At 59.7% G+C, this 56,922-nt stretch carries 52 protein-coding genes and 4 pseudogenes (2 of these 56 running past the window's edge); 28 read left to right on the forward strand and 28 right to left on the reverse strand.

From position 1 onward, the window contains the following. Positions 1-499, reverse strand: partial view of a hypothetical protein gene (locus tag FHT86_RS13935; protein WP_133707396.1) — the 5' portion only. It extends 245 nt beyond the left edge of the window; only the first 499 of its 744 coding nucleotides appear in the window; it begins with the start codon at positions 497-499; the stop codon falls past the left edge of the window. Between the two features lie 272 nt (positions 500-771). On the opposite strand from FHT86_RS13935, the gene FHT86_RS13940 reads away from it, so the two are divergent. Continuing rightward, positions 772-1,281, forward strand: a complete 510-nt coding sequence (locus FHT86_RS13940; RefSeq protein WP_133707397.1) for a DUF3455 domain-containing protein — start codon at positions 772-774, stop codon at positions 1,279-1,281. Positions 1,282-1,429: 148 nt separating this feature from the next. Here the strand turns inward: FHT86_RS13940 and FHT86_RS13945 are convergent, their stop codons facing one another. Next, positions 1,430-2,182 (reverse strand): hypothetical protein, encoded by a 753-nt coding sequence (locus FHT86_RS13945; RefSeq protein WP_133707398.1) that lies wholly within the window; start codon positions 2,180-2,182, stop codon positions 1,430-1,432. A gap of 523 nt (positions 2,183-2,705) precedes the next feature. On the opposite strand from FHT86_RS13945, the gene ppk2 reads away from it, so the two are divergent. Further along, positions 2,706-3,626 carry a polyphosphate kinase 2 gene (ppk2, locus tag FHT86_RS13950; protein WP_133707399.1) on the forward strand — a complete coding sequence of 307 codons (921 nt, stop codon included), beginning with the start codon at positions 2,706-2,708 and terminating at the stop codon, positions 3,624-3,626. 44 nt (positions 3,627-3,670) lie between these two features. On the opposite strand, the gene FHT86_RS13955 is transcribed toward ppk2, so the two are convergent. Together FHT86_RS13955 and FHT86_RS13960 are read right to left on the reverse strand one after the other, a co-directional pair. Continuing rightward, complete coding sequence (locus tag FHT86_RS13955; protein WP_133707400.1) at positions 3,671-3,880, reverse strand: hypothetical protein; 210 nt, start codon at positions 3,878-3,880, stop codon at positions 3,671-3,673. Between the two features lie 195 nt (positions 3,881-4,075). Further along, positions 4,076-4,867 (reverse strand): phenylalanine 4-monooxygenase, encoded by a 792-nt coding sequence (locus tag FHT86_RS13960; protein ID WP_133707401.1) that lies wholly within the window; start codon positions 4,865-4,867, stop codon positions 4,076-4,078. 122 nt (positions 4,868-4,989) lie between these two features. Between FHT86_RS13960 and FHT86_RS13965 the strand changes: the two genes are divergently transcribed. Beyond that, complete coding sequence (locus tag FHT86_RS13965) at positions 4,990-5,451, forward strand: Lrp/AsnC family transcriptional regulator (protein WP_133707402.1); 462 nt, start codon at positions 4,990-4,992, stop codon at positions 5,449-5,451. A 130-nt stretch (positions 5,452-5,581) separates the two neighbouring features. Here FHT86_RS13965 and FHT86_RS13970 read toward each other — a convergent pair whose 3' ends face one another. Continuing rightward, entirely contained in the window at positions 5,582-6,082 is a 501-nt protein-coding gene (locus FHT86_RS13970; RefSeq protein ID WP_133707403.1) for an Lrp/AsnC family transcriptional regulator, read from the reverse strand. 130 nt (positions 6,083-6,212) lie between these two features. Between FHT86_RS13970 and hppD the strand changes: the two genes are divergently transcribed. The 5 genes from hppD to FHT86_RS13995 all read left to right on the forward strand — a co-directional run bounded on the left by hppD (position 6,213) and on the right by FHT86_RS13995 (position 11,025). Next, entirely contained in the window at positions 6,213-7,322 is a 1,110-nt protein-coding gene (hppD, locus tag FHT86_RS13975) for a 4-hydroxyphenylpyruvate dioxygenase (protein ID WP_133707404.1), read from the forward strand. Between the two features lie 61 nt (positions 7,323-7,383). Further along, the gene (hmgA, locus tag FHT86_RS13980) at positions 7,384-8,745 is read left to right on the forward strand and encodes a homogentisate 1,2-dioxygenase (RefSeq protein ID WP_133707405.1); all 1,362 of its coding nucleotides are present in this window, start codon (positions 7,384-7,386) and stop codon (positions 8,743-8,745) included. Positions 8,746-8,782: 37 nt separating this feature from the next. Beyond that, positions 8,783-9,808, forward strand: coding sequence for a fumarylacetoacetate hydrolase family protein (locus FHT86_RS13985; RefSeq protein WP_133707406.1), 1,026 nt, complete (start codon positions 8,783-8,785; stop codon positions 9,806-9,808). Continuing rightward, entirely contained in the window at positions 9,805-10,437 is a 633-nt protein-coding gene (maiA, locus tag FHT86_RS13990; protein ID WP_133707407.1) for a maleylacetoacetate isomerase, read from the forward strand. Before FHT86_RS13985 ends, maiA begins: the two co-directional genes overlap by 4 nt. A 138-nt stretch (positions 10,438-10,575) precedes the next feature. Beyond that, positions 10,576-11,025, forward strand: coding sequence for an SgcJ/EcaC family oxidoreductase (locus FHT86_RS13995; protein WP_133707408.1), 450 nt, complete (start codon positions 10,576-10,578; stop codon positions 11,023-11,025). A gap of 317 nt (positions 11,026-11,342) precedes the next feature. Here the strand turns inward: FHT86_RS13995 and FHT86_RS14000 are convergent, their stop codons facing one another. The 4 genes from FHT86_RS14000 to FHT86_RS14015 all read right to left on the reverse strand — a co-directional run bounded on the left by FHT86_RS14000 (position 11,343) and on the right by FHT86_RS14015 (position 16,416). Continuing rightward, positions 11,343-12,110: an SDR family NAD(P)-dependent oxidoreductase gene (locus FHT86_RS14000; RefSeq protein WP_133707409.1), complete on the reverse strand. Its 768-nt coding sequence runs from the start codon at positions 12,108-12,110 to the stop codon at positions 11,343-11,345. A gap of 112 nt (positions 12,111-12,222) precedes the next feature. Further along, positions 12,223-13,005, reverse strand: coding sequence for an ATP-binding cassette domain-containing protein (locus tag FHT86_RS14005; RefSeq protein ID WP_133707410.1), 783 nt, complete (start codon positions 13,003-13,005; stop codon positions 12,223-12,225). Then, entirely contained in the window at positions 12,998-15,253 is a 2,256-nt protein-coding gene (locus FHT86_RS14010) for an ABC transporter permease (protein ID WP_133707411.1), read from the reverse strand. The genes FHT86_RS14005 and FHT86_RS14010 overlap by 8 nt, the downstream gene beginning before the upstream one ends. A gap of 80 nt (positions 15,254-15,333) precedes the next feature. Next, entirely contained in the window at positions 15,334-16,416 is a 1,083-nt protein-coding gene (locus tag FHT86_RS14015) for a substrate-binding domain-containing protein (RefSeq protein WP_133707412.1), read from the reverse strand. A 484-nt stretch (positions 16,417-16,900) separates the two neighbouring features. On the opposite strand from FHT86_RS14015, the gene FHT86_RS14020 reads away from it, so the two are divergent. Further along, positions 16,901-17,911, forward strand: a complete 1,011-nt coding sequence (locus FHT86_RS14020) for a zinc-dependent alcohol dehydrogenase family protein (RefSeq protein WP_133707413.1) — start codon at positions 16,901-16,903, stop codon at positions 17,909-17,911. 18 nt (positions 17,912-17,929) lie between these two features. Then, positions 17,930-18,214: pseudogene (locus FHT86_RS14025) on the forward strand (LacI family DNA-binding transcriptional regulator); the annotation flags it as partial. Positions 18,215-18,414: 200 nt separating this feature from the next. Here the strand turns inward: FHT86_RS14025 and FHT86_RS14030 are convergent. The 4 genes and pseudogenes from FHT86_RS14030 to FHT86_RS14045 all read right to left on the reverse strand — a co-directional run bounded on the left by FHT86_RS14030 (position 18,415) and on the right by FHT86_RS14045 (position 23,584). Continuing rightward, complete coding sequence (locus tag FHT86_RS14030; protein WP_166656821.1) at positions 18,415-19,410, reverse strand: alpha/beta hydrolase; 996 nt, start codon at positions 19,408-19,410, stop codon at positions 18,415-18,417. Positions 19,411-19,557: 147 nt separating this feature from the next. Then, on the reverse strand, positions 19,558-22,335 hold the full coding sequence (locus FHT86_RS14035) for a helix-turn-helix transcriptional regulator (protein WP_133707414.1): 2,778 nt from the start codon (positions 22,333-22,335) through the stop codon (positions 19,558-19,560). Between the two features lie 258 nt (positions 22,336-22,593). Next, a pseudogene (locus FHT86_RS14040) lies at positions 22,594-22,683 on the reverse strand (type II toxin-antitoxin system VapB family antitoxin); the annotation flags it as partial. 31 nt (positions 22,684-22,714) lie between these two features. Continuing rightward, complete coding sequence (locus tag FHT86_RS14045; protein ID WP_133707415.1) at positions 22,715-23,584, reverse strand: LysR substrate-binding domain-containing protein; 870 nt, start codon at positions 23,582-23,584, stop codon at positions 22,715-22,717. 144 nt (positions 23,585-23,728) lie between these two features. On the opposite strand from FHT86_RS14045, the gene FHT86_RS14050 reads away from it, so the two are divergent. After that, the gene (locus FHT86_RS14050; RefSeq protein WP_133707416.1) at positions 23,729-24,586 is read left to right on the forward strand and encodes an urea carboxylase-associated family protein; all 858 of its coding nucleotides are present in this window, start codon (positions 23,729-23,731) and stop codon (positions 24,584-24,586) included. 96 nt (positions 24,587-24,682) lie between these two features. Here FHT86_RS14050 and FHT86_RS14055 read toward each other — a convergent pair whose 3' ends face one another. The 4 genes and pseudogenes from FHT86_RS14055 to FHT86_RS14070 form a co-directional block, all read right to left on the reverse strand. Next, positions 24,683-26,347, reverse strand: coding sequence for a Na/Pi cotransporter family protein (locus FHT86_RS14055; RefSeq protein WP_133707417.1), 1,665 nt, complete (start codon positions 26,345-26,347; stop codon positions 24,683-24,685). A 250-nt stretch (positions 26,348-26,597) separates the two neighbouring features. Beyond that, positions 26,598-26,984, reverse strand: a pseudogene (locus FHT86_RS14060) (ROK family transcriptional regulator); the annotation flags it as partial. Between the two features lie 116 nt (positions 26,985-27,100). After that, entirely contained in the window at positions 27,101-28,009 is a 909-nt protein-coding gene (locus tag FHT86_RS14065; RefSeq protein ID WP_246779546.1) for a GGDEF domain-containing protein, read from the reverse strand. A gap of 363 nt (positions 28,010-28,372) precedes the next feature. Further along, positions 28,373-28,630 carry a hypothetical protein gene (locus FHT86_RS14070; protein WP_133707419.1) on the reverse strand — a complete coding sequence of 86 codons (258 nt, stop codon included), beginning with the start codon at positions 28,628-28,630 and terminating at the stop codon, positions 28,373-28,375. A gap of 335 nt (positions 28,631-28,965) precedes the next feature. Here FHT86_RS14070 and FHT86_RS14075 point away from each other — a divergent pair, with 335 nt between their 5' ends. The 3 genes and pseudogenes from FHT86_RS14075 to FHT86_RS14085 all read left to right on the forward strand — a co-directional run bounded on the left by FHT86_RS14075 (position 28,966) and on the right by FHT86_RS14085 (position 30,640). Beyond that, the gene (locus FHT86_RS14075; RefSeq protein ID WP_166656822.1) at positions 28,966-29,616 is read left to right on the forward strand and encodes a hypothetical protein; all 651 of its coding nucleotides are present in this window, start codon (positions 28,966-28,968) and stop codon (positions 29,614-29,616) included. A 23-nt stretch (positions 29,617-29,639) separates the two neighbouring features. Then, positions 29,640-30,041 carry a DUF3592 domain-containing protein gene (locus FHT86_RS14080; RefSeq protein ID WP_166656823.1) on the forward strand — a complete coding sequence of 134 codons (402 nt, stop codon included), beginning with the start codon at positions 29,640-29,642 and terminating at the stop codon, positions 30,039-30,041. Positions 30,042-30,246: 205 nt separating this feature from the next. Further along, positions 30,247-30,640: pseudogene (locus tag FHT86_RS14085) on the forward strand (VOC family protein). Between the two features lie 17 nt (positions 30,641-30,657). Here FHT86_RS14085 and FHT86_RS14090 read toward each other — a convergent pair. Beyond that, on the reverse strand, positions 30,658-32,523 hold the full coding sequence (locus tag FHT86_RS14090) for a sigma-54-dependent Fis family transcriptional regulator (protein ID WP_133707421.1): 1,866 nt from the start codon (positions 32,521-32,523) through the stop codon (positions 30,658-30,660). 225 nt (positions 32,524-32,748) lie between these two features. Here FHT86_RS14090 and FHT86_RS14095 point away from each other — a divergent pair, with 225 nt between their 5' ends. Beyond that, positions 32,749-33,801, forward strand: coding sequence for an NAD(P)-dependent alcohol dehydrogenase (locus FHT86_RS14095; protein WP_133707422.1), 1,053 nt, complete (start codon positions 32,749-32,751; stop codon positions 33,799-33,801). A 97-nt stretch (positions 33,802-33,898) separates the two neighbouring features. After that, complete coding sequence (locus FHT86_RS14100) at positions 33,899-34,192, forward strand: ribbon-helix-helix domain-containing protein (RefSeq protein WP_208116657.1); 294 nt, start codon at positions 33,899-33,901, stop codon at positions 34,190-34,192. Positions 34,193-34,235: 43 nt separating this feature from the next. Here FHT86_RS14100 and FHT86_RS14105 read toward each other — a convergent pair whose 3' ends face one another. The 4 genes from FHT86_RS14105 to FHT86_RS14120 form a co-directional block, all read right to left on the reverse strand. Beyond that, complete coding sequence (locus tag FHT86_RS14105; RefSeq protein ID WP_133707424.1) at positions 34,236-34,424, reverse strand: hypothetical protein; 189 nt, start codon at positions 34,422-34,424, stop codon at positions 34,236-34,238. 23 nt (positions 34,425-34,447) lie between these two features. Then, positions 34,448-35,563 carry a WD40 repeat domain-containing protein gene (locus FHT86_RS14110; RefSeq protein WP_133707425.1) on the reverse strand — a complete coding sequence of 372 codons (1,116 nt, stop codon included), beginning with the start codon at positions 35,561-35,563 and terminating at the stop codon, positions 34,448-34,450. Next, entirely contained in the window at positions 35,560-35,880 is a 321-nt protein-coding gene (locus FHT86_RS14115) for a hypothetical protein (RefSeq protein WP_133707426.1), read from the reverse strand. The genes FHT86_RS14110 and FHT86_RS14115 overlap by 4 nt, the downstream gene beginning before the upstream one ends. A 103-nt stretch (positions 35,881-35,983) precedes the next feature. Then, the gene (locus tag FHT86_RS14120; protein WP_133707427.1) at positions 35,984-36,433 is read right to left on the reverse strand and encodes a hypothetical protein; all 450 of its coding nucleotides are present in this window, start codon (positions 36,431-36,433) and stop codon (positions 35,984-35,986) included. A gap of 491 nt (positions 36,434-36,924) precedes the next feature. Here FHT86_RS14120 and FHT86_RS14125 point away from each other — a divergent pair, with 491 nt between their 5' ends. From FHT86_RS14125 to FHT86_RS14155, 7 genes are all read left to right on the forward strand, one after another. Continuing rightward, entirely contained in the window at positions 36,925-38,592 is a 1,668-nt protein-coding gene (locus FHT86_RS14125) for an aromatic/alkene/methane monooxygenase hydroxylase/oxygenase subunit alpha (RefSeq protein ID WP_133707428.1), read from the forward strand. A 93-nt stretch (positions 38,593-38,685) separates the two neighbouring features. After that, on the forward strand, positions 38,686-39,768 hold the full coding sequence (locus FHT86_RS14130; protein ID WP_133707429.1) for an NADH:ubiquinone reductase (Na(+)-transporting) subunit F: 1,083 nt from the start codon (positions 38,686-38,688) through the stop codon (positions 39,766-39,768). 54 nt (positions 39,769-39,822) lie between these two features. Next, a complete protein-coding gene (locus tag FHT86_RS14135; protein WP_133707430.1) occupies positions 39,823-40,881 on the forward strand; it encodes an aromatic/alkene monooxygenase hydroxylase subunit beta in 1,059 nt (352 codons plus the stop codon). A 17-nt stretch (positions 40,882-40,898) separates the two neighbouring features. Further along, the gene (locus FHT86_RS14140; protein WP_133707431.1) at positions 40,899-41,267 is read left to right on the forward strand and encodes an MmoB/DmpM family protein; all 369 of its coding nucleotides are present in this window, start codon (positions 40,899-40,901) and stop codon (positions 41,265-41,267) included. Between the two features lie 77 nt (positions 41,268-41,344). Then, entirely contained in the window at positions 41,345-42,367 is a 1,023-nt protein-coding gene (locus FHT86_RS14145) for an amidohydrolase family protein (protein ID WP_133707432.1), read from the forward strand. A 4-nt stretch (positions 42,368-42,371) separates the two neighbouring features. After that, on the forward strand, positions 42,372-43,187 hold the full coding sequence (locus FHT86_RS14150; protein ID WP_133707433.1) for an iron-sulfur cluster assembly protein: 816 nt from the start codon (positions 42,372-42,374) through the stop codon (positions 43,185-43,187). Positions 43,188-43,248: 61 nt separating this feature from the next. Continuing rightward, positions 43,249-44,883 carry a molecular chaperone GroEL gene (locus tag FHT86_RS14155; protein WP_133707434.1) on the forward strand — a complete coding sequence of 545 codons (1,635 nt, stop codon included), beginning with the start codon at positions 43,249-43,251 and terminating at the stop codon, positions 44,881-44,883. Positions 44,884-45,035: 152 nt separating this feature from the next. Here the strand turns inward: FHT86_RS14155 and FHT86_RS14160 are convergent, their stop codons facing one another. From FHT86_RS14160 to FHT86_RS14185, 6 genes are all read right to left on the reverse strand, one after another. Continuing rightward, positions 45,036-47,075: a sigma-54-dependent Fis family transcriptional regulator gene (locus tag FHT86_RS14160; protein WP_246779508.1), complete on the reverse strand. Its 2,040-nt coding sequence runs from the start codon at positions 47,073-47,075 to the stop codon at positions 45,036-45,038. Positions 47,076-47,172: 97 nt separating this feature from the next. Then, complete coding sequence (locus FHT86_RS14165) at positions 47,173-47,655, reverse strand: hypothetical protein (RefSeq protein WP_133707436.1); 483 nt, start codon at positions 47,653-47,655, stop codon at positions 47,173-47,175. 374 nt (positions 47,656-48,029) lie between these two features. After that, a complete protein-coding gene (locus FHT86_RS14170) occupies positions 48,030-48,554 on the reverse strand; it encodes a sarcosine oxidase subunit gamma (protein ID WP_133707437.1) in 525 nt (174 codons plus the stop codon). Continuing rightward, a complete protein-coding gene (locus FHT86_RS14175) occupies positions 48,547-51,480 on the reverse strand; it encodes a sarcosine oxidase subunit alpha family protein (protein WP_133707438.1) in 2,934 nt (977 codons plus the stop codon). Before FHT86_RS14175 ends, FHT86_RS14170 begins: the two co-directional genes overlap by 8 nt. Next, positions 51,477-51,755, reverse strand: a complete 279-nt coding sequence (locus FHT86_RS14180; protein WP_133707439.1) for a sarcosine oxidase subunit delta — start codon at positions 51,753-51,755, stop codon at positions 51,477-51,479. The genes FHT86_RS14175 and FHT86_RS14180 overlap by 4 nt, the downstream gene beginning before the upstream one ends. Before the next feature lie 12 nt (positions 51,756-51,767). Beyond that, complete coding sequence (locus FHT86_RS14185; protein ID WP_133707440.1) at positions 51,768-53,018, reverse strand: sarcosine oxidase subunit beta family protein; 1,251 nt, start codon at positions 53,016-53,018, stop codon at positions 51,768-51,770. 86 nt (positions 53,019-53,104) lie between these two features. On the opposite strand from FHT86_RS14185, the gene FHT86_RS14190 reads away from it, so the two are divergent. The 5 genes from FHT86_RS14190 to FHT86_RS14210 all read left to right on the forward strand — a co-directional run. Next, a complete protein-coding gene (locus FHT86_RS14190) occupies positions 53,105-54,064 on the forward strand; it encodes a GlxA family transcriptional regulator (RefSeq protein WP_133707441.1) in 960 nt (319 codons plus the stop codon). An 81-nt stretch (positions 54,065-54,145) separates the two neighbouring features. Next, positions 54,146-54,829 (forward strand): helix-turn-helix domain-containing protein, encoded by a 684-nt coding sequence (locus tag FHT86_RS14195; protein WP_133707442.1) that lies wholly within the window; start codon positions 54,146-54,148, stop codon positions 54,827-54,829. Between the two features lie 90 nt (positions 54,830-54,919). After that, a complete protein-coding gene (locus FHT86_RS14200) occupies positions 54,920-55,816 on the forward strand; it encodes a class II glutamine amidotransferase (RefSeq protein WP_133707443.1) in 897 nt (298 codons plus the stop codon). Between the two features lie 54 nt (positions 55,817-55,870). Beyond that, positions 55,871-56,557 carry a GXGXG domain-containing protein gene (locus FHT86_RS14205; RefSeq protein ID WP_133707444.1) on the forward strand — a complete coding sequence of 229 codons (687 nt, stop codon included), beginning with the start codon at positions 55,871-55,873 and terminating at the stop codon, positions 56,555-56,557. Positions 56,558-56,575: 18 nt separating this feature from the next. Next, positions 56,576-56,922, forward strand: the 5' end (the start) of a protein-coding gene (locus FHT86_RS14210) for an FMN-binding glutamate synthase family protein (RefSeq protein ID WP_133707445.1). Its footprint extends 982 nt past the window's final position; 347 of the gene's 1,329 nt are visible here — the first part of the coding sequence; it begins with the start codon at positions 56,576-56,578; its stop codon lies beyond the right edge, outside the window.

Consider the following 56,922-nt stretch of genomic DNA (forward strand, 5'->3'; position numbering starts at 1 on the left):
GCCCGACGGCATCATCAGCTTTCACTGCGTGGCGGGAACGCGCCATCTGGCGAGGCTTGAGAAAGTTGTATGTCGAAGCTCTCAGGTGCCTTGCCATACCTGGGCCATTGAAGGAGATGAACGGGTGGTTTGACCAGGCACCGATCACCTGTGCTAATCCGCCCCCAAGCGAATGGCCGACAATCGAGATCGGCTTGTTGAGCCGTTCGGCCCAGCGTACCAAGGCCTGCCCTGAGCCTGCCATGTTGGGAATGACATAAATGCCAATTCTGGCATTGGCGGTGTTCTGCGATATCGGCGCAGTGAGCGGTCCGCCCATCGTCCCCGAAAAGGCGACGATGACTTCTTTATTGTCCTCGAAAATACCCCCCTGGAATCCGTTTCCATACCAAGTCGCGGTTTCCCATTTCTGAATTTTCCACCTCGCGGTGCTCCATGTTGCGACGTCGCGGCTGTAAACGGCATCGGCGATGTTGAGGTAGTCGGAAATGCTCGCCATATGTGTCCTGCATCTAGATGACTCGGGAACGACTTGCTTGATGGGCAGGTGTTTCCTGTTGATGTCAGAGGCTGATGGGTATGTTGCAGTCGTAACAGTTGACTTGACGGGCGCGGCCGCCCTGGCAAGCAAGAATTGCATTTTCGACCTACAGCTCATGGCGGCGGCCGTCGTGTTTCAATTGCATTCGAAATTCTCCAGGTCCGTAATCGATGCGCAACGTGGCGCCTCCATAACGGAATGGTCTTATTTCGGTGAAGGGAGCTGCCACCTTGACTCTGCCAAAATTCGCGGCCCTCGTGGCTTTAGTCCTGTTACCTCTGCCAGCGCCGTCGTTGGCGGGCGCCCGACTGCCCGATGCGATTGCGGTCACAGGCGACACGCTTGTCGTGACGCTCCATGCCGTGGGCGCTCAGATCTACGACTGCAAGGCTGACCCGGACGGAAAGCTCGCGTGGCAATTCCGCGAACCCATTGCGACATTGCTTATGAACGGCAAGACGGTCGGTCGGCACTATGCCGGCCCCAGTTGGGAATTGGATGACGGCAGCAGGATTGTCGGCAGGTTGGCCGCAAGTGCGCCGGGCACGACATCCGGGGACATTCCATGGCTCAAGCTCGAGGCGACGTCGCAACCAGAGACTGGCCGTCTTGCCGGTACGACGGTCATCCAAAGAATCAATTCGAAAGGCGGCGCCGCCGAAGGGCCCTGTGCGTGGAACGGGGCGCTCTTGAGCGTGCCCTACTCGGCCGACTACGTGTTTCTCAAAAATCACGATTGACCCTACCAAGGTCGACGACGCGCGCTGGATCAGCGGCGACACCGTGCGGGCCGACGGCGGCTCGAAGCTCTGAGCCTCTCCACCAGTATCGGGAGGGTGAGTCGATATCGAGGTCAGTCGTACCAGCAAAAACGGCAACTGGTAAATCTCAGTAACAGACCTGGTAAGGGGAGTCGACGCACGGATTTTGGTAATACAGCGGCCGCACGGCCGCGCCTCCTATCGCGGCTTCCGAGGCGATACTAGGCAAGGCGCTGGCGTACCAGGCGCCATGATAGGTCGGGGCATGCCAGTAGGTCGCACCGTGGCCTTCATAGACATTTCTCGTCCGGTCGTATCCCGCGCGATCGTCCCCGCCTTCATCGCTACGCATTTCGTGGGCGTCGATATCTCCGCTGTTGAAATCATCGATAAAGACCGCGGCCGGGCCGCTTGCTCCGTTGAGGCTGCCTTCGAGGATTGAAACCTCGAATGTCAGATTGTTGCCATCGAGCCTGGGCGATTTCAGGGTTACCACGGCGTCACTGACTTTAGAGCCATCCCCGCCGAGCACCGATACCGTGGCGTTCGGGGGATCTTTCGCGAAATTGTTCTTTCCCTCGTCCCATTGCATGATGAACTGCTGGGTGGCGACGTGACCTGCAGCCCGTACCGGGCGGTCAGCAAACAGGATCGAGTTCGCCGAAACGCCGGTCAACGTCAGCTTGTTGTTTTCCAACGTTGCGCCTGCGGAATTGATGACAGCCAGCGATGGCACAGGTCCTGTCGGCGTCACCTTTCCGATCGTTTTCTCCAGCGGGAAATGTGGCTTGACGTTCGCATCCTGAGCAAGCGTTGCACCGGCTGCGTAGCAGAAACCGCCGGCAACCAAGGCAACATAGGCTAGATTTCTAGTGAACATGGTAGATGTCCCTCTTTATCCGGTTCATTTTTCAAATTGCCAGGTGCCGCGTGCCAAGATGGCGCTCAGCCATTTCTCGTGGAGCATCTCCGCCAAACCGATTTTCTTCTTCGGCGGAGAAAGAGGCGTGACCCCAACCGCGACGCTGTCAGCGATAGTTGGCGGCCGATGGCCAATCAGGCACGGGGCTTGGGTTATCACCCTCCGTCGATGGTTTGTGAGCCAAAATTCGACCCTTGCCTATTGTCCTTTGGGGCACAGACGTGACGAAAAACTCAAATGCTGTATTGAATGGCGCAATCAGTAGAGCTGCCCGAAACAGGCGATGCCCGTCCGTTCGGCAACGCTCTTAGACTGGAGTTTTCGAGAGCTGTGATGGGGCCGCTGGCAAGATCGCAGTCGCGGACTAAGGGTGGTGGGACATTGTTTCAAATTAATTTCATGCGGTTATGGAATAAGTGAAAATATGCCAGCCCGATAATGGCGGGCTGAGGCACAGCGGATGCAACGGTCGGAGGAGCGCATGACGACGTCGAAGGATAAGGCCGAGCAGCCGGACTGGCTTGAGGCGGAACTGGCCGACACCATAGATGAGGACTATGAGCTCGAGCTTTCCGAGCCGGCGCTTTCCGAGGAAATTCGCAAGATCTATCGAAAGGCACACCCGCCTTCGATGCCGCGCATCGACTATTTTCGGGCACTGCTTACACTTCAAGCCGAACTGATCAAGTTGCAGGACTGGGCCGTCTACCACAAAGAAAAGATTGTGGTGATCTTCGAAGGCCGCGATTCAGCCGGCAAGGGCGGCGTGATCAAACGCATCACCCAGCGGCTCAATCCGCGCGTCGCGCGGGTGGTGGCGCTGCCGGCTCCTTCCGATCGCGAAAAGACACAATGGTACTTTCAGCGGTACGTGCCGCATCTTCCAGCCGGCGGCGAGATCGTCCTCTTCGATCGGTCCTGGTATAATCGATCTGGTGTCGAGCGGGTTATGGGTTTTGCGAGCGAAGACCAGGTCGAACAATTTTTCAACGACGTACCCGAGTTCGAGCGCATGTTGGTGCGCTCCGGAATCCGCTTGGTCAAATACTGGTTCTCGATCACGGATGAGGAGCAGCAGATGCGCTTCCTGATACGCATCCACGACCCTTTGAAGCAGTGGAAGCTGTCACCGATGGACCTGCAATCGCGCGTCCGCTGGGAGGCTTATACCAAGGCCAAGGAAGAGACCTTCGCCCGCACCAACATTGCCGAGGCGCCGTGGTACATTGTCGAGGGTAACGACAAGAAGCGCGCCCGCCTCAATTGTATTGACCATCTGCTGAACCAGATCCCCTACGAAGATGTGCCGCACGAGGACATCACGTTGCCGCAGCGGGTGTTCAATCCCGACTACGAGCGCAAGGTCCTGCCGCCGGAACTCTATGTCCCATCAAAATATTGATGGCGGTTTGTAAGGAATTCACCACCAGCAGTCGGGGCAATCGCTCACCTGGTATTCTTTGCCAGCTGCCATTCCCCATCGGCATCCATTTCGACGCGTTTGTTGCCGCGGTAAAAGATCGGTTTTCCTGTGTTCTTGTCCATGGAAAACCGGCTGGGTGAATATTTCGCTTTCTCACGCCCCTGCAAAGCAAGCGCAAGCGCTTCCTTAAATTTCCCATTCTTGCAAAGAGCGATGAAATCTTCTTCATTCATGGAGCATACCCGATTGAGGCTGGACAAGTGTTGCGATGCATAGAGTTGCTATCGGGTCGTGCACGGTCAAATGCAAGGCTGATTTCTTAAATCAGCAAGACTGTCAGAACCTTCGACAACCATCGGCCCAAGTTTGGGCGGTCGTCACATGGAAGGCAAGAACTCGATTCTTGTCGCTGCCCGACGATCAGCCGTTCATGAGGCCTTGGCTTCGAAAGCGGGCGCGAAATCACCCAGTGACTTGGCGCTGAGGATCAGGCCCCCGATATCCTGCTCGACGATCGCTTCAAGGTCGGCGAAGCTGTCGATGACATAGTATATCGGCTGGACGATATCGATCCGGTAGGGCGTTCTGAGGACGCTCAGCAGGTCGAACGGCCGGAATTCGCACGCCTTGCCCTCCATTGCCGCCTTCGTTTCGCTCGGCGATGACACGATGCCCGCGCCAAAGCAGCGTCGGCCTTGTGGTGTATTGATCAGGCCGAATTCAACGGTGAACCAGAAGATGCGGAACAAATGCCAGGAATAGCCCTTGCCGAGGCGAACGGCGGCCTCGCCAAAGCGCCGCACGAAATTGGCGTAGCTCTGGTTGGTCAGCAACGGGCAATGGCCAAAAACCTCGTGGAACAGGTCCGGTTCCTCGATATAGTCGATATGCTCGCGACGGCGCAGGAAGGTTGCGAGCGGAAACTTGCCTTGCGACAGAAGCTCGTAGAAGCGCGAGGGCGGGATAAGCGCTGGCACGCCTTCAACGCCGAAACCGGTGGTTTCGTTCAGGCGCCGGTTGACATCGAGAAGTTGAGGTACCTTGTCCGGCTTGAGCCCCAGGGTTTTGACGCCGTCCAGATATTCGTTGCAGGCCAAGTTGGCCAGCAGCCTCATCTGACGTTCGTAAAGTTCGCCCCATATCGCATCTTCTTCGGCGGTGTAGGCATAGAGGCCGTCCGGGCCGGGCAGTTTGGCGGTGTAGCTGCTTTCCTTGGTCATATGTTGATCCTCCCAGGCACTCCGGTATGCTGCAATTATGCTCCGGCCATGGAGGATTTTCTTTTCTTTCGTGCTGGATATCGCCATGGTATTGGCAAATATTCTCCAATATGGCGCTGAAAATGAAAGAACCTGGGAATTTTCAACGCAAGCTTCTGCAGCTCGTCCAGGCCGATGGCAGCCTTTCGCTGGCAGACCTGGCGGAACGGGTCGGTATGTCGCAGAGTTCGGCCTGGCGGAAGATCCAGGAGCTGGAATCGGCCGGCGTCATCCGTAAGCGTGTGACATTGCTCGACCCCGGAAAACTCGATCTCAAGCTCTGCGTGATCGCGCATGTCACGCTGGAGGATCACCACGAAGAGGCGGTAGCATCTTTCGCCTCGGTCGTGCTGGAGCGGCCGGAAATCATGGAGTGCTACGCGTTATCAGGCGCCTTCGATTATATGCTGAAGATCCGGGCGCGGGACGTGGAAAGCTACGAGGCCTTCATGACCCGCTACCTCATGCGCAACCCGCATGTGCGCACGGTCGTGTCGAGCTTCGTCCTGCGCGAGCTGAAGTTCTCGACGGAACTGCCGATCTAGAGCAATTCCAGAAAAAGTGCGAAGCGGTTTTCCGTCCGGGATCGCAAGAAGACAAGAGGATAGAGCGGTTCTGCGTTTCCGTGAAAGGGCTGGAACCGCCCGCGCGTCGAACCGTTCGCGCGTCGCCAACTCAGCGCGCACCATCGCCATGCCAGCTACTCGGTATGAGCACCGGAAGGCCTTCAAATGTCTTGAGCGTATCGAGGACAATCGAAGTCTTCACGTGCTGCACCGACTCGTGGGGCAACAAAACGTCGTTGACGAATCTCGAAAGATCGTTGAGCCCGCGGGTTGCTACCTTCAAGTGATAGTCCATTTCACCGGTCAGCGCGTAGGCTTCAAGAACTTCCGGTAGCCCGCTGATCAGTTGGGAAAATCGTTGGGCATTGTCCCTGTTGTGGGTGGCGAGCGTTACGGAAATGACCACCAGCATTTCCAAACCCAACTTTTGCCTGTCCAAGTTGGCCTGGTAACCCCGGATATATCCTTCAGACTCCAGCCTCGTCCGCCGGCGCGAGCACTGCGAGGGCGAAAGCGCGATCCGTTCGCCCAACTCGTTGTTCGTCAACCTGCCGTCTTTTTGGAGCTCCTGGAGCAGACGCAAATCGAACTTATCGAGCTGTTCATCCATTGCACGAAATCCCTGTAATCCTCACGAATCGTGCATAATTTCATCCTTAACCATCAAGAATGCAAGCACACTGCATGCGTTTTGGATCACACTTTGCATAGTCGAAATGCAAATTTCTCTGGAGGAGAAAATGGGTCCTTTTCCGCATGATGCGCCGCCGCCGGAAATCAGCGCGGACAATCCGGCCGGCACCGATGGCTTCGAATTTGTTGAATTCGCTCACCCCGAGCCCGAAAAGCTGCGCGAGCTCTTCACACGCATGGGTTACATCGCCGTCGCCAAGCACAAGACGAAAGACATCACCGTCTGGCGGCAAGGCGACATCAACTATGTCCTGAATGCCGAACCGGGCAGTCATGCCGCTCGTTTCGTTGCAGATCATGGTCCCTGCGCCCCGTCGATGGCCTGGCGCGTCGTTGACGCCAGGCACGCCTTCGATCACGCAGTTTCAAAAGGAGCCGTTCCCTACGAAGGGGATGACAAGGCGCTCGACGTCCCGGCAATTGTCGGCATTGGCGGCTCACTGCTCTATTTCATCGAGACGTATGGCGAGAAGGGATCGGCTTACGACGCCGAGTTCGAATGGCTCGGCGAGCGTGACCCGCGTCCCCAAGGGGTCGGCTTCTATTATCTCGACCATCTGACGCACAACGTCTTCCGCGGCAACATGGACAAGTGGTGGGATTTCTATCGCGAGCTGTTCAATTTCAAGCAGATCCACTTCTTCGATATTGATGGGCGCATCACCGGCCTGGTGAGCCGCGCCATCACGTCGCCCTGTGGCAAAATCCGCATTCCGCTCAATGAATCGAAGGATGAGACGAGCCAGATCGAGGAGTTTCTGAAGAAATACAAGGGCGAGGGCATCCAGCACATCGCCGTTGGAACGGAGGATATCTACGAGGGTACCGACAGGCTTGCCGACAGCGACCTCCGCTTCATGCCGGGTCCCCCGGAGACTTATTACGACATGTCCTATGAACGCGTGAACGGCCATGACGAACCCATCGAACGTATGAAAAAACATGGTATCCTCATCGACGGCGAAGGTGTGGTGAATGGCGGCATGACGAAGATCCTGCTTCAGATTTTCTCCAAAACCGTCATTGGCCCAATCTTCTTCGAATTCATCCAGCGCAAGGGCGACGAAGGCTTTGGTGAGGGCAACTTCCGTGCCCTTTTCGAGTCGATCGAGGCCGATCAGATCAAGCGCGGCGTGATCGGTACTGCGGCGGAGTGATCTTTCGGCGACCCCTTTGCATGGGCGGGGTCGCCCTCAGTTTTCCGGGAGGAATTGAGTAATGGAACAAACGGTAACGCAGGGGTCCGAGCGTCAGAACTCGGCGGCGGAGCAGCTGCAATACATGCCGGGGTTCGGCAACGACTTCGAGAGCGAGTCGCTTCCCGGTGCTTTGCCGCAAGGCCAGAACAGCCCGCAGAAATGCAACTATGGTCTTTACGCGGAGCAGCTTTCCGGCTCACCTTTTACCGCCCCTCGAGGGACGAACGAAAGGTCATGGCTCTATCGCATTCGCCCAAGCGTGCGCCACACCCGCCGCTTTTCGAACGCTTCCTATGCGCTCTGGAAATCCGCGCCCTGCGTGGACGACCATTCGCTTCCTCTGGGCCAGCTTCGCTGGGATCCCGTGCCGGTGCCAAACGAGAGGCTGACGTTTCTCGAGGGAATGCGAACGATCACGGCCGCAGGCGATGTGATGACCCAGACGGGGATGGCCTCACATGCCTATGTCTTCAACGAGGACATGATCGACGATTATTTCTTCAATGCCGATGGCGAATTGCTCGTCGTTCCCCAGGTCGGCGCGATCAGCGTATTCACCGAAATGGGCGTCATGGACCTCGAGCCCTTGGAAATATGCGTCATTCCCCGCGGCATGATGTTCAAGGTGATGCGCAAAGGCGACGAGAAAGTCTGGCGTGGATATATTTGCGAGAATTATGGCGCCAAATTCACGCTGCCGGATCGCGGGCCGATCGGCGCAAACTGCTTGGCTAATCCGCGCGATTTCAAGACGCCCGTTGCTGCCTTCGAGGACAAGGAAATGCCTTGCCGCGTGCATGTCAAATGGTGCGGAAAGTTTTATGTCACGGAAATCGACCACTCGCCCCTCGACGTGGTCGCTTGGCATGGCAACTACATCCCTTACAAATATGACCTGCGGACATTTGCTCCGGTGGGTGCGATCCTCTTCGATCATCCCGATCCGTCGATCTTCACGGTGCTGACGGCGCCGACAGAAAGTGCGGGTACAGCGAATGTCGACTTCGTGATCTTTCCGCCGCGCTGGCTGGTCGCCGAGCACACCTTCCGTCCGCCTTGGTACCACCGCAATATCATGAGCGAATTCATGGGCTTGATCCACGGTCAATATGATGCAAAGGCAGAAGGCTTCGTGCCGGGCGGCATGAGCCTGCACAACATGATGCTTCCGCACGGACCGGATGCGCAAGGCTTCGAAAAGGCATCCAATTCCGAACTTAAACCCGTGAAACTGGATCACACCATGGCCTTCATGTTCGAGACCAGGTACCCGCAGCAACTGACCAAATACGCGGCGGAGCTTGAAACGCTGCAGGACAATTATCTGGAGTGCTGGGACGGTCTGGAACGCAAGTTCGACGGAACGCCGGGCATCAAGTGAAGACCGGCCACGCATCCTCCGACACTGGAATTGGGCTATGAAGCTTGCGACGTTGAAAGACTCTACAAGGGACGGTCGGCTCGTCGTCGTCTCCCGCGACCTTACTCGCTGTACCGAAGTCGGTCACATTGTCCGCACGTTGCAGGCAGCTCTCGACGACTGGGAGCATGTGGCTCCGAGACTTCAGCAGATTGCCGAGGGTATCGAGACAGGAGCCCAGCCGACGATCAGGTTCCACGAACATGACGCCGCGTCGCCTTTGCCGCGAGCCTATCAGTGGGCCGACGGCTCGGCCTATGTCAATCATGTTGAACTGGTACGCAAGGCGCGGGGTGCCGAGATGCCGGAGAGCTTCTGGGTCGATCCGCTGATGTATCAAGGCGGCTCGGACAGCTTCCTTGCGCCGCGCGATCCGATCGCCATGGCTGACGAGGCCTATGGGATCGACATGGAGGGCGAGGTCGCCGTTGTTGTCGGCGACGTTGCCATGGGTTCAAGTCCGGAGGTTGCCCGGAGCGCCATCCGTCTGGTGATGCTCGTCAACGATGTGTCGCTGCGCGGTCTCATCCCGCAAGAGCTGGCAAAGGGGTTCGGCTTCTTCCAGTCCAAGCCCGCATCGGCATTTTCTCCGGTCGCGGTCACGCCGGACGAACTCGGAGAGGCGTGGGACGGCGGCAAGGTGCATCTTCCCCTGCTCGTGACCTTGAACGGCAAGGCATTCGGCAAAGCCAACGCCGGCATCGACATGACATTTGATTTTGGCCAGTTGATCGCCCACGCAGCCAAAACCCGCAATCTTGTGGCCGGAACGATCATCGGCTCGGGAACGGTTTCCAACAAGCTGGACGGCGGGCCGGGCAAGCCGGTCGAAGACGGAGGAGACGGCTATTCTTGCATCGCCGAGATACGGATGATCGAGACCATTGAAACCGGCTCGCCGAAAACTCCATTCCTGCGGTTCGGAGATCAGGTCCGCATCGAGATGAAGGATCGCGCCGGGCATTCGATCTTCGGGGCGATCGAACAGACGGTCAAAAGATATGGAGAACTGAAGCCGCAATGAATGAGGTCGTTCTCTACGATTACTGGAGATCATCGGCAAGCTACCGTGTCCGCATCGCGCTCAACGTGCTTGAGATTGGCTATAAAACTGTGTCGATCAACTTGTTGGAAGGCGAGCAGAGGAGCCCTGACTATCTGGCGCTCAACCCGCAGGGCTTCGTACCTACGCTGGTGATCGATGGAAAGACGCTGACGCAGTCGCTCGCAATCATCGAATATCTGGCGGAGCTTCGGCCGGAGTGTGGGCTGATGCCGACGGATATCGCAGACCGGCAGCACGTGCGGGCACTCGCTTACGCGATCGCTATGGATATCCATCCTATATGCAACATGCATGTCGCAGCCTATGTCATGACCATAGCGGGTAAAGCCGACGCCCGCGAAGAATGGATGAAGCACTTCATCGCGGATGGACTTCGCAAACTGGAATCAATGCTGGGCGAATTCGATGGAGAATTCAGCTTTGGAGATCAGCCGACGATGGCGGACCTTTGTCTTGTTCCGCAAGTCTATAACGCTCGCCGCTGGGGCGTGGACATGGCCGATTTCCAGCGCATCGTCGATATTGATGCCAAATGTGCCAAATTACCGGCGTTCCAGACCGCGCATCCGGACCGCGTCAGACCGTAACGGAAGACGCGAACCCTAAGGAAATCCGGGGCCGCCGTGGTTCACCGCTCAGGGCGTCTCCCTCGCCAGTTCGGCCTGAACGCGGTATTCTGTGATTGACGGGAGAAAACAGCAAAAGTCGGGATTGGGAGACCACCTATGCAAAAGCTTGTTCTGGTAGCCGTTGTCGCGTCTTTCATCACGGGTCCTGCATGGGCCGTCGAATGCACGCCGATCACAAAAAAGCAGGTCGAAGGACTCTTCGACCGCTGGAATTCCTCGTTGGCAACGCTCGATCCCGAGAAAGTTGTCGAGAACTACGCTCCGGACGCGGTTCTCCTTCCGACGGTGTCGAACAAACCGCGCCTGACGCAGGAAGAACGCAAGGCCTACTTCAAGGAATTCCTGAAGAAGAAGCCGCAAGGTAAAATTGACAGCCGGACCATCAAGATCGGTTGCAATAAGGTGACCGACACTGGTCTCTATACGTTTACGATGGCCGATGGAACGAAAGTGCCGGCCCGCTACACCTTCACCTACGAAGTCGAAAACGGAAAGTGGCTGATTGCGTCGCATCACTCTTCGGCAATGCCGGAACACAAGAACTGAGCTGCTATCTCTGGAGTGCTGACCTCACTTGCCAGGCAGTTTGCAACTGTTCATCTAGATTTTCTCGGCCGTGATGCTCGCGCCTTCACTCGAGTGCTGTCTTAATTTGGGCGTCCGGCGACAACACACGGGACCAACCATGGAGCGTCCCGCGGTATTGGCGCAAGGGGCCGTTCATCGCCCCTATCCTGGAATTTCTCAATGTCGTACGCGGTGGCGCAGCTTTCGGCGCAGGTCATCGGGCAGCCCACCGCGAGGTCCGTTCCACGGTGAGGCAGGACGGCCAGCCGTGATGCCCGACAAAGCAGCTCCTTTTTTCAGATGGCTGTAAAGCCGTTATCCACGAACAGGTGCGCGCCATTGACGAAACGGGATTCATCGCTTGCAAGGTAAAGTGCTGCCCGCGCCACGTCTTCAGGTTCGCCGATGCGGCCCTGTTGGGCGGCAATGGCTGCGTCCGACACATCAACGCCCAGCGCCTGAAGCTCTTTCACCTCGCGCAAGCCATGCGGTGTGCGAATGAAACCAGGGCAGACGGCGTTGCAACGGATGTTGCGGTCTCGAAATTCGACACCGATAGCGCGCGCAAACATATGAACTGCGCCCTTCGTGGTGTCATAAAGCACCTCCATCGGCGTCGCCGCCACGGCTGAAATCGATGACGTGCATACGATGGAGCCGCCGCCCGCTGCAATCATCCCCGGAAGTACTGCGCGGGTCATGAGGAACATCGAGCGGACATTGACGGCGTGTAGCCAGTCCCATTCCTCAAGCGTCGTCTCCAGGAACGGTTTGATGACGATCGTTCCAGCATGGTTGAAGAGCACCGTGACTGGCCCGAACTTATCCTCGACCCCCTTCACCGCGGCCGTCACCGCTGTTTCGTCGGAAACATCCGCTACCCAATAATCGGCAATGCCACCGGCGTCGCGAATGACTTTTGTGGTCTCAGCGGCCGCGTCGCCGTTTCGGTCGATGATCGCAACTTGTGCGCCTTCGGCGGCAAAGAGCCGAGAGGATGCTCCTCCCATCCCGGTCGCTCCGCCGGAGATGATTGCGATCTTGCTCTTTAACCGGTCAGCCATGTCGTTGCCTTGCCCATGTTGAGTGTCGCTGATGCTGCCGTCGATACGGCAACCTCGATGTTATCGCCAATCCATCGCGGACGGCAACATCGGCAGGCGGCGATCACGCCGATCAAATGTTTCTTGCTGCATCGGCTGTCAACGCGTTCTCCGGCGTACCGGAAACGATGATCTCCAAGACCTCGTGCTCATCCGTGTTCTTGACGTAGCGGTCGCCGACATATTCACCGCGCTTGAGGACCATAACGCGATCACCCACAGCAAAAATATCGACCAAGCGGTGCGAGATGATGATCTGGGCAACGCCTTGTTTCTTCAACTCCAGCATGGTTTCAAGCAGCCGTTCCGTCGCCATCACGGAAAGGTTGGCGGTCGGCTCATCGAGTATCACCACGCGCGGGTCGAACGAGATCGCCCGGGCAATCGCCACGGATTGCTGTCGCCCACCCGACAGGCTCTCAACCTTTTGATAGACGGAGTTCACGTCGACTTTGAGCCGCTTTAGCACGCTGTCGGCTTCCGCATACATCTTCCTGCGATTGACGAAGAGGCCTTTGAGCGGCCAGCGGCCAAGAAATATGTTCTGGCCGACGTCCATGTTCCCGCAAAGCGCAAAATCCTGGTAGATCATTTCGATGCCGACATCGCGGCTCTCGTGCGGGCTTTTGAAGTGTACCGATTGCCCGGCAACAAGGATTTCGCCGGCGTCCCGCTGATAGGCGCCGGTCAGGATCTTCATCAGCGTCGACTTGCCGGCCGAATTGTCGCCGACCAGGCCAAGAATTTCCCCGGGATAGAGCACGAGGTCGACTTTGCGGAGCGCCTGTACAGCGCCGAAGGCTTTTTCAATGCCCCGCATTTCCACAATCGGCTGTAGTGGTGTCGCGTCAGCCATGGATGCTTTCCCCTGTTCGCGCGCCTTTTGAGAGGAGCGCTCGCAGGCGTCCGAAAAGATTGGCCTGGCGCACCCATATATCGATCAGTACCGCGACAATGAGGATGACGCCGATGAAGACATTGATCCAGTGCTGCGGCATGCTGAACCCCTGAACATTAAGTTGTAGGAGCGCCCGGACGAGCGTGATGACGGCCGCGCCCGCAAGCGAGCCGATCATCGTGCCATAACCACCAAAGATCGATCCGCCGCCGATGATCACCGAGGCTATGGCGTCAAGCTCGCGGAACTGACCGGCGACCGGGTTGAAGCTGCGAAAGTACGCGACGTTGATGATCCCGGCCATGGTTGCGCAGAGCGCCGCCAGCATGAGCGAGAGGAAGCGCACACGGTTCGTGTTGATGCCGGCGTAAGCGGCGGCGCGGACGTTACCACCAGCGGCGAAGACCTTCAGCCCGAATGGCGTATAGGCAAGTACGATGCCGGCGATGAGGGCCACGAAAAACATCCACATCGTCTGCACGCTGACGACCTCGGCCACCGTGCGAATGATCCCCGGCGGCAACGCCACGCCGAAATGAAGGAGAATGTCATTCATCTTGCGACCGAGAAGATTGTAACCCTCGGGCCAGCCTGTCAGTTGTTGTCCTGCGACGAACCAGGCAGCCAGTCCTCGCGCGATGTAGAACATCCCCAGCGTGGCGATGAAGGCAGGCAGTTTGAAGCCGACTGTGACGACGGCGTTGACGAGCCCGGCGACCGACCCGGCAAGCAGGCCCATCGCGATAGCGGTAAGCGGATCGGCGCCCACCACCTTCAGGAAATAGGCCGCGGTACTGCCTGCAAGCGCAAGCACCGCGCCTACGGAGAGATCGATGTCGCCGGCTGCGATGACATAGGTGAGCCCGACTGCAATGATGGCCAGTTCCGTATAGTTGAGCAGGATAGCGAAGGTATTGGACAGGTTCCACCAGTAGTCCGGCCTTAGTGCAAAGCCCGTCAGCCACAGCACGATAGTCAGGATAATGGCGAGAGCATCGCGCCGGGCAAGAAACTTGCCGAATCCTGTGGCCGACAGCGCTGTGTCGGTCTGCATGGCCCCCTTGGTCTGGACGCCCTCCAGTGCTACGCCGCCCGTCTCATGGGCCTGCGGCGGTGGCCGGCGGCGGAGCCACGCCCAAAATCGGGCGGCCGCTTGGCGCCGAATGAGGAAAGGTTCGATAAGCACCGCGATGACGAGAAGGAGGCCAAGGAAAACCAGCACAGCGCCCGCGGGCAGTGTGAACTTGGCGCCCACCGCAATGCTTTCACCGTCGATAACGACAGTGCGCGTGATCGGCCAACCTTCGCGCAACACTTTGTCGATCAGGACGACGACCGCAGTGCCGAGGCACGATCCGATCACACGCCCGCGCCCGCCAAGGATCGACGCGCCACCAATGATGACGGATGCAATAACGGTGAGTTCCCAGCTGACCCCATAGAGTGGGGTTACGCCCTTGTCCTGCGCGGCCGACAGCAGAGCCGCAACGGTCGCGCAGAGCGATGAGAGCAGATATGCACGAATGCGCACCCAGCGCGTGCGAATGCCGGCATAGGCCGCCGCCTGCTCATTTCCCCCGGTGGCGAAGGTTTCGTAACCCCAGCGGGTCTTGGCAAGCACATAGGCCCCGACCACGGCAATGAGGAAGAAGATCGCAATCTGGTTGTTGAAGCCGAGGGCATTCGTTTCGCCGAGGTGAAAGAACAGCGGATGGTCTTTGGCCTTGTCGGAATAGTAGATTGCCTGCCCGTGCGTGAACGCGAGCACGAAGCCCCGACCGATGAAAAGCATCGTCAGCGTCGCTATGAACGCAGGCACCCTCAGGATCGTAACGAGCACGCCGTTGAGCAGGCCAATCATCGTGCCTAAAAGGATACAGAGGATCACGGACGTGACGACATCGAAGTCCAGAAAGCTCGGGGCAAAAAGCCTGGCAAAGACCACAGCGACCAGGCCGTAAGTTGAACCAACTGAAAGATCGAGATCCTTGTTGGCGATAACAAACGTCATTCCTACTGCGATGATCCCCACACGGGATGTATCGCGCAGAAGCGCATGGAGAGCCTCCGTGGATCCGAAAAAGGCCGGATTGACGAGAGCCCCGCCAAGGTAGAGCAACGCAAGGAAAATCAGGAGCCCGACCTCCCAGCCGCCGGCGAGCTGAGGTGGCGCACGGCCTAGCGATGTCGTGGTGGTAAGCCCCATGGTGTCTACCGGTCAATCCTTGCCGCCGCGAGGCAGGAGGGCTCGCGCCCTCCCGCATTCATTCCAGATGGTCCGAGCGCTTAGTTTTCGAAGCGCTTGCCAACCTTTGACACCGTATCCTTCGTCACGAGCTGGGCGCGTGTGTCGAGATTGGCAGCTGCAATGCCGCGATCGATTTGCAGATACAGCTGCATGACAGGCCAAAAGCCCTGCAGGAACGGTTGCTGTCCCAGCGAGCCGGTCAGATTTCCAGCGGCAATACCTTCCTGCTGTGCCGGGCCGAGATCGAAGCCATAAGCGCAGAACTTGCCGGTCCAACCCATCTGTGCCACCGCCTTGACGAGCGGAGGTGTAAAGACGTTGTTGGCTGTGAAGGCTCCGACCACGTCGCCACGGGACTCGAAGAGCGAAACGAGTGCATTGACCGGGTCGTTCGGGTTCGTGTCGATGCCGACGTTCTCCGGACCGGCATCAACTTTGAAAGCGTCGAGTTTGCCGGCGTCCTTCAGCGTCTTGACGATTGCGTTGAAAGCAGCAGTCACGCGGTTATTCACCTCAATGTTGCCCATGGCAGTCGAGGATGGCAGGACAATCGTGCCGCTGGGCTTGCCGCTCGCAAGCACGCAATTTGCGAGCGCCTCACCGCCGATTGCCGCGGCCGATGCATCCTGTCCTGTATGGCTTATGCCATTCCGGTGCAGAATGTTCGCATCGAACGAGTTGGTCGTGGCGACCGGGATGCCAGCCGCCTCTGCGGCCTTGACGATATCATTGTAGGCGCCGACCTGCGGCGTCGTCATGATAATCCCGTCGATTGTTGGGTCTTGAACGATCTGGTTCAGGATCTCGATCTCGCGAGCTGGATCGTCCACAGGCGATTCCGAACCGAGCAACAATATCTTGGCACCGATCATGTTGCCTGCGACGGTTGCGCCGACATAGACAGGGTCAAAAAAGCCATTGCCCGCCGTGTGCGTAACGATTGCGAAGGTCAAATGACCATCAGCCGAATGGAAGTCTTTCGTGCCGGGGGCTTCCTTGGCGGCTTCAGTGAAATTGTAGCCACCAACCGCCTTTTCCACACTGCCCGACTGCGCAAATGCATGCGAGACGCCGAGCGATAGTACCGCGGTCGATGCCGCGTACAGCAAAATTCGCCTCATGTTAGGTCCTCCCTTGAAGTAAGGGAGAAAAGCCGTTCGAGCGCAATTACTGAGAGTGGGGCCGAAGGGCTTCCTCCCTTTTGCTGATATTCTACGCAATTCTAATACAAGTAAACGGCGAACTCATCGTATTGGCGAATTTGTTCGCCGTGGAAACACCCGATGATCGTTTTTTGCGGGGTGGTCGATGCAAGATTTGGTCGTCGGGAAGGCTTAAAACCCGGCGAGTGAAGCGTGGCATGGCGGTTGCCGTCGCCGCCCGACGATTTTGGCACCGGCCAGGAACAAACTGCCATAGGCGACTTCCTGGCCAGACGCATGCAGCTTACATCATGACGCAATGCTACATTGCCGATGGCGGCGGCAATGTCATGAGTTGAACGCTGAGCCGTGTTCTGTGATGGCCCAATGCCACACGCAGGCATATCATCCGGCAATGCGGTTTCATCAATAGGCAATCAACCGTGAGGTCTGGAGGAGTGGAATGAAGGCTGTACGCTTGGAGTCGATCGGGTCTTTGGTCATGCGCAGCATTGAGAAACCGGTTGCTCGATCGGGTGAACTGCTTGTTCGGGTCGCGGCAGCCGGCATCTGCGGCTCCGATCGCCACATGTTCAAAGGCGAATATCCGACAGCTATTCCGGTAACGATGGGCCACGAATTCTGCGGCATAGTGGAAGAGGTCGGCGAGAACGTTACACGGTTTACCGGCGGGGAACTTGTGACTGTGGATCCGAATATTTCCTGCGGCATCTGTCCGGGTTGCGCGCAGGGACGACCGAACTTGTGCGAGAGCCTGACCGCCATCGGGGTGACGCGAGACGGCGGCTTTGCGGAATATGCAGCGGTGCCGCACCAGCAAGCATTCATCCTTCCCGCCGACCTCGATCCCGTTCATGGCGCCTTCTGTGAACCGCTTGCTTGCTGCATTCACGCCATCGATAAGGCACAGATCCGTCCGGGCGACGGCGTCGCTATCCTGGGAGGGGGAGTGATCGGCCTGCTCATGGTGCAACTAGCCCGCCTGGCTGGCGCAAGTCGGGTGATTTTGATTACTCGGCAGCAATCGAGACGTCAGGTCGCATTGCGCCTGGGGGCCACGCACGCCTTCGACCCGAGCTCTTCAGACCCAGTCGCTTCTGTTCGAGAGGTCACCAAGGGCGGCGCAGACGTCGTCATCGAGTGCGCCGGTGTCGCCGAAACGCTTCAAAGCGGCCTGAGGATGGCGCGGCGCGGCGGCACCTTCGTGCTTTTTGGGGTAACGCCAGCGGGTGTCGAGGTGCCTGTTCTGCCTTTCGACCTCCTCGTAAACGAAGTCGATATAAGGCCCGCCTATCTCAACCCATTTACCCATTCGCGCGCAGCGGCAATGGTCGCGAGCAAGACGTTGGAATTGGACGCATTGGTAACCAAAACCATAGGTCTCGAGCAGATCGCCGACGTGGTGGGCAGTGCGCCATTGTCCGGCGAGATTAAGGTTATCGTCCAGCCCTAGCTTCGGACAACGCCATTAATCCCGGTCAGCCGCGCGCTTGCCAATCCCGGACGCGTGAACGAGAAGACACGCGTCAACATCGATGCCGCTGCCAAACAACTGGCCTATACGCCGAATGCCATGGCCCGCGGCCTGAGGGTCGGCAAATCCAACACCATCATGATCATCCTGCCGGGATCACTCTATTACGGTGTATCCCAGATCATTCCGCAGGTTCTGCAAAGCATCAACAGAGCTCTGATCCAGAACGGTTACGATCGGATGATTGCCAACCTGGATCGCGACCCAGCAGAAAGACGTCACCGGATGGTGGAGGCGAATAGCTGAGAACGAGCTCGAAGAGATCAAGGAACCCACCAACGGCTGGAGCGCCCATAGGCGTCTTAAGTGTGCCGCTAACTGGATCGTTGCCCAAATGGCCGGATGCTGAGGCCTGAGCTTCGAGATCATCAACGGACGTGGGGTGACGCGACGGCATGACCACCGCCGCGTCACTATATCAGCTAGTGCGTGGCTGGCTCGAGGTACTGGCGCAGACTGGTATTTATCTGGTCGATAGCAGCCTCGGTGGAAGGCACATTGCGGATCGCGTTCAATAGCACGAAGTCATGAATCGTGCCGTTATATCGAATCGCGGCGACGGTCACGCCGGCTTCCTTCAGTTTCCTTGCGTAAGCCTCGCCCTCGTCGCGCAGCGGATCGTTCTCGGCGGTGATGACGAGCGCCGGCGGCAGGCCTTTGAGTTGGTCAAGACTGGCGCGCAGCGGCGAGACATAGGGGTTGTCGCGGGTTTTGGCGTCGGGGGCATAGAGATCCCAACCATATTTCATGAATGCCCGTGCCAGGAAGCGGTCGTGTCCATACTCGCGGTAGGAACCGGTATCGACGCTTGCATCGGTCGCCGGTATGAGAAGCGCCTGGAAGCTGATCTTCGGGCCTCCGCGATCCTTGGCCATAAGGGCGAGGGCTGCCGCCATGTTGCCGCCTACCGAATTGCCCGCCACGGCGATCCGGTTGCCGTCCGCGCCGAGTTCGTCAGCGTGTGCCGCGACCCATTTCAGTACGGCATAGGACTGATCCAGCTGCGTGGGAAAACGCGCTTCGGGCAAGGAAGTATATTCGACGAACACGCCGACCTGGCCGGAGCCGACCACCAGGTCCCGCAGAAGGCGCTGGTGGTTTTGGAAGTTGCCTACGATCCAGACGCCGCCATGAATGAACAGCAGCACGCCGGGTTTGGCGCTGACGTGCTCAGGCTTCATAATGTAGATCTTCACCGTCTGACCATCCTGGGTGATGGTCTGCTCGGTCGTGTTCACCCCCGACATGTCAACGGGGGTCATGTTCTGAAGGCCGGTCAGGATCTCCTGGGGTTTTGGCTGCGGCAGTTCCCAGAAGGGGCTCGGATCCTTGTTTATCTCGCCAAGGAACGAGCGGACCTGAGGGTCGATCCGAGGGTCGGTGGCGGCGGCCGGAGCCGCATGAACGGGTTGAATCATAAGGCTTACTCCGAGGCTGAGGGTTGCGAGTGAGGACAAGAGTTTCACGGTCATTCTCTCCGAGAAGGTTGCACGCAACCGCACTGATAGTCCGCAGGCTGGGACTGCCGCTTCTGTCAAATGACCAGTCCGATGACAGATCGGCGATTAGTTCGCTGGATGGTCCGCACCGGCAAGAATGGAACGGAGTCGAGACCGCGATGTGACGCCGGTTTTCGAGAAGATCCGGTGCAGGTGGTAGCCGACAGTCCGGTGAGAGATATAAAGTCTCGCGCCGATCTCCTTGTTAGAAAGACCGTCGGCCGCGAGCTGCGCGATGTGAAGCTCCTGCGGGGTCAGCTTTTCCCACATGTACTCCTTTCGTCGCCGACTGGATTCGCCTGAAGCGCGCAGCTCCTCTCTCGCGCGGTCGCTCCATGGCGAAGCGTCGAGCGCATCGAAGATATCGCGGGCCTCTCGCAGCGGGGCCCTCGCATCGGCGGACCTGCGCTGGCGGCGCAACCACCCGCCGTAGGCGAGGAGAAGACGCCCGTGCAAGAACGGCCATTTCTTCGCGGTCGGCCCAAGGCCCTGTAAAAAGAATTGCTCGGCATCCGCAGGAGCAGCAAGGAGCGCCCTGCAATAATGCAGCATCGTCTCGACCCACGGCACCGGCCTTGGAGCCGAGATGCGCTCGACCTCGTCGACGACACTATAGGCGGCCTCGGCATTGCCAGAAAAAACCGCGGCTTCCACGAAATCGGCGAGACCAAGGAACTCGATGCCGGTGTTAAACGCTGGATCGGCCGGCGCGAAAACACCTTTCAGCTGCTCGTAGGCTTGCCAATGCTGGCCTGCTCCGATGGCGGAAACGCCTCGTGCGATCTGCAGCAACACCCGCATGTAGTTGGCGCCGATAGACAGAAGGAGTCGGTCCGCTTGCGCGGCATACGCTTCCGACTGATCGAGATTGCCTTGCATTCCCGCAAGCTTGGCTTTCAGAATTGCCGCCCCGGCGATCCACAAAATCCCACCGGTCTCTTCGGCGAGTTGCCCCGATTCTTCGGCTTCCCTCATCGCGCCCGTCCAGTTGCCGGATTCCATCTCGGCCCATCCCTGGGCAAGAAGTACGCGCGCGAGTTCGCCGAGCCGCCCCTGCGCGCGTAGCGTTGCGCTGAACTGGGTAAGAAGGCTTGCGCCAAGATCGAAAGCCCCAATGACATTGGGGATGGTTCCGAGGATGCGGGCGGTCGCAGGATCGCTCCTGGCTATTTCAGAAAGCCCCTGGAGCTTGGTGCTCACGTCGTATCCGCACCGAAGCGGTTCGACATAGGCCGATATTGCAATCAAGCGAGGGTCGGTCTCTGGCAATCCCAGCCGATTTGCCGCAACGAGAACCTTTTTCCGGATTTCGTCGCTTGCGTTGCTCCACCAACAGCGTTGCGCGGCGCGCCAAAGGAGATTGATTGCCAAATCCTTGGCGTCGGCAGAGCGGGCCTGATCGGCAAAGCCTATCAAAGCGGAAACTTTCGCCGGATCCCCTACAGCAGGGGGCTGGCTGATCTCGCGGCACCAGCCAATCCGCACGGGCGCAATCTTGTCGGACTCGTCTATATCGGCCTGACGCAGCAGACGCTCCAGAAGTTCCGGCTGTCCGAGGTCAGCGGCGAGTTCGGCGGCGCGCAAAAGCCGGTCGCTTCTGGCCCTTGCCGTGCTGCTCAGTTGTGCTGCTTTCTCGAGAACCTCAATCGCCATGGCCACCGCACCTTTCCGCAGTGCCCGGGCCGCCATTCGATCGTATTCGCCCGCCAGTTCGTCGTCTGGTCCAATGGTCGCCGCCGCTCGATGCCATAGATGGCGATCCAGTTGATCATGAACAGTTGCCGCCAGCGCAGCATGGATCCTTTGTCGCGTTGCCAGATCGGCCGCCTGGTGCATCGCCGAACGCACAAGCGGGTGTCGAAACCGCAGCTCCGTTTCGTCAATCTCGATCAGCTTGACGGCGATCGCCGGCGCCAAGGCATCGACCCCCACCCGCTCGCCCAACACGGTTTCGCCGGCGGACAGGATTTCATGGAGCGATGTCCCGTCGCTTTCTGCCGCCACGAACAGCAGCGTTCGGGTCGTAGCCGGAAGATCGGCCAGACGGTCTGAGAAGGCACGCTCCAAGCGCTCGGTCAGTGGAAGCCACCTTGTATCTCGAGCGTCCTGTGCCCGCTTGTCGCGAGGCAGCTCCAAAAGCGCCAGGGGGTTGCCGGAAGCCTCTTTGAGGAATCGGCTGCGCAGGTCGGCAGAAAGGCCTGGCGCATGGGCGTCCAGCAGGCGCTCGGCATCGGCATCGGCAAGTCCCGATAGCCGGAGCCGCAGGGTGGAGGCATCCCCGAACGAACGGTCGAAGCCGTCGCGCATCGCCACCAACAGAACGACGGGATCCGAACTCAATCTGCGCGAGACAAAGGCCAGAACGTCATAGGTTGCCTCGTCCAGCCACTGGGCATCGTCGGCTATAAGTAAGATAGGTTTGCGTGTCGCGCTTTCAGTGAGAAGAGACAAGGTCGCGAGTGCCACCAGAAAGAGATCGGGCGCGCCCATCTCATCGTCCATGCCGAAAGCTGCCAGTAAGGCAGATCGCTGCCGCGGGACCAAGCCTTTGGTCAGCTTCATCATCGGGCGTAATGCCTGCTCAAGTGCTGCGAACGGCAAATGAACTTCGGCCGGGACGCCGGTCATACTCAAAACCGACATGCCGCGTACGCTGCCTCGGCGCTTGGCGGCTTCAAGGAGCGCAGATTTCCCAATCCCAGGTTCGCCGCTGATTACGACGGCCGATCCGCCTTGATCGATCCGCTCGATCAGATGATCGATCAGGGCAATGTCTTGTTCTCGGCCCTGTAAGTCGCGGGGCGCCGAGCCCGCGACACCCGCGCGCTGTTTCTCTAGGGGCAAGTGCTTCCTTTACGCACGCTTGGCCATCGCTTAACCATTGGTGACGCTTCACCGTTTCTATGACCGCGTTGGACGCATGCGAACTAATTGACACCAAATTGGTGTTCTCAGTCAGTGGGACCAGGGACATAGTGCCCCCAGTTCACTCTGCCACCCACAAGCTGGTCCGTAAAGTTCGCTTTTGGTTGTCGCTTGACAGCAAACTGTGAGAATGCGGCTGTTCCAGCCAGGTTTGACATTTAGGGACGAGAATCTCAGATCGGGCATGGTTCTTCCGAGCGCAATCAGGCGTTTTCCGGACTCCACACGAATAAGCGTCTCCAACGCTTGGCGGACGAGCGCCGCGGTATGGAAGGCCTGACGGAACCACACGAGAACGTCATTCCCATTCGTGTCCGGCCGCAAGCAGCCAGTCCCGAAGCATCTCGGCCTCGGGGGAAAGGCTCTTCGCCTGGATCAGCCAGTAAGCCTTGTCCGTATCCGAGGGCGTATCGAAGAGCGTTATCAGCGAGCCTCGCGCGATCTCGGTCGCTATCAGCGCCGTTGGGCAAAGGCCGATGCCCTGACCGCCGATCACCGAGCCGATCATCAGGTTGAAATCGGCAAAGATCGGGCCGGCCTTGGGCGCGGTGATGATGCCGACGGCGGAAAACCAGCGTGCCCACGCCTCGGTCGTCTCGTCGTGCAGGAGTTCGGAAGCGAGTAGATCGCCTGGCGTTTTGAACGGACCGTGGCCGGCAAGGAACTCCGCCGAGCATGTCGGCCTCGTTTCGGCATTCAGCAGTTCAACCGCGCCGGTGTTCGGCCGCACGCCGTGGCAGATCAGGAGATCGGCGTTTGCAGCTTCCGGCGTCCTCGCCTCGAGCGCATAAAGAATGTTGATCCGAACGTTCGGAAAAGCTGTTCTGAATCTCGGCAGTTGCGGGATGAGCCATCGAGTGGCCACTGAGGGGATGCAGGCGACGCTCACGGGCCGACGCTGCACCGCAAGCTTCAACTGTCCTGCGACAGCCTCGATATGCGTCAGGCCGTGCGTGACGGCCGCGCCGAATTCCCGGCCGGCGGCGGTCAGCGTCACGCCGCGCGGGTGCCGGACAAACAATCGCACATTAAGCCAAGTCTCCAGCGTCCGGACGTGCTGGCTGACGCCGGCTGGTGTCAGGGTCAGTTCCGTGGCTGCCCTGACAAAGCTTCCGTGGCGCGCAGCCGCCTCGAAGGCGCGCAGCGAGGCGAGAGGAAGATTGCTCATAAAGGATGACTAAGCGATACTTAGTCATAGGGCAAGAAGGTTCACGCTTGTCTGCCGCCGCCGCCCCGCTAAAAGTCTTCGGCAGTGATTGTTGAGGCCAAGCGGCGAAAGCCCGGCCTCTGCCAGCAAAGCGGGAAGACCAGAATGCAGAAACCATCCATAGTGTCAGCTCCAGCCGATGCTGCCGAACGGCGGGCCAAGCCGCCGGTGGTGGTCTATCCGGTCGAAACGCTGCCTGCTGCCGACCTCGGCTTTCTGGACGCTGCACGACAGACGCTGACGAAGGTCAGCGAGGTCTTCGTGCCGCCGCGCGAGGCGCGCACCTTCCATGTTCCTCAGGGACATTTCTTCCGCATCGTCAGTGTGGACGGCCCACAGGTCGGCGATCTCAACCTCTGGAGCGCCGGCGATCTCTCCGAACGTTTCTTCAGCGGCAAGACGCGCGCCTTGCACGCCACCCATGTCGGGATCGGCGACCGGCTGTGGAGCACCTTGCCGCATCTAAAGCCCATGGCGACGATTACGCACGACACGCTCGGCTGGTACGGTTGGGACGAGGACGGTGCCGGCGTCCACGATGTCATCGGCACGCGCTGCGATCCCTATACCAACCGTCTGCTGAAGGGCGGCAACTATCATCACTGCTGCCATTCGAACCTGACGCGGGCCCTGGCTGCCGAGAGGAACATTCCACTCCAGGATGCCGAGATGCATGTGCATGACGTGCTGAACGTCTTCATGTGCACCGGCTTCACCAAGGACACACATCAGTATTTCATGAAGGCCAGCCCCGTGCGGCCAGGGGATTTCATCGAGTTCTTCGCCGAGATCGACCTGCTAGGCGCGCTGTCGGCCTGCCCTGGAGGAGATTGTGGCATGACCCACTCCAGCGACACCGCCGCCTGCTATCCGCTGAAGGTCGAAGTATGGAAGGCGGATCCTGCGACGCTTGCGAACTGGACGCCGCCACAGAGTAATCCCTATCCACGAACACATGGTTAGACGGCGGTTAGGCTTCTCTTACAGTTTGCAGCTTTCGCTCAAAATACTGTGGCGAATTACCTCGCCGGCGTCGGAGGTGGCGTTTGACCAGCGTTGCTACGCTTCCTGATTGGGGACCTCGCCGTGGCCAAGAAGATGCGCCGAGGATCGCCAGGCGTGATGGACAATCCGGTCGAACCGCCGAGCAGTCTCGATCCGCGTTAAGGCATCTGCTGCAGTCAACTCGCCCGCTGCAACGGACGCAAGTGTCGCGGCGCGATAGTCGCGCTGCAGGTCGTCGAGTTCCCATGCCGCGCCTTCCATTTCCCTCAGAGCCCTGGCGGTCTCCGCTGAGACGTTCCAGCCGATAGGGGATGCTTTCGCGCTAAGGGCAGTTTCCGAGGTGATTGAGCCGCTAATTTCCTGTGCCGCTCGCATGGCCTTCCTGCACAGTTCGGTGAGACGAAGGTCATCACCGGCACCCGCTGGAGATCCTGGGAGAACCCCATCTGCCACGACCTCGGCCAGGCGTGAGGCGTGATCGAGCGCGTGTAATATGCTCGTCAGGTGCAGCCGCTCACCCTCCGTTTCCGGGGGCTGTTTCAATTCCGACAGGAAGTCTCGCACCTCTTCAAGTGTGGCGGCCGTTTCCGCGCCCTGTGCCGAGCGGCTGGCGCCATCCGAAAGTGCGGCTGAAACCGAGGCGGAGGTTGTTTCGAGGACAGTCGCGACGACACGACGGGCGGTCTCAATGGCGATCACCGGACTGGCGAGTGCGCTCGCATCGAGCGCACGTTGAAGCGCTGTTTGCCTTGAGGGTAGAAGGCGCTCCACAATACGAGTGAACCATTGCGTTGCGGGAAGCAGCACCGCAACGCCCACAACGTTATAGGCCGTGTGGTAGGCGGCAAGGAGCGTCATCCCGTCAATCGACGAAGAAAGTGATTTCATCAGTGCTGCTGTGAACGGAAAGGCGGCGATCGCGATAAGCGCTGCGATCAGTTTGAAGAGTACATAGGCAAGCGCGAGGCGTTTGGCCGTCGTGCTGGCACCAATTGCAGCCAATGCGGAACTGGTCGCCGTCCCGATATTCTGGCCGATGATCAGTGCCGCACCCTGTTCCAGGTTTATTGCTCCCGCGAAGAAAGCTGAAATCGTCACTGCAATGGAAGCCGTCGAGGATTGCATAACCGCGGTCATCGCAAGGCCGACGATTATCAGGATCACGAGCCCAATCGATCCTTCTGTCCAACCCACTCCCGCCGTGCCAAGCACCGCGGGGAGGTCAGACGGATGCAGTGTCGCGGCAAGATCACCCATACCCTGTTGAAGGGTCGTCAGACCGTAGAGTACGAGCGAGAAGCCTGCGAGCGCGCCGCCCGCTGCCGCGATCCGGCCGCTCCCGAGTAGCTTGGCCAATGCTCCGATGAATATCAACGGCAGCGCGTAGTTCGATAGTGAGATCCGCACGCCAATCAATGCCACCAGCCAACCCGTTCCCGTCGTGCCGACATTGGCGCCGAACACAAGGCCCAGTCCCTGCGGAAATGTCAGAAGACCAGCGCTGACGAGGCCGATTGTCGTCATCGTGACGGCGCTTGAGGACTGAACGAGGAGCGTGACGAGCGCGCCCCAGAAGGCGCCGGAGAGCGGTGTAGCCGCCGCTTTACCAAGGACGATTCGGAGGGCGGAACCGGCCATCGCCTTCAGGCCGTCAGTCATGACGGTCATACCGAGAAGGAACAACCCAACCCCACCAAGAACGGCAATCGCTGTCGACATGACGTCACCCCAGCCTGCGCTTAGGTTACAAACAGGTAATAGCCTAACCTATAGGCGCCTATCAACGTATTGCTTGCATCACGAAAGCTAGGCAACAAGGATTTCGGCTGTTTGAAAGCGTGGAGAAAGACGCTTGTAGTCGCCGAGACATAAGTTCCAAGCGCTTTAACCGCCAGATTTCATTGTATCGATCGATGGCCAAAGCCGAGTGACTGTAAACTTCGCTCAATTTCCTTGAGTGTGAAGCCAGTCACAAAACGGTTTCGAATAGAGGGATCAATGCCGCCCCGATTGCGCCAGGGGCGTCAATTATCTCCGCCACATCGAGCCTGGGAACGTCGCGCAAGGCGCCATGCCGAGGCAGGTTGTTAATTTCAGTCCGCTCGATAAGCATTCTTGCCAGTGAATGCGGCATTTCACCACCAAGGATGATCAAGGCCGGGTCACATACCGCGCAAATCGCATTGATAGCGCGATTGTGCGCCGGTGTGACGCGGTCGAGCCATTCAGCAACGCCATCCCAATTCAACACGCTTTCGCTTTTGAGATCCCGCAAGGTCAAATCTGAGCGTCCCTTCGCGCGCAGATGTTCAAGCAGAAGACCAAGCGCAGGGCAGTCCTCGTAGTCATGATGGCCCTCATGCGACGGGGCTGGACGAGCACTTCCGGCTTAGGTCGCGCGCAGCGATATGTAGTCATCGAGCAATAAATCTGAGGGGGCGTTAGAGTCTCCCTGATGAGAGGCTATTTCCCTCATTGTGCGGCCGCTTGAGCGGTTTCCAGCGAAGATCGCGAAAGTGACGCGATCCGGAAACCGTTCCTGCCCGCCGATTTCACCTCGTACAAGACATGGTCCGCCTTCGCAAATATATCCTTGGGCGATTGGCCGGGTACGATTATGGCAGCGCCAACGGAGGTTGCAATCTGAATGTTTTTCGTTGGCGTAGAGATCATCCAATTCATGCCATTTACGACACGCGTGGCGATCTTTGCGAGATCTTCAGCCGATGAACATGGATGGATGATGGCAAATTCATCCCCGCCGATGCGAGCGATCATGTCGGCGTCAGGTACGGCCTGCGAGAGTTTGCGACCAGCAACTTTGAGACAGTCGTCCCCGGCCTGATGTCCCAGGGCATCATTTACAGACTTAAAGCCATCGAGATCCGCCAAGAGTAGCGCCCTCGTCCTTTGGCTGTCGGCCCCACATATCTCGCTGAAGAAAGTTTCAAACCTTGTGCGAGAAGTCAGCTCGGTCAAGGTATCGCGCTCCGCCAGGCGACGCAGCTGCTCGACCATTGTCTTCTCGGCAGTGACATCCTGTTTCACCCCGAATATCCTGGCGGCCGTGCCATTCGCAAACTCTACGCAGGCGGTTATTTTAATCCAACGGCAGTTGCCTTTTGCGGTAATTATTTGAGCGTCCAGGGTGAAGCCTTCACCTGTACGTATTGCCTTTTCCCGGACCTCGTTCAGAAGTTTACGGGTTTCTGGCGTATAGAGTTTGACGATTTCGTCCCGTGCCAATGGCGTCTGCGGAACAAGATCGAAGAATTCATAGACCGTATCCGTCCAACTGAGTGTCTGATCCGGCAGGCTGCACTCCCATACACCTATCCGAGCAGCCTTGAACGAGCGATCAAACAGCTCCCGCAAATGCATGAATTCCTGGGAGCCTATGGCGTGCGGCTGCGGTATGTCATTTACATTGCAAGGCATGAGACGCCCCCGCCAGCTGAATGAAATTGGTTGCCGGCTTCATCAAGATGCTCCGAATTGCATAAATTGCTTGCTTTCGGGTTTCCAAAAATACGGACGGCACGAATTTCGTTCAATCAAAAATGGCATTCTCAACCTGGTCTGAAAACGCAATCTGGAATCCGGCGGATCGTTGCGCCCGCACTTGGCAAGCCTTAAAAGATGCGCGCGCCTAACCATTTGAAATTACTGCAAGAGCTATCGGGAAGCAAAATGACAAGTTGTATCAACCTTCGAAGCAATTTCTGCAGATAGGCTGCCTAAAGATCATTTGTGGGCGCTCCCAAGCAAGCATTTGTACGCTTCAAAGTTCTGATCCTGAAACTCTTCGATATCCGACCAGATGCGCTCGCGATCGGTCACGGCTATTTCCGCCGCTGAGAGAACGCGTGACAGAATTGTGCATAGCCGATTGATACGAATTATCTGATTTCCCAGCTCTTCAGCGGTGACCGGTCGCGACAGCCTGTCGGCGTCAAGGACAACGCTCTCGGGGCCGAAATCTCTAGCTTCCCATTTCGCCATCCAACTTACCTTTCGTCAAGAATGCGCCGCGCCGGAAGCGGTGGTACTTCGATCCGCTGCAAATGAGCTGGAACGAACTTCCCGGGCTGAAGAGAACCCCGCTGTTTAAGCCTTCCGGTTCATCGCTTTGGCTGGCCGCCGTTGCGAGCGTTTACTCTTCCATACTAGCAGACGTTATGGCATAGGCGAGCCATAGAGCGCTTACGGTGATTATGCCGCAGACGTAAGCCCACACGTGTTTTCGGTTCTGCTAGATGCGCTACCGCTGCTGTGCTATTTGAAATGCATGGGTTGGGCCGACGGCCAACATACACACACGCGATCTGATGCCACACTTGCGTCCCTACACCGCGCTGCTGGCCTTATTCGGCTTTATCTTTCCGCATGTGTCGGTCTATCCCTCAGACTCAGCACCGATGACGAGCAGTTATGGGCCATTGCTCCTGACCGTAACCAGCAAGACAGTCGTCGGCACCTTCTTTGATGGACGCGGCGAGCCGGGCGTATCCGGCGTTCCGCCATTTACATGCATTTTCATGCTCTCCGGACGGATTGAGGGGTCGAGCGCCCAGATCGTGACATGGACTCCTGGTGACAAGGCGTTGATCCCGGGAGAACTTGTCCTCGGCAACGGTGAGGTGTCGATCACCCTGCGCGACAACCAGGCCGGATGCGAAATGGCGGGCGACGACATGGTGTCGGCCCCCTGGACCGGCTCGTTCGTAACGACCAATCCCTCGTGGATCGGCGTCGATATGGTGGCTGCGGACCGCGCCATCCTCCGGCCGATTCCGACCAATTCTACGCGGCAGGGCCGCTACCTCATCCGGTTCGATCCGGTGGTCATCCTGGAAAGACAGATGGAGTGGGTGAAAGTCGGTTATTTGGCCGGGGAAAGGACCATGAAGGGATGGCTTCGCCGATCGGAGCTTATGCCCGTCGATCATCCGCCCGGCAGCAGGATTTCGTCAGGGAGTGTACACTGAGGCTCGTCGGCGATCAGCATCGTGTGCGTGTCCAGCGGGCCGGCCGCATCGTGCTCGTGGTCGGCCTACTCCTGCTCGTGCCTGGTATCATCGCCTTCGCCCACAGCTTAAGCTTCGCCATGCGGGCGCAGCGGACCGAAGCCATCTTCGAGGGCGCCATTAAGCGCAACACAAGCTACGGGGTCATGGACTATCCGACGTTCACCTTTCGCACGCCAGATGGCCAGGAGGTGCCGTACACGTCCAGCGTCGGTTCAAGCTCTCAGGAATATCCGCCCGGTTCCAGGGTCGCGGTCCTCTACTACCCCGCTCATCCTGACCAAGCGCAGGCGGATTCGCTCTTCGGCGTCTGGCTCCTGCCTGTCGTCCTACTGCCACTGCCATTCCTTGTCATTCTGATCGGAGCCGCGATCCTGCGCCGCTAAGGGGTGTCGCTTGGACACCGGCAACTTGTCTGGGGTCGAATGCGGCTTGTCAGCCCATCAGCATCGTCTTGTTGGAGACAAAGCGGTGGCGGTGGAATGGACGATCACCATTGAGGGCAGAATTCCAGCATGTCGCTCTCACATACCACCGGCATGGGCAGGATGTCCTGCATCGTCCTATTCCTATGAGCCAGGAGGTTCCCACATGGCCAAGATGATCCACTCCATGATCCGGGTGTTGGATGTACACCGTTCCGTCGCGTTCTATCGGCTGGCTTTCGGACTGACCGTCGCGGAGCGCTTGGACTTCGATACATTCACCCTGATTTATATGAGCAATTCTGACACGGGTTTCGAGCTCGAACTAACGGTCAATAGGGGACGCAGCGCACCTTATTCAATCGGTGACGGTTACGGCCATCTGGCAGTCTCGGTCAATGACCTCGAGGCTGAACATCAGCGTTTCCTCGCGGTCGGTCTCGAGACGACAAAGATCGTGGATTTCAACCATAGTGGCGCGAAACTCGCGCTTCTTTCTCGTTAGCGACCCCGACGGCTACAAGATCGAGGTCTTGCAGCGTAGCGGTCGCTATCTCTAGCCGGCTCGCTCGACCCGTCATTGGACGTGCTTATAAACCGTCGTGCGGGAGAGGTTCAGCTTGCGGGCCGTGTGCGAAATATTGCCACCTGTCTGGCGATGGACGGCGCGGATTTCCTGGCATTTCGCGCGGCTGAGCGGGCGCCCCCTGCATCCTTCGCAGCAATCCTGCAAGCTTTCGCGCCCAAGGCTGCCCTGGTCGAAACAATCCTCGTCGAGGTAATCGGCATGACGGCGAACCAATGCCCGTTGCAGTACAGTCTTCAGTTCACGAATGTTGCCCTGCCACTTTCTGCCGGAGAGGGTGGCGACAGCCGCATCCGTGATGGGCGTTCCGGGCGCCATCTCCTCCATCAGCTGCCGGACGATCGCAGCGAAATCGGTCCGCGCCCTCAGTGCCGGCAGATGGACTGCAAACGCGTTGAGCCGATAGTAGAGATCGGCGCGAAACAGCCGCTGCGCCACCATCTCCTCCATATCGCGGTTGGTGGCCGAGACGATCTGCACATCGACCTTTTCGGCCTTATGCGCGCCTACCGCTCGAACTTCCATATTGTCGAGAAAGCGGAGGAGTGAGGTCTGCGCTGTAAGCGGTATGTCGGCCACTTCGTCGAGAAACAGCGTTCCGCGATCCGCAGCGCGCGCAAGCCCCAGCGCGCCTTTGGCGCGCGCATTGGTGAAGGCGCCGGCCTCGTGACCGAATATTTCTGAGATAAAGAGCTCCTCAGGCACGGCGCCGCAATTGACGGCGACGAACTCGCCCTTTCGCCGGCTAAGGCTATGGACATGACGAGCCATCAGATCCTTGCCGGTCCCGGTCTCTCCGGTGATGAGAACGGGCATACCGAACCCGACGGCATCAGGAAGACTGGCGAGTCCTCGCCGGAGCGCGCTGTCATCGCAGACGAAGTCCGGCAAGCCTTGCCGGGGCAATAGGGCCGGGAGGGGTGACACGGCTTGGCGTGGCGGCGAGCCTCGACCTTGGGCGATCTGGCGGCAGGCCATGAAGACGCTGCTGCCGGCCCGGTCGCGGATGCGGATGACGCCGCCGCTGAGCAGCCCATCCATCGCCGAGCCGAAGCCGGATTCGAAGAGCGCGTCAAAATGGCTGCCGAGGGTTGCCGGAAGGCCGGCGAGCAGCGCCCGGCCGGAGCGGTTGATCGAGGTAATGTCGCCGGCCGGCGATACCGAAATCAGACCCGCTGACAGCGTATCCAGATATTCCACGCGCGGATGGAAGGCGAAAACGAAGTTGCCGGAAAACTCCTGGAAGACGAGGCCGTTCTCGATCTGGGCAGCCGCCATGCGCACGAGCGCATGCGTATGCTCCTGTCGCGCCTCATGGGCGCAGGATGCGTCGAGCAGGCCGAGAAGATCGCCTTGCGAATTGAAGATCGGCGCCGCCATGCAGCTCAGATGGCCATGACAGGCGAAATAATGTTCCCGGCCATAGATCGCGACCGGCTTTCCGGTCATGGCGGCAAGGCCAAGCGCATTGGTGCCGCGCTCGCTCTCGTTCCACATGCTGCCGGGAATGATCGAGCGGCCGGCAGCGCTGCCGGCGAATTCCTGATCGCTGATCGTATCGAGAACGATGCCGTCGGCATCGCCGAGCGCGATCATGAAATTCGATCCGGCGATCTGCGAATGCAGAAGCTGCATTTCCGCAAGCGCCAGACGACGCATGGACGCGGCAGTCTCGCGCCGCTGTCGGACATCGGAAAAGGCCACGACGCTCTGTCGCGGCGCGGCGCTTGGATCGAGACCGCCATCGCGGCACCGCTGCCAGCTGTCGGCAACAACAGGCTGAAGCGCGCCGATCGGCAAGCGCTCGCCCTTCTCCAACGCGTTGCGGGCCCGGTCGATTCCTGAAAGGCGCTGCATGGCTCCTCCTCATGCATCATAACAGGAGGATAACAGCCGTCGTCGCGATGGCAATAGACAGAAACTGGACAGTTTCGTTCGCAGCGCCGTTCAGCAGATGAACAGCCAGGCGCCGACTACCTCAGTCGATGCATCTGTTAACAAAAGAGAATTCTATCTGGAACGGCAGTTGCCTCGTTGTTCTGCGCAACACGCATCCATCTGTGCGATGAAGGAGACATCAGCATGAAGGCGCAGGTTCTGAACACATATGACGACCATCTGAAGGCGGATCAATGGGTCTCGCTGCAGGACGTTCCCGATCCGCAGATCAGGAAATCCACTGACGTCATCGTCCGCATCGGCGGTGCAGGGGTCTGCCGCACCGATCTTCACATCATCGAAGGCGTCTGGCGGCCGCATATGGATCCGAACGGCCACGATCTTCTTCCCCTGATCATGGGGCATGAAAATGCCGGCTGGGTTGAAGCCATCGGCAAGGAGGTCGAGGGCATCAAGGTCGGCGATCCCGTCATCGTCCATCCGAAGATTTCCGGCGGCACCTGCCTTGCCTGCCGGCGTGGCTTCGACATGCACGGCCCCGGCAAGTTTCCGGGACTCGACAGCAATGGCGGTTACTCGGAATATCTCTGCACCTCGGAGCGCAACATCGTCGCCTTGCCGAAGACATTGGCGCCGAAGGACGTCGCCCCCTATGCCGATGCTGGTCTGACTGCCTATAGAGCCGTCAAGAAAGCGACGCGGCATCTGCTGCCCGGCGAGAGCTGCGTCGTCATCGGGGCAGGCGGCCTTGGCCATATCGCGATCCAATGCCTCAAGGCGATGTGCGCCGCCGACGTCATCGTTGTCGATACATCCGAAGACTCCCTCGCGCTCGCACGCAAGATCGGCGCCGACAAGCTGGTCAAGGCCGACGGCAACGAGGTCGAGGCCGTTCTGCAACTGACGGATGGGCAGGGCGCCGAAGCCGTCATCGACTTCGTCGGAGAGAAGGGCACGACCACCAGGGGGTTGGCAATGACCCGCCCGATGGGCAGCTACTATGTCGTCGGCTACGGCGAGGATATCCGCGTGCCGACGGTGGACATGGTGATCACCGAAAAGAACATCATCGGCAATCTCGTCGGAACCTGGGCCGAACTCGTGGAACTGATGGCGCTCGCCGATCGCGGCCTGGTGAACCTGGCAACCGTCGAATACAGGCTCGCCGACGCCAACAAGGCGCTCAAGGATCTGCACAACGGCCGGATTCACGGACGTGCCGTGCTGATCCCTTGAAGACATCGGCTTCGACATCAAAACAGGCGCTCTTCGCCCGGTTTCTGGGCGGAGAGCTTTGTCATGCGCCAAGCTCAGCGCGAGGGAGGAAGATATGATGTGTAGGGTTTTGACCCACCAGGGCCAGGAACGGTTTATGAAGGTCAGCCGTTCGGTCCGGATCGGCGGTCATTCGACGAGTGTCAGACTGGAATCGGCCTTCTGGAATACATTGGAAGACATGGCGGCCGTGGAGGGCTTGTCGACATCGAAGCTGATAGCGGAACTGTACCGCGAGGCGCTGGAGCAGCATGGCGACATGTCCAATCTCGCCTCGATGCTGCGGACTGTCTGCCTGCTTTATCAGCAGGAATGCCGAGAACACACCGAGGCATCCCGGCAAAGGGCCTGATCGCCAAAAAACCGTGACGCTGGATTGGTCTGCGACCCGGCAGTCACATCCTTTGAGGAGCCGCCTTGCCGCCGGAATCGGCCTTGCCTTCGGCGATCCAGCGGGCGCCGAGCACCAGCGCGCCCATGCTGAACTCCCTGCCGTGGGCCGCGACCATTTCCTGAGACAGTCTGGCGATCCTTTCGAAAAAGGCGTCCTTGCTCTTTTCCTCCTCGGAAAGTTCGATCTGCATGATGTCCTCCATTGATGCGTGGATCATTTGAAAAGCTGTGCGGGGAAGGTGGCGATGGCGACATTGCCGAGCGCATCGCCCATGGCAAGATGCCGGCCGTCGCCCGTCCATTGAAGTGCCGTGACAGGCCCGCCGCTGGAGCGTACGACCAGTTCTTCGCGCTCTCCGACCGGCGCAACCACCACCTGCCCGCTGGCATAGCCGGCGGCGACGAGGCGGCCGTTTGGCTGGGCCGCAACCGCCTCGACAAGCACCAGGCCGACACGCCCGGTCTCCAAGGCGCCTGCGGCGCTGTCATCAAACGGCGGTGTTTCCATCGACCAGCCGGCAATGCGGTAGGCGCCGGCGGCGACAAGTGTCCTTTCCCGCGCGCTCCAGGCCACGGCGCGAACCGGTGCCGGGAAATCGCCGAGCACGACATGGCGGCCGGCATTGACGTCGACCAAGCACAAGCCAGCGCCATCGAGACCTATGGCCAGCCAACGCCCGTCATGGCTCCATCTCAACAAAAGTGGAGGAGCGGGCAGCGGAATTTCCAGAAATGGTTTCAGATCATCGTCAATGCGAAAAAGGGTGAGACTTTCCGAGGCGGCGACCGCCACATTGGTTCCGTCGGCGGCAAACGCGATATGTTCCGGAGCCTTGCCGCCGAGATCCGCTTCAGCGCTGGATGCGTTAGAGGCGGTATGAACATGAAGCCGGTCGCCGGCGGCGATCGCTGTCGAGCCTGTCGTCAGGCAGTGGTCGAAAGCCTGAACCGGCTGACCGGTGGGAAAGACCGTTTCCGCGATCTCGCCGGCGCGGCTGAGACGCAGCAGGCCGCCGCTCGCTCCCGCCGAGAGAAAGCCGCCGTCACAGTGCGCGCTGACGGAACCCGCGCCCTTTACGCGTGTCATGATCAGCGGCGCGGCCTTGCCCTGCCGCGGCCTGATCGTCGCCTGGCCCCTGTCGATCGCGATGCGCGCTTCCGGCGGCTCGTTGTCCGCCATTCTCGCGATTGCAACCGAGCCGTCCGCGCACACGACGGCAAGCAGTGTCTCATCGTCGTTGAAGCAGATTTGGCGGATCGGGGCAGGCCGATGCCAGTTGCGGGCGAGAAGGTCGAACAGGGTGACGTTCGGTACAGGCTGCTGGTTCATGACTGTTCTCCCTTTGCTCCCTCGATCAGACGATCGATTTCCATGAGCGCCGTTTCCGCCGCCTCGATCTCCGCAATGCAGTCGTCCTGGTTTGAACGGATTGTCTCGGCCTGGTCTTCAGCCTCTTCCAAGGCTCTGAGGAGTTCGCGGTCGGCGGGGCTGCGACCCAAGGCCAGTTTCAGGCGAAGGATTTCCATCTCGGCGCCGGAATTTTCCTGGATCAGCTTGTGCGTTCTCGCGGTGAGCGCCGAGATGGTCCCGACGAGCGCGAGGCGCCGCTGCAATAGATCCTGGATTGGCTGGTCTTGAGCGCTCATGCCGATATCCTGATACCCATAAGTTGCGGCGCGAGGATCCCGGCCAACGTCCTCAGGGCTGGAATCCAGCCGGTGCGGGTCATAAACACTGAGGCTGTCGCGCTCACTGATTGTCTCCCGACGGTGCCTTCCAGGCCTCGAGCATGGCGGGAAGGCCCGGCAGCTGAGTTCGGAACTGCCGCTTTGCCGTATCGATATGGCTGCCAAGCTGATCCCAAATGTCGACGCGGATCATCGTGTCTCCCGTCAGCCACTCAAGCTCCTCGATACGGAGTTGCCGCGACAAGGACACGCCGGCGAACACGAAGTCGCGCAGCAGGATCGCGTGCCGATCCGCGAAGGCTTGGATCATCGGATGGGTCTCATCGGTGAAGCCCGCAGCGGCGAGTTCGCGCAGGATGAACTGCTGGAAATGGCTTTGCATCAGGTGTTGGCTCTCTCCCAGGAAGCGCGCCACGAAGACGAGATCTCGCTGCATCAGCCCGGCAAGTTCGGTGGTGATGTCGCCTTCGATCGCCCCGAGCGGCATCCTGTGTTCATCCCTGTCCGGCATCGTTGCTTCCGAGTGTGAAATAATACTCTTCACTCCGAAATATATGTCATAGAATTTCGGATGTCGATCTTTGTTTATTTCGCAATTGCAAAAGCTTATAGGCGCTGCTTATAAATATAAATAAAATTACACTTGTAAATTACGACTGTAAAATAACTTTACACCATTTCAATATTGCGCTTCGCCAGGTCCCGAAATCACGGCAAAACTGACTTGGCACGCCCTTTGCACTGTCTCTTCTCATAAAACTATCGCGCTGACAGCGACGACAGAAGAACGAAGGAGTTGGGGAAGCGGTTTGGCGTGTCCGGCCGAGGAGTCCGGAACCTCCCCGAAGACCTTTGCCTCGATCGACCTGAATGGCCGGCCCGCCGGGAAGCGCCGATGCGCGTCCCGCTGCCTCGCCGTTCCAACTTTCGCTCGCGGCGTTTCTGGCGCCGTTCCAGCCGAGGCCTGAGGTCTGCGGCGCAACACAGTGGAGGCTGAGGACGATGTCGTCTTTGACACTCAATAAGATAACCTCGCAACGAGGCATTTCCGTCGGCGAGGCGACCAAGCGGATTTCCGATCTTGGTTGGAATCCAAGCTATGTGCAGGAAGCGATGACGTTTCCGACGGACTACAAGATCACCAAGGCGCCGCGCGATCCGATGAAGCAGGTGCTGCGCTCCTATTTTCCCATGCAGGAGGAAAAGGACAATCGTGTTTACGGCGCACTCGATGCGGCGTTGCGTGGCGACATGTTCCGCAATGTCGAACCGCGCTGGGTGGAATGGATGAAGCTGTTCCTAGCGATCATTCCGTTCCCGGAGATTTCCGCCGCTCGCTCCATGGCCATGGTCGCCCGCATCGCGCCGGGTGAAGACCTCCGCACCGGCTTCACCATGCAGATGGTCGACGAGTTCCGTCATTCGACCATCCAGATGAATCTGAAGAAATGGTACATGGAGAACTATATCGATCCGGCGGGCTTCGATATCACCGAGGAGGCCTTCGGCAAGTGCTATGCCACGACGATCGGCCGCCAGTTCGGCGAGGGCTTCATTACCGGTGACGTGATGACCTCGGCCTGCCTGTATCTGACCGTCGTCGCCGAGACCGCGTTCACCAACACGCTCTTCGTCGCGATGCCGTCGGAGGCCGCCCGCAATGGCGACTATGCGCTACCGACCGTCTTCCTGTCGGTTCAGTCGGACGAGAGCCGGCATATCGGCAACGGCCACTCGCTGCTGATGGCTGCCCTGAAGGAGCCGGAAAACCATCTGCTTCTGGAGCGCGACCTGCGCTACGCCTTCTGGCAGAACCACGCGATCGTCGATGCCGCCATTGGCACCTTCATCGAATATGGCACTACGAACCGCGACAAGAACAAGGAGTCCTATGCGGAGATGTGGCATCGCTGGATCTTCGAGGACTACTATCGCACCTACATGCTGCCGCTCGAAAAATACGGCATCAAGATCCACCACGACGATGTCCAGGAAGCCTGGAACCGCATCACCAAGAAACACTACGTCCACAAGGTCGCGCAGTTCTTCGCGGTGGGCTGGCCGGTCAATTTCTGGCGCATCGAGGCCCAGCGTGAAGCCGACTTCGAATGGTTCGAAAGCAAGTATCCGGGCTGGTATTCCGAGTTCGGCGAGTTCTGGAAATGGTACGACAAGCTGAGCCGCCCGGGCGAGACGCCGATCACCTTCTCGACGGAAACCGGCTATGTGTATCCGCATCGCTGCTGGAGTTGCCTCGTTCCCTGCCTCATCCGCGAGGATATCGTCGTCGATGAAATCGACGGTCAGATCCACACCTTCGCTCACGAGCTCGACCGCTGGACCGCCGTGGAGGCCTTCGCCGACGAATATCAGGGCCGGCCGACACCCGCGATGGGCCGCTTCAGCGGCAAGCGCGAGTGGGAGACGCTCTATCACGGCTGGGATCTTGCCGACGCGATCAAGGACCTGAACTTCGTCCGGTCCGACGGCAAGACGCTGGTGCCGCAGCCGCACCTGCGTTTCGACCCCAAGGACATGTGGACGCTCGATCATGTCCGTGGTCACACGCTGCAGTCGCCGCTGACGTTACTGCGCGAAATGTCGCCGGCCGATCGGGAGACGCACCTCGCGGAGTATCGCGCGGGCTTCACCATCAATCCCTGCAATTGAACGCAAGACCAGGCGGAGGCCGGGCATCCGGCCTCCGTATTCCGGGACGAGGCCGCTCTTCAATCGGGGGCGGGGAATTGGGAGAATTTCCAGATGGCTGATGCTCAGAAAGTGCATGTGGCGGCACACAAGGTCCGCCTTGAGCCGGTTGGAGTCGAGTTCGAGGTCGAGAACGGCGAGACGGTCCTGAACGCCGCTTTCCGCCAGGGCATCACGCTGCCGCATGGCTGCAAGGAAGGGCAATGTTCCGCCTGCAAATGCGTGCTTCTCGACGGCGAAGTCGACATGCTCAAATATTCGACCTTCGCGCTGAACGACATGGAGAAGGATGCCGGCCATATCCTGTTATGCCGGTCGCTCGCATTTTCCGACATGGAGGTCGAGCTTCTCAATTACGACGAGGAGGTGCTGTCGAAAGCGATCGCGGTGAAAACGTTCAGGGGACGGATTTCCCACATCGAAGCGCTGACCCACGATATCAGAGGCATCGAGATCGAGCTTGGTTCCCCGATGAAGTTCTGGGCGGGGCAATATGTCGACATCACGGTCACCACGGAAAAAGGGGAGACGATTACACGCTCGTTCTCCATGGCAAATACGCCGCGCGAAACCCAGAAACTCTCCTTCATCATCAAGAAATACCCGGCCGGCAAATTCTCCGGAGAGCTTGATTCCGGAGGCATCCGCATCGGAGCCGACGTCACCGTCGTCGGACCCTACGGGACCTGTTTCCGAAGGGAAGGACGCGAAGGACCCCTGATCCTTGTCGGCGCCGGATCAGGCATGTCGCCGGTCTGGTCGATCCTCAACGATCACCTGCTGAGCGGCGAGTCCCGCCCGGTCTATTTCTTTTACGGCGCCCGCACGCCGGACGACCTCTTTCATCTCGAGCGTATCGAGGAACTGGTTACGCGCCATCCGCAAGTGACCTTCATTCCGGTCCTGTCGCACGCCGCCGATAACAGCGGCTGGGCGGGCGAGCGCGGCTTCGTTCACGAGCGGGTTGATGCCTGGCTCAAGGACCTCGATGTCGACGGCAACGGCGACGTCTATGCCTGCGGTCCGCCGCCGATGATCGACGCGCTGCAGCCGGTCCTCTTCATGAACGGCTTCGAAACCGAGCGCATCTTCTTCGATCGCTTCACGACGTCGTCCGCGGCACTTCCGGGCCACTAGGGCCCGGGTGGGGAACAGACACGATCCATCTTTTGCAACACGGGAGTGAGAACCATGCCAGCATTATCGAGTTCCGTCGGATCAGGCGCGGCCGGAGCGGCAATCTTCGCCGATTCCGACAGCCGCAGATATCGCTATTTCGAGCCCAAGGGCCAGCGCGCGACCCATTACGAGGACGTAACGGTCGACGTCCAGCCGGATCCCGAACGCTATCTGATCCAGAACTGGATTATCTCCTTTGCCAACGGCAAGGGCGCATATGTAAAGGACAATACCGCCGCCAGAAGCTCCAACTGGCATAGTTTCCGCGCACCGGACCAGGAGTGGGAGCGCACCCACTATCAGCGCCAGTCGAAGATCGAGACCATGGTGCAGAGCGTCGTCGCCAATGCGCGGCGTGCCGGGGCGCCAAAGACCTTCGACAAGGTATGGCTCAAGATCCTTCAGACGCATCTGGGTGCCTGGAAGCATGTGGAGTTCGGCCTCGGCACGTCGCTGATGCAGGCGCAGCGCTACGGCTATACCCAGATGATCAACAACGCCACGCTGACGAACTCGTCCTACAAGCTCCGGCTCGCCCAGGACATCACCCTTTATCTGGCCGAGATCGGCATGGATATTCCGGGCTGGGATGACGAACTCGGCAAGAAGACCTGGCTGGAGGACGGTGTCTGGCAGGGCACGCGCGAGGCGGTCGAAACCATCATGGGCACGACCGACTATCTCGAACAGTATTTCGCGATCAACCTCGTATTCGAGCCGCTGGTCGGGGAATTGTTCCGCTCGGGCTTCCTGATGCAGGTGGCGGCCGCCAACCACGACTTCGTCACGCCGCCGGTCATCTCCGCGGCCGAGGCCGACTACGAGCGCAATCTCGCCAATACGATTGACCTGATGTACCTGCTCGCCAACGACAATTCCCACGGCGACTATAACAGGAAGATCTTCCAGGGCTGGCTCGCCAAGCACGGGGCGCTTGCCGACAAGGCCGCCAAGGGCCTGCAGCCGATCTGGTCGATGCCGCATTCCAAGCCCGTTTCGTTTGCCGATGTCCAGGCCCAGTCGCAGGAGCGTCTCGGCAAGATTCTCGGTGAACTCGATCTCAAGCGCTAATCGAAGGAGCTTTTCCCATGTCACTGGTTGCACGCGATACGTCGCACGACAACATCTTCAAATCGATGAAGGATATCACCTTCGAGCAGACGATTTCCCACCAATGCGGCGTCACCATGAACGACTCGGTCGAGGCTCGCGCCATCGCCGAATTCATGGGCCTGAAGCCCGGTGTGATCGTCACCTATCAGCCCGCACTGATCCGTATCGACGGTGTCGGCAAGCTGGTCTTCAAGATGGACGAGATCAGCGAATATCTCGGACGCGAGATGACCGCTGAGATCTTCGAGGTCAATACGTCCACGCATTACGGCCGCATGGTCCGCGTTGACGACAACACGGTCATCCTCTTTGGCGATATGGACGAGGTGTTCGACTACATCTGACGCCTGGCAAGGGCGATTGAGGGGCGCGTCCTTTGCGGTGCGCCCTTCGAAACGAGGCATGTTTGGAGGAGAAAACCATGTACGTCACACCTGAAGGCAAAGAGATTTTCATCGTCGACGGTCATACGCATTTCTGGGACGGCAGCCCTGAGAACCAGCGCAACATTCACGGCAAGCAGTTCGTCGAATGCTTCTATGCCTACCACACCGCGCTCAGCCCCAAGGAGCAGCTCTGGGAGAAGAGCAAGTTCGAAAAATACAGCGCCGACGATCTCTACCGGGACCTGTTCATCAACGGCCCGGACGACGTGGCGATCGTTCAGTCGACCTATCTGAAGGATTTCTACAAAAACGGTTTCAACACGATCGAGCGCAACGCCGAGGTCGCCAAGCGCTATCCGGAACGCTTCATCGTCAACGGCTCCTTCGATCCTCGCGATGGCGAAAAGGCTCTCGAATACATCCACTACATGAAGGAGACCTACGACATCAAAGGCGTGAAAATGTACACGGCCGAATGGAACGGCGCCTCCAAGGGATGGAAGCTCAACGATCCCGATGCCTATCGCTGCTTCGAGCTCTGCGAGAAGCTGGGGATCAAGAACATCCACGTTCACAAGGGCCCAACCATCATCCCGCTCAACAAGGATGCCTTCGACGTTCATGATGTCGATTATGCCGCCACCGACTTCCAGAATCTCAACTGGATCGTCGAGCATTGCGGCCTGCCGCGCCTTGATGATTTCTGTTGGATCGGCGTCCAGGAAACGAATGTCTACGGCGGGCTTGCCGTTGCGCTGCCGTTCATCCATTCGCGGCCGCGCTACTTCGCCGAGGTGATTGCAGAGCTGCTGTTCTGGGTTGGCCCGGAGAAGATCCTGTTCGGCTCGGACTATGCGATCTGGACGCCGCGCTGGCTCGTCGAAAAGCTCTGGGCCTTCGAACTGCCGGAGGACATCGCCAAAGAGCGTGGCGTACAACTGACACCGGAGATCAAGGAGAAGATCCTCGGCCTCAATGCGGCGCGTCTCTACGGCATCGACATCGCCGCCAAGAAGAAGGCTCTCGCCGGATCGCCGTTCAGCATTGCCGCGGAGTGAGCCGATGAGCGTGACCGATCTGTCTCAAAGCCGCGAGAGGGAGCTCTGGCGGCGGCTGGAAGGCGTGAACGACCCCGAACTGGATGAACCCGTCACCGAGATGGGCTTCGTCGAGCGGGCCGAGATCGCGCAGGATGGCCATGTCGAAGTCGACTTTCGCCTGCCGACCTATTGGTGCTCACCGAATTTTGCCTTCCTGATGCTGGAGGACATCAGGGCGGCACTCGATGCCCTTTCCTGGGCGCCACCTTTCCACATCGCGTTGCATGACCACATGTTTGCCGCGGAGGTGAACCAGGGGATCGCGGCGGCGAAGAGCTTCTCAGAAATCTTCGACACTTTGGTGGGCGAGGGCGAGGTCGATCTGGAAGCCTTGCGCACGAAGTTTCGGCTGAAGGCTTTCAAGCGCCGGCAGGAGGCAGTCATCCTCGGGCTCCGAGCAATCGGATTGTCCGACGTCGCGATATCCACAATGACGCTAGCGGATTTCGATGCTCTGCGGGGAGGAGAGGCCGATGCTGTCAAACACCGGCTTCGCTATCGCGAAGCTCTGCTTGCTCGCCGGTCGGGCTTGCGTCCCGACGACAGGGTGATCGTTGATTGGGATGGTATGCCGGTCGATCCGGGCCGGCTGACCGCCTATCTCGGCGAGCTTCGCAGTGTGCGCATCAATATGGAGTTCAACGGCGCGCTCTGTCGTGGGCTGAAGCAGACGCGATACAAAGAGATGGAAGTGATCGATGGCGAGCCGACCTTGGTCGATTTCATCATCGGCCGCGTTCCCCCTCCCGCCGCGCCGTCGCACACCACCGATCACTGAAACCACGCCTGCACGGAAAGCGCAGGCCAGGCACCGCCGTAAGGCGGAAGGAGGAGGAACCATGCCAAAATTGATGCTGCACAATTCCGAAGCTCGGCGCGCGCTCGCCCGTGGCGTCGGACGGCTCGCTGCGGCGGTCGAACCCACTCTCGGCCCTCGAGGCATGAATGCCATGATCGACCGTCCGATCGGCACACCGCTGGTGACGCGTGACGGCGTCAGCATCGCGTCGGAGATTGAGCTTTCGGATCGCTTCGAAAATATGGGCGCGCAGGTGGTCCGCGAGGTTTCGATGCAGACCAACGAGATCGCCGGCGACGGCACGACGACTGCAATCGTCCTGGCGAATGCGCTGGTGCAGGAAGGCATCGCGGCTAACGAGCGAGGCGCGAAATCGGTCGATCTATGCAAAGGCATCGATCTCGCCGTGGACAAGATCGTGGAGGCGCTGAAGAGCAACGCGAAACCCGCCAAGGGCAATGGCGTGTTGGCCGCCGTCGCTAATATCGCCGCCACCGACACGAAGCTCGGCGCGCTTGTGACCGAAGCCTATGAGCGTGTCGGAACGGAGGGCGTCATCACCACCGATTTCAGCGTCACGACGGAGACGACGCTCGATGTCGTCGAAGGAATGTCGTTCGACCGCGGCTATCTCTCGCACCATATGGTGACGGATCAGGAGAAGATGGAGGTCGTTCTAGAACACCCCTTCATCCTCATGACCGATCTCAAGATCAAGGATCCCTCCTCCCTGGACGCGGTGCGCCGCATTGCCGATGCGGCGCACCGGCCGTTGATGATCCTCGCCGAAGAAATGTCGCCGGAAGCCGTCGTCATGTTGCTCGGCAAGGAGGGCGCTGGAAAATACCTCGTCATCCATCCGCCGGAATACGGTCATTGGCGCAAGGCGCTGATGGAGGACCTGGCGATCCTGACCGGCGGCCGGGTCATCGCCCGCGATCTCGGCGGCCGGCTGGAGGACGTCACCCCGGAAGATCTCGGCTCCGCCGAACGGGTGAGAACAAGTGCGAGCCACACCACGATCGTACGCGGTGGCGGCGTTCTGGAAGTGATCGCGGCACGCCGGGCGCAGGTCCAGCGCCAGTATGAGATTGCTCCGCCCAATGTCGAACAGGACAAGCTGCGCGATCGGCTTGCCAAGCTGTCCGGCGGCACGGCGGTCATCTATGCCGGCGGTGTGACGCCCGTGGAGCAGAAGCGCACGATCCAGCTTATTGAGGATTCGCTGCATGCCGTGCGCGCGGCAGTGGAGGAGGGGGTCGTTGCCGGCGGCGGCTCAGCACTCGCCCAGATCGCTCCCGTTCTCGACGAAGTGCTGCGGTCGACAAGCGGCGACGTGGCCGAGGGCGTGCGTCTCGTCAAATCCGTGCTGACGCGACCGCTGTCGCGCATTGCCATAAATGCCGGCGCGGATCCGGCAGCGGTCGTGGGCGAGGTCACTCGCGTCAACGGCGGCTACGGCTACAATGCCTCGACCGGCAAGTATCAGAACATGATCGAGGCTGGTATCATCGATCCGGTGCGCGTCACCTATACGGCCCTGCGCAACGCGGCATCCGTCGCAAAGCTCATTCTGACGACGGAAACGCTGATTGGCGACCTGCATGAAGACGAAGTCGACCCGACGGCCGGCCCCGCGCTTGGCGGGGGCGCAGAGAAACTTGGGCGCCTCTGAGTGAGAGTGACCGCCAGCGGCGGCCGACCCAACAATTGGGTCCCTGGACGTGGTTAGCTAGGCCACGTCCAGGCAGCGTTTGAGAATTGGGCACCCTGTCTGCCGATCCATCCCAGACACCAGCATTCCTCGGTGACGCCACGGCGCCGTCTTCAGGCATAGCTGCGTTTGATTCCGAACTGATCCATCTTCCGATAAAGCGTCGGCCGCGATATTCCGAGCCGTTGTGCCACCTTGCTGAGATTGCCGTGCTCGGCGGATAACGCCGTGATGATCGCCTGCCGTTCGGCCTCGGCAAAACTGAGAACATGAGTGTCTGCCTCGATGGAAAGGGCGCCATCAATCGGCTGACGATCGGCGATCTCGGCGGGCAGATCTTCGACGGCAACCAAGGGGTTGCGCGCCAAGAGATGCAAGCGCTCAACGAGATTTCGCAACTCCCTGACATTGCCGGGCCATTGATAGGCCAGCATCGCATCGAGCGACTCGTTGGTGAAACGAAGCGGGGAGACGCCTCTCCGATCCGCCATGTTGCGATTGAAGTGATCGAGCAGCAGCAAACAGTCATCGCCGCGGTCCCGGAGCGGAGGCACCTCAATCGTGACCGCACTGATACGATAGAACAGGTCGCGTCGAAATCGCCCGGCGGCGACCTCCTGCTTGAGATCGCGGTTGGTCGAGGCGACGAGCCTGACGTCCACAGATCGCGCGCGGCTGTCGCCAAGGCGATGAATGACGCGCTCCTCGAGGACGCGCAGCAGGAAGGGTTGGATATCCAGCGGCATTTCGCCGATTTCGTCGAGGCTCAGGACACCGCCGCTAGCGAGTTCGAAGACACCGGCTTTGCCGTCGCGGGAGGCCCCGGTGAAAGCGCCGGGCACGTGGCCGAACAATTCGCTGCCGAACAGCTCCTTTGTCACGGCGCCGCAATTGAGTGCGATGAAGGGACTGCCGGCGGATTTTCGGCTACCCGCATGGATGAGACGTGCGAAGAGTTCCTTGCCGACGCCGGTCTCCCCTTCGATCAGCAGTGAGGTCACGTCCTCCGTATCCGCCGCGCGGCAGGCTATTTCGACCGCCGCGCCGAGGGCGCCGCTTTCGCCGATGATCTGAGCGCATGCTTCCTTCAGCCGGTCCGACGCGCGATTACCGATCGACACCAGTCGGCCGCTGACGCTCTTCGGGAAGACCAGCGCGGCGCCGCGAATATCGCCATCCAGTTCGAGCGGACAGACATCGCAATTGCGCATCGTCTCGGGAAGGCTGGTGGCGACGCTGTCCAGGAAGCCGGAACCCGTGAGTTCCGGCGACCAACAGTTCACTCCCCCTTGGCGAACGGTCTCTCCCAGCCGTCGCCCTTCCGGCAGCGGCACGTTGTTGTGATAGATGGCCCGGCCTTGGCGATCGATAATCAGAAGGCCGTCGCTGGCATGATAGTTGTTGGCGGAAGCGATAAAGGCTTCCAGGAGCCGTAACCGTTCTGCGGTCTGCGAATCGGCGAGTGCTCTTTCTATTTCACGTGCCGCCGCAGCAACCAACGCGATATTGTGTGGCCGAAAAATATCGGGATGTCCGGAAAGATCGACGACGCCAATGACCTTACCGTCAAAGGGATCCCGGATCGGCGCACCGGCACAGGTCCAGCTCTTGATGCCGGCGCAGAAATGCTCGGCGGCGTGAACGAAGACCGGCTCCCCTGTCCAAAGGGCGGTGCCGATGCCATTGGTGCCGACAACATCTTCGGTCCACTTCCCTCCGATGCCGAGGTGGATGTCCATGCCGTCGAATACGGTCCTCTTGTCACCCATCACATTGATCAGGACGCCGTCGCTGTCGGCAAGGGCGAGCATGGCCCCGGTACCATCCAGCATTCGACCGATCATCGAAAACGGACGCGTCGCCGCCTCCAGCAATTCCGAGCTGCCGCGCGTCAGCGCTTCGACGGCATCCCGATCCGTCTCGATCGGTGCCTCGTTGCGCTGCGCGTCTATGCCCCCTTCGGCGCAGCGGTGCCAGGAATCGTGAATCGTGGAGCGCACCGGCAGCGTCTGCCGCTTGGTCTCGTGTTTGCCCTCCAGGAGCCTTTCCCAGGCTTTGGTGACACCGACCTCGTCGTAATCGGCCCGTACCAGTGCGCCGCCCGGCATGAGGGCTGCCATCTGCGGTGACCGTCCGAGGGGAAGTTCATTCATGCCATGTGGATTCCGCTTCATGGGCACTCACATTTCGTGACTTGAGAAAAATCGGCGCTTGTAAATGACCGTTGCCCTCCTGTCGGAGACTGCGTGGTCAGCTTTCCGAGTCCATGTCGAGACGACGGCCGATATCGGTCGCAAGCTCGTCTGAACCATAGGAGATCCCGATGGTCACGCCATCCATGTCCGCAAGCGCCTCGGCGGTCGCCTCGTCGAGCGGCGCTATATAGCGATTGCGTGCAATGGCGAGAGCGAAGGTCTTGCCGGCAGAGGTTTTGCGAATATCGCCGAAATGCTGAAGCTGCCGACCCGAGGATTCATCCACGGCAATTACCCGGCCGTTGGGCGTCACCCTGACCCGCGGCTGCGCCGCCGCCGGGGCTGCGGGCTGGCCGCCGATGTGGATGATCAGGCCTTCCGCCTGCGGGAGCTCGCGCGGCTTTTGGGACTGGGAATACCGTCCATTGCTCAATTGGTCGGCAAGCTTGGTGATCAAACCGCGGTTCTGCTCGATGAGGCGCTTGATCTGGGCGTCCTCGCGACGAGGGCCATCCCGCTTAGAAAATATCTCGACCATGAATCCTCCCAGATCATGATTACATTTTCTGCTGCGTTCTCTTTGTCAAAAGCGTAGCACATTTCCTCCAATCCACCAGCGCAAAGCCATATCATTAACCAATGGAAGATGGTGGTATAGGAGGGCGGCAGGAACGATTATTTGTCGATTGAGACGCAACTGCTCGACCATAGTCTTCTCGGCAGCGACGTCCTGCTTCACCCCGAATACCCTTGCAGCACCGCCATTCGCTAACTCGACGTGGGCGGTTATTTTAGTCCTTTTGCGGCAGCTATTTGGGCGTCCAGCAATTCAATCTCTGGCTGGCGCATCAAGCGCTACGTCACTTGCAGCGCCGCGTAAACGAGCACGCCGGCAAGGCTCAGATTCTCGCGTCAGATGGCGGCAGCCAGGTGCTCCAGTTCCTCATGGAGATGTTCGGCATAGCTGCGCAACACGATCAGCTCGAACCGGTGCGGTGCGGTGCGCGTCAGGTGCAGCGATACATGGCCGTAAAGCGTGACCACCGAACGGCCTTCGGGAAAAACCGAAGGATCGAGATCGACGGCGGTGCCCTTCGCAAGGATTTCGATCGCATGGGCGCCGGAAAGGCCGATACGAATGCGCCCATGGCTCTGGTCGGAAACGAAGGCATTTCCTTGCAGGACTGAGGAGAGAGCGGCAATGCGCGCAGGCAAAAGCTTATCGTCGCCGACGACGAACCATTGCCGGTAGCCGGCCGAGCGGAGGCTGCTGCCAGTAAGCTTGGCTGCTGAAAGATAGCCGGCTAGGCTTTCGGTATCGATCGGCCCCATCACATGCAGCAGATGGCCTTCCGGCAAGGTTTCCAACCGGATGCCAGGCCCTTCGAATACGGCCTTGCCGGCAAGTGCCGGCCTGTGTTCGGGACGATCAGGCATGGAGTTTCTCGTTCTCAGGATCGATGAAGATCGGGCTGCAGAGCAGCGCTTCGGTGAATTCATTTCTGAGGCCGTTCCAGACCGTGACCTTTTCACCGATACGTTCTGGCCCACGCTTCACCAGTGCGAGGCCGATCGTGTGGCCGAGGCTTGGCGAAAAGGCGCTGGAGGTGACATAGCCCTGGTCGTTCTCGAGCGTGGCGGCGGCCCCGTCCGCCAGGATATGGGCACCGGTGCGGAAGCTCGTGGCCGGATTGATTGGCTTGACGCCGACAAGGCGAGGGCGGTCGAGCGACTGCAGGCCTTCGCGGATGAGCATGGCCTTGCCGATGAAATCCGACTTGGTCGCTGAGATCATCCGGCCGAGGCCAAGATCTCCTGGCGTCACCGTGCCATTGATCTCGGCATGGGTGACATGGCCTTTTTCGATGCGCATGACACCGAGGGCTTCGGCGCCATAAGGGCAAATGCCGTGTTTATTGCCAATCTCCATGATGGCATCCGCCACCCATTCGCCATAGCCGGCGGGCACGGCGAGCTCATAGGCAAGTTCGCCGGAAAAGGAGATTCGGAAGAGGCGGCCTTCAAGCGTCCCGCCAAAAAGCGAGACGACGCGAGCGCTCATGAAGGGGAAGGCAACGTCGGACAAATCCTCATCGACGATGTCGGAGAGGATTGCCCGCGATTTTGGGCCGGCAATCGCCATTTGCGCCCATTGATCGGTCGAGGAGGCGAAGTGGACATCGAGTTCGGGCCAGAGCGTCTGGGCGCAGAATTCGAGATGGGTGAGCACACCGGCGGCGAGCGCCGTCGTCGTGGTCATGAAGAAGTGATCCTCGCTGAAGCGGCTGGTCGTGCCGTCGTCGTAGACCATGCCGTCTTCGCGCAGCATCACTCCATAACGTGCCTTGCCGACGGACAACTTGGCAAAGCCGTTGCAATAGACGCGGTCGAGGAAGGTCGCCGCATCCTTGCCGAAGATCTCGATCTTGCCGAGTGTCGACACATCACAGATGCCGGCATTCTTACGGATGTTCAGCACTTCGCGGTCGACGCTTTCACGCCAGGTGACCTCGCCTTGGCGTGGGAACCAGGACGAGCGATACCAAAGTCCCGTCTCGACAAAGGTGGCGCCGTTCTTCTTGGCCCAGTTGTGCAGCGGCGACTTGCGGGCTGGCTGGAAGTGTTTGCCGCGCGCAGTGCCGGTCAGCGCGCCGAAGGAGACCGGCGTATAAAACGGGCGGAACGTCGTAGTGCCGACCTCGGCCGGCGAGACGCTGCGCGCTTCGGCAAGGATGCCGATGGCGTTCATATTGGACAGCTTACCCTGATCGGTCGCCATGCCGTTGGTGGTATAACGCTTGGCGAGCTCGACATGGCCGTAGCCTTCGCGCACGGCAAGGCCGAGGTCCTTCAGATGGACGTCGTTCTGATAATCGACGAAAGCCTTGCCCTTGCTGCCTTTGACATGAAAGAGCGACGCGGCGGCCGGAGAGATCTCCTCCACTGTAGCAAACGCTGGCATGACGTTGCCGAAGCCGATCGTTTTCAGTGCCTCGACCGCTTTGCGGGCGCCATCGCCTAGGCAGGCATCCGTGGCGGCAAGACCGGCAGCCGACCCGGCAATCAGCAGGCCCTCCTGCCTTTCTGGCGCCAGGAAGGCGGCTTTCTCCGCGGACCAGATCGGCCTTGCGCCGCGCTGACAGGCAAGGTGGATGATCGGGCTCCAGCCACCGGACACAGCCAGAGCATCAGCATCGATGCGTTGCGTGCCCGAGGCCGTCGTGACGCTCAAACGATGCAGGCGCTTGCCGCCATGCGCGTCGGCGACACGGGCATTGGTGAGTACCGGCGCGCGGCCCGACCAGCCGTCGCGGGTATTGGTGCGGCTGTCGACGATGGCGGCGACCTCGAGCCCGGCGGCTTCAAGGTCGGCAGCGGTGCGGTAACCGGACTGGTTCGTCGTGAAGACGACGGTGCGGGCGCCGGGGGCAACCGCCTGGCGATTGAGGTAGCTGCGCATGGCGCCCGCCATCATGACGCCGGGAATGTCGTTGCCGCCGAAGACAAGAGGACGTTCCTCCGCGCCGGTCGCAAGCACCGCCTGCCTGGCGATGATGCGCCAGAGACGCTCGACCGGACGATGCGGATCGGGTGTTGCCAGATGTTTCTGCACGCGCTCGACGGCACCAAAGACATTGTCGTCGTACCAGCCGATGACCGTGGTGCGCGGCAGGAGGCGCATATTCGGAAGGCTTTCGAGTTCCTCGAGAATATCCTTGAGGGCCGTGCCGGCCTCGAGGAGAAGGTTGCCGCCGAGCGCAAAACCCTCGTCGGCGAGGATGACGCGGGCGCCGGCGCGTCCCGCCGTCAGGGCCGCGGCAAGACCCGTCGGTCCCGCGCCGATCACCAGCAGGTCGCAATGACCCCAGCGTTTCTCATAGGAATCGGGATCGACCTCGTAGGATGCCTTGCCGAGGCCGGCGGCCTTGCGGATCAGCGGTTCGTAGAGTTTTTCCCAAAGGGCTGCCGGCCACATGAAGGTCTTGTAGTAGAAGCCGGCGCTGAGGAAGGGCGAGAACAGGCCGTTGACGGCGCCGATATCGAAGCCGAGTGAAGGCCAGCGGTTCTGGCTGCGCGCGATCAGCCCCTCATGGAGTTCGATCATCGTGGCGCGGCTATTGGCTTCGGTCCGGCCGCCGGTCCCTGTCGTCACCAGCGCATTAGGTTCGGCGGCGCCGGCCGTCAGGATACCGCGGGGCCGATGATACTTGAAACTGCGGCCGACGAGTTGAATGCCGTTGGCAAGCAGGGCGGAGGCGAGTGTGTCACCGGGATGGCCTGACAGCTCCCGGCCGTCAAAGGTAAAGTTGACGGTTTTCGAGCGGTCGATCCGACCGCCGGCGGAGAGGCGGTAGCTCGTCATGCCCGGCCTCCGAGCTTGGCGAGCGCGGCGTCGTTCACCTCATAAACGGCATGGGTGACGGTATCGCGCTCGACGACCAGCCAACGGCGGCAGCCGGAGGAGTGGTGCCAATATTCCTTGTGGCGCCCCTTCGGATTGTCGCGGAGGTAGACATAGTCATACCACGCCTCAGGGCCGGCATCGGGGGTGGGGCGTGTCAGGCTCGCATCACCCTTGATGGAAAACTCCTCCTTGGGACGGAGGCCGCAGTGAGGGCAGGAAATCAGGCTTGCCATCTCGTCATGTCCTCAATGCAGGTTGGGCTGGGCGCCGACGCCCTTTTCGTCGATCTGATAGCCGCGCCGAAAGCGGTCCAGTCGCAGTTGCCGGGCGGTTTCATGCGGCTCGTTGCGGGCGATCAGATGGGCGTAGCAGTAGCCGGAGGCCGGCGTCGCCTTGAAGCCGCCATAACACCAGCCGGCATTCAGATAGAGATTGTCGATATGGGTGCGATCGATGATCGGCGATCCGTCCATACTCATATCCATGATGCCGCCCCAAGTGCGCAGGGTGCGCACGCGGGTCAGCGACGGGATCATCGCGACGCCGGCCTCAGCGACGTGTTCGACGGTCGCGAGATTGCCGCGCTGGGCATAGGAATTGTAGCCATCGATGTCGCCGCCGAAGACAAGGCCGCCCTTGTCCGATTGGGAGACGTAGAAATGGCCGGCACCGAAGGTGACGACTGTGTCGATGAAAGGCTTCAGCCCTTCGGAAACGAAGGCCTGCAGCACATGGCTTTCGATCGGCAGGCGCAGGCCGGCCATGTCGGCGACGACAGTGGAGTTGCCGGCAGCCGCGAGCGCCAGCTTGCCGCAGCCGATGAAGCCCTTTGAGGTCTCGACACCGGTTACGCTGCCGTTCTCGGTGCGGATGCCGGTCACCTCGCAGCCGGTAATAATGTCGACGCCGCGGCTGTCGGCGCCGCGGGCATAGCCCCAGGCGACCGCGTCGTGGCGAACCGTGCCGCCGCGCGGCTGGAACAGGCCGCCCATGATGGGAAAGCGGGCATTATCGAAATCGAGGAAGGGCAGCATCTTGCGCACGGCCGTTCGATCGAGGAATTCAGCGTCGACGCCGTGCAGCCGCATGGCGTTGCCGCGACGGGTATAGGCGTCACGTTGTGCATCGGAATGGAAAAGATTGAGCACACCGCGCTGCGAGACCATGGCGTTGAAGTTGAAATCCTGCTCCAGTCCCTCCCAGAGCTTCATCGACAGCTCGTAGAAAGGGTTGTTGCCGGGCAACAGGTAGTTCGAACGGATGATCGTTGTGTTGCGGCCGATATTGCCCGAGCCGAGATAGCCCTTCTCCAATACCGCGACATTGGTGATGCCGAAGGTCTTGGCAAGGTAATAGGCCGTTGCAAGTCCATGGCCGCCACCACCGACGATGACGACGTCATAGTGCGGCTTCGGCGCGGGACTGCGCCAGGCGGAGGCCCAGTCCTTGTTGCCGCGAAGACCGTTCAGAAAGATCGAAAGTGCGGAATAGCGCATGGTGGTATCCGAAAGAGATGTCCCATGATGACAGATTGACGTACGCTGACTTGCACGTGCAGGACATTATTCGCTAAAAAAGAGACATGAGCCCAGCCGATACCAAAAGCGCCCAGAAAATCGGTTTCCTCCTCCTGCCGGAGTTTGCGCTGATGTCCTATGCGTCCGCGACCGAGCCGCTTCGTGCGGCAAACCTTATCGCCGGACGCGAGCTATACCGTCTCTCCATATTTTCTCCGGATGGCGGGTCGGCGCCGTCCTCGTCGGGCGCCGTGGTTCCCGCAGTACCTCTGCCATCTCGTGGCACTGGCCTCGATATGGTCTTCGTTTGCGCCGGCGGTTCGCCGCGCGACTGGCATCATCCGGCCGTGCATGCGTGCCTTCGGCAATTGGCGCGCGAAGGCGTGCGGATCGGCGGCATTTCGGGAGGCCCCTATCTGCTTGCCGCCGCAGGGCTGCTTGCCGGGCGTGATTTCACCATTCATTGGGAACATGCGCCGGCGTTGCTCGAAGCCTTTCCCGATCTTGCGCCGCGTCAGGCCCGCTTCGTCATAGACGGCAATCGCATCACCTGCGGTGGCGGCATCGCGCCGCTGGACATGATGCATGCGCTGATCGCCGAGCGCATGGGCGCGGATTTTGCTCGCCGCGTCAGCGACTGGTACTTGCATACGCAGATCGGCGAACCGACCGCCCCGCAGCGAGCCTCGCTTGCAGAGCGCTACGGCGTGCACCATCCGGGGCTGCTCAGCGTCCTTGCCAAGATGGAGGAGACCATTGAGATGCCGCTCGATCGGACGACGATGGCGCGGATCGCCGGCGTTACCGCCCGCCATCTCGACAGGCTCTTCGCGGCCCATCTGCAGACGACCTTTCTCGAGCAATATCGCCGCATCCGGCTACAGCATGCGTTACGCCTTTTGCGCCAAAGCCCGCTGTCGATCTCGGAAATCGCGGTTGCGACCGGCTTTTCCAGTGCTGGGCATTTCTCGCGACTGTTTCGCGAGGCTTTTGGACGTGCGCCGCGCGATATGCGGCGGGATTAGACTTTCTTCACGGTTGAGAAATTTTCACTGCGGCGATAGGGTGATTTTCAGAAAAATCATCTGGCGACGAAGGAAAATTGAATGAAAACCAAGCGCGGAGCGACGGAGCAGAAGGATCACACGCCTGGCGGCCGGGCCGCCTTCACACAGGATCCACATGCCGTTCGCGAGCCGAAGGAAAACAACCTCGAAATGGCGATCGGCCATGAGGTGCGCGCCTTCCGCAAGAAACTCGGTATCACGGTGACGGATCTGGCGGCTGCGACCGGCATATCGCTCGGCATGTTGTCGAAGATCGAGAATGGCAATATTTCGCCGTCTCTGACGACGCTGCAATCGCTGTCACGCGCCCTCGGCATGCCGCTCACCGCCTTTTTTCGCCGCTACGAGGAGCCGCGCAACGCTGTCTTCGTCAAGGCGGGACAGGGCATCGAACTTGAACGCCGCGGCACGCGCGCCGGCCATCAGTATAATCTGCTCGGGCACATCGACAACAACACAAGCGGCGTCATCGTTGAACCCTACCTCATAACCCTGACGGCTGATTCCGACGTCTTTCCGACGTTCCAGCACGAAGGCATGGAGTTTCTCTACATGCTCGAAGGCGAGGTCGTTTATCGTCATGGCGACCAGCGTTTCCCCATGCAGCCGGGCGACAGCCTGTTCTTTGATGCCGATGCGCCGCACGGTCCCGAGGTGCTCGTCAAGCTGCCGGCCCGCTACTTGTCGATCATCAGCTATCCGCAAGTGGGCAAGAATGGCTGACTTGCCTTAAAAGAAAAATTTATTCTTCCTAGTTGTAGTTCAAAAAAAGACCTGTTACTCATTTTGCAGATGCGAACGGAGGGTCTGGTCATGTGCGGAATTGTGGGTCTCTTCCTGAAGGATAAAAGCCTGGAGCCTCAGCTTGGCGCGCTCCTGTCGTCCATGCTGGTGACGATGACCGATCGCGGGCCGGACAGTGCCGGCATTGCCATCTATGGTGACGGCAATGGCGACAAGGCGAAGATCACCATTCAGTCCGCCAACCCGAAGAAGGATTTCGCCGATCTCGAAGCGGCGCTGATGAGGGCGCTCGACAGCTATCTTTCGATCGAGGTCAAAAGTACGCATGCGGTCATTATGCTGCCGAAGGACCGGCTCGACGAAGGTCGCGCGGCGATAGCCGAACTTCGCCCCGATGTGCGCATCATGAGCAGCGGCGATGCGATCGAGATCTATAAGGAAACCGGCCTGCCGAAGGATGTCGTCTCCCGCTTTTCGGTCACTTCGATGGCGGGCACGCATGGTATCGGCCACACGCGCATGGCAACGGAGTCCGCCGTCACGACGCTTGGCGCCCATCCTTTCTCGACCGGCTCCGACCAGTGCCTTGTGCACAACGGTTCGCTGTCGAACCACAACAACCTGCGCCGTGAGCTCAAGCATCAGGGCATGACCTTCGAGACGGAAAACGACTCCGAGGTTGCAGCCGCCTATCTGACGGCCGAAATGGCCAAGGGCAAGAACCTGGGCGAAGCGCTGGAGAGCGCGGTCGACGACCTCGATGGTTTTTTCACCTTCGTCGTCGGCACCAAGTCGGGCTTCGGCGTCGTGCGCGACGCGATCGCCTGCAAGCCCGCCGTCATGGCTGAAACGGATCGCTATGTCGCTTTCGGTTCGGAATATCGTGCGCTTGTCAGCCTGCCCGGCATCGAAGCGGCCCGCGTCTGGGAGCCTGAGCCGGCGACCGTTTATTTCTGGGAACGCTGAAAGCCGGCACGGCGGCTTCAATCTTTCGGTTCGTATTCAGTTCAGGACGATGATATGCCCACATTCGATCTTGCGGTGACCCCGCTTCGTGATCTCAATCAGACCCTGCACGACATCGCGCAGGGCGATAACGACCTTCGGTTCGAAGTCGTCAATCCGCGTGGCCATCATGCCGTCGCCGCTGGCGTCCACGCGCCCGTCAGCATCGATATCCGCGGCAGCGTCGGTTACTACTGCGGTGGTATGAACGAAGAGGCTGATATCACCGTGCACGGCTCGGCTGGCCCCGGCGTCGGCGAGAACATGATGTCGGGCCGCATCACCGTCAAAGGCGATGCCAGCCAGTATGCGGGTGCGACCGGTTGCGGTGGCCTTTTGGTGATCGAAGGCAATGCCTCCTCGCGCTGCGGCATCTCGATGAAAGGCATTGACATCGTCGTGCGTGGCAATATCGGCCATATGTCCGCTTTCATGGCGCAGGCCGGCAACCTCGTCGTTCTCGGCGATGCCGGCGAGGCGCTGGGCGACTCCCTCTACGAGGCGCGCATCTTCGTGCGCGGCAAGGTCCAGAGTCTCGGCGCCGACTGTATCGAGAAGGAGATGCGCCCCGAGCACATCGAATTGCTCGGCCGCCTCCTCGACAAGGCGGGCATCACCGATGCAAGGCCCGAGGAATTCAGCCGCTACGGCTCCGCCCGCAAGCTCTACAGCTTCCACGTCGACAACGCCGACGCCTATTAGATCCTATAGAGGTTTTTCATGAGCTATCACAATCCGCCCACAAAGCCTCGCCTTTCGGCAACCTTCGACGAATATACGATGTCGGAAATCCGTCGCGCGGCGGCGACCGGCATCTATGATATCCGCGGCGGCGGTGCCAAGCGCAAGCTGCCGCATTTTGACGACCTTCTCTTCCTTGGCGCCTCGATCTCCCGCTATCCGCTGGAGGGCTATCGCGAAAAATGCGGCACCAATGTCGTGCTCGGCTCGCGGTTCGCCAAGAAGCCGATCGAATTGAAGATTCCGATCACCATTGCCGGCATGAGCTTCGGCTCGCTCTCTGGCCCCGCCAAGGAGGCGCTCGGCCGCGGGGCGACAATCGCCGG

It is taken from the genome of Rhizobium sp. BK313, assembly GCF_014193655.1.
Classification (GTDB): domain Bacteria; phylum Pseudomonadota; class Alphaproteobacteria; order Rhizobiales; family Rhizobiaceae; genus Rhizobium.

Coding starts and splice junctions, on each gene's coding strand:
- FHT86_RS14155 (WP_133707434.1), top strand. CDS start 43,249: ATGCCAAAATTGATGCTGCACAATTCCGAAGCTCGGCGCGCGCTCGCC.
- FHT86_RS14200 (WP_133707443.1), top strand. CDS start 54,920: ATGTGCGGAATTGTGGGTCTCTTCCTGAAGGATAAAAGCCTGGAGCCT.
- FHT86_RS13970 (WP_133707403.1), bottom strand. CDS start 6,082: ATGGATGAACAGCTCGATAAGTTCGATTTGCGTCTGCTCCAGGAGCTC.
- FHT86_RS14175 (WP_133707438.1), bottom strand. CDS start 51,480: ATGACGAGCTACCGCCTCTCCGCCGGCGGTCGGATCGACCGCTCGAAA.
- FHT86_RS13955 (WP_133707400.1), bottom strand. CDS start 3,880: ATGAATGAAGAAGATTTCATCGCTCTTTGCAAGAATGGGAAATTTAAG.
- hmgA (WP_133707405.1), top strand. CDS start 7,384: ATGGAACAAACGGTAACGCAGGGGTCCGAGCGTCAGAACTCGGCGGCG.
- FHT86_RS14055 (WP_133707417.1), bottom strand. CDS start 26,347: ATGTCGACAGCGATTGCCGTTCTTGGTGGGGTTGGGTTGTTCCTTCTC.
- FHT86_RS14010 (WP_133707411.1), bottom strand. CDS start 15,253: ATGGGGCTTACCACCACGACATCGCTAGGCCGTGCGCCACCTCAGCTC.
- FHT86_RS14100 (WP_208116657.1), top strand. CDS start 33,899: ATGTGTAGGGTTTTGACCCACCAGGGCCAGGAACGGTTTATGAAGGTC.
- FHT86_RS14095 (WP_133707422.1), top strand. CDS start 32,749: ATGAAGGCGCAGGTTCTGAACACATATGACGACCATCTGAAGGCGGAT.
- FHT86_RS13945 (WP_133707398.1), bottom strand. CDS start 2,182: ATGTTCACTAGAAATCTAGCCTATGTTGCCTTGGTTGCCGGCGGTTTC.
- FHT86_RS14130 (WP_133707429.1), top strand. CDS start 38,686: ATGGCTGATGCTCAGAAAGTGCATGTGGCGGCACACAAGGTCCGCCTT.
- FHT86_RS14195 (WP_133707442.1), top strand. CDS start 54,146: ATGAAAACCAAGCGCGGAGCGACGGAGCAGAAGGATCACACGCCTGGC.
- FHT86_RS13965 (WP_133707402.1), top strand. CDS start 4,990: ATGAAAGAACCTGGGAATTTTCAACGCAAGCTTCTGCAGCTCGTCCAG.
- FHT86_RS14125 (WP_133707428.1), top strand. CDS start 36,925: ATGTCGTCTTTGACACTCAATAAGATAACCTCGCAACGAGGCATTTCC.
- FHT86_RS14140 (WP_133707431.1), top strand. CDS start 40,899: ATGTCACTGGTTGCACGCGATACGTCGCACGACAACATCTTCAAATCG.
- FHT86_RS14120 (WP_133707427.1), bottom strand. CDS start 36,433: ATGCCGGACAGGGATGAACACAGGATGCCGCTCGGGGCGATCGAAGGC.
- FHT86_RS14110 (WP_133707425.1), bottom strand. CDS start 35,563: ATGAACCAGCAGCCTGTACCGAACGTCACCCTGTTCGACCTTCTCGCC.
- FHT86_RS14160 (WP_246779508.1), bottom strand. CDS start 47,075: ATGAATGAACTTCCCCTCGGACGGTCACCGCAGATGGCAGCCCTCATG.
- FHT86_RS13960 (WP_133707401.1), bottom strand. CDS start 4,867: ATGACCAAGGAAAGCAGCTACACCGCCAAACTGCCCGGCCCGGACGGC.
- FHT86_RS14030 (WP_166656821.1), bottom strand. CDS start 19,410: ATGATTCAACCCGTTCATGCGGCTCCGGCCGCCGCCACCGACCCTCGG.
- FHT86_RS14170 (WP_133707437.1), bottom strand. CDS start 48,554: ATGCCTGATCGTCCCGAACACAGGCCGGCACTTGCCGGCAAGGCCGTA.
- maiA (WP_133707407.1), top strand. CDS start 9,805: ATGAATGAGGTCGTTCTCTACGATTACTGGAGATCATCGGCAAGCTAC.
- FHT86_RS14180 (WP_133707439.1), bottom strand. CDS start 51,755: ATGGCAAGCCTGATTTCCTGCCCTCACTGCGGCCTCCGTCCCAAGGAG.
- FHT86_RS14090 (WP_133707421.1), bottom strand. CDS start 32,523: ATGCAGCGCCTTTCAGGAATCGACCGGGCCCGCAACGCGTTGGAGAAG.
- FHT86_RS14000 (WP_133707409.1), bottom strand. CDS start 12,110: ATGGCTGACCGGTTAAAGAGCAAGATCGCAATCATCTCCGGCGGAGCG.
- FHT86_RS14115 (WP_133707426.1), bottom strand. CDS start 35,880: ATGAGCGCTCAAGACCAGCCAATCCAGGATCTATTGCAGCGGCGCCTC.
- FHT86_RS14070 (WP_133707419.1), bottom strand. CDS start 28,630: ATGGCGAAATGGGAAGCTAGAGATTTCGGCCCCGAGAGCGTTGTCCTT.
- FHT86_RS14185 (WP_133707440.1), bottom strand. CDS start 53,018: ATGCGCTATTCCGCACTTTCGATCTTTCTGAACGGTCTTCGCGGCAAC.
- FHT86_RS14015 (WP_133707412.1), bottom strand. CDS start 16,416: ATGAGGCGAATTTTGCTGTACGCGGCATCGACCGCGGTACTATCGCTC.
- FHT86_RS14105 (WP_133707424.1), bottom strand. CDS start 34,424: ATGCAGATCGAACTTTCCGAGGAGGAAAAGAGCAAGGACGCCTTTTTC.
- FHT86_RS14150 (WP_133707433.1), top strand. CDS start 42,372: ATGAGCGTGACCGATCTGTCTCAAAGCCGCGAGAGGGAGCTCTGGCGG.
- hppD (WP_133707404.1), top strand. CDS start 6,213: ATGGGTCCTTTTCCGCATGATGCGCCGCCGCCGGAAATCAGCGCGGAC.
- FHT86_RS14005 (WP_133707410.1), bottom strand. CDS start 13,005: ATGGCTGACGCGACACCACTACAGCCGATTGTGGAAATGCGGGGCATT.
- FHT86_RS14045 (WP_133707415.1), bottom strand. CDS start 23,584: ATGAGCAATCTTCCTCTCGCCTCGCTGCGCGCCTTCGAGGCGGCTGCG.
- FHT86_RS14065 (WP_246779546.1), bottom strand. CDS start 28,009: ATGCATTTGCGGGAGCTGTTTGATCGCTCGTTCAAGGCTGCTCGGATA.
- FHT86_RS14190 (WP_133707441.1), top strand. CDS start 53,105: ATGAGCCCAGCCGATACCAAAAGCGCCCAGAAAATCGGTTTCCTCCTC.
- FHT86_RS14205 (WP_133707444.1), top strand. CDS start 55,871: ATGCCCACATTCGATCTTGCGGTGACCCCGCTTCGTGATCTCAATCAG.
- FHT86_RS14165 (WP_133707436.1), bottom strand. CDS start 47,655: ATGGTCGAGATATTTTCTAAGCGGGATGGCCCTCGTCGCGAGGACGCC.
- FHT86_RS14050 (WP_133707416.1), top strand. CDS start 23,729: ATGCAGAAACCATCCATAGTGTCAGCTCCAGCCGATGCTGCCGAACGG.
- FHT86_RS14020 (WP_133707413.1), top strand. CDS start 16,901: ATGAAGGCTGTACGCTTGGAGTCGATCGGGTCTTTGGTCATGCGCAGC.
- FHT86_RS14135 (WP_133707430.1), top strand. CDS start 39,823: ATGCCAGCATTATCGAGTTCCGTCGGATCAGGCGCGGCCGGAGCGGCA.
- FHT86_RS13985 (WP_133707406.1), top strand. CDS start 8,783: ATGAAGCTTGCGACGTTGAAAGACTCTACAAGGGACGGTCGGCTCGTC.
- FHT86_RS14145 (WP_133707432.1), top strand. CDS start 41,345: ATGTACGTCACACCTGAAGGCAAAGAGATTTTCATCGTCGACGGTCAT.
- ppk2 (WP_133707399.1), top strand. CDS start 2,706: ATGACGACGTCGAAGGATAAGGCCGAGCAGCCGGACTGGCTTGAGGCG.
- FHT86_RS13995 (WP_133707408.1), top strand. CDS start 10,576: ATGCAAAAGCTTGTTCTGGTAGCCGTTGTCGCGTCTTTCATCACGGGT.